Genomic DNA, 57,671 nt, shown 5'->3' with positions numbered 1-57,671 from the left:
GATAAAATAAAACAAAACCACTCATGAAACTCTAGAGTCTCCCTTAGCAATATGAGGAGGAGTTAACATGAAGAAATTATTAAAGGAATTACTTATAACCAAAAATAACTTGGATGCAGAGAAAGTTTTACGTCATCCATCGTATGATATTGCACAAGAAGTAAAACAGTTTTCAATTGAAGATCAAGTCATATTGCTAAATACAATACCTGTATTAAAAAGCTCTAAAATTCTTCAATATATGAGTGCAGAAGAAAAATATAATATCTTAATTCACTTATCTGAAAATAAAGCCAAAAAGTTGCTAAATTTACAACCGATTGATGAATTAGTAGATTTACTTCTAGCGGTTCATCCAGAAAAACAGGCTAAATTAATGGCGTATCTAGATAAAATTACAAAACATAACGTGAAAAAATTGATGACTTTCAAACCTGAAACGGCGGGAAGTCTTGTAACAAGTGATTTTGTTGCAGTTAGAGGAAATTGGTCAGTAAAAATGACATTGAAGTACATTAGGGAACATTCTAAAAATGTAGAATCAATATCTTATAGTTATGTTCTTGATAATCACGGTTATCTTAAGGGAATCGTTTCCATACATGAGTTATTACTAGCACCAGATGAAGAGATATTATCTACTATCATGATTCAAGAGGTAATTTCAGTACAAGCTGAAATTGATCAGCAAGAAGTTGTAAAAAAGCTACTGAATTATAATTTAGCAGCAATACCTGTCACAACAGCAAATAATAAAATGATTGGTATTATAACATTTGATGACGTAATGAATGTTATGGAAGCAGAAGCTACAGAAGATATTCAAAAGTTAGGCGGAAGTGAACCATTAAATCAATCTTACTTTGAAGCTAGCATTTGGAGCATTTTCTTAAAACGTCTACCATGGTTATTACTTCTTTTTGTTGCTGAGGCATATACAGGTACAGTATTAAAGTATTTTGAAAACGAAATTGAAACTGTAGTTGCCCTTGCTTTCTTTGTTCCATTATTAGTAGGTACTGGAGGGAATACAGGAACACAGGTTGTAGCAACAATTACTCGTGCAATTGGTATTGGAGAGGTGAAATTTAAAGACATTTTTCGTGTAATGAAAAAGGAATTTGCAATTGGTATGCTTCTTGGACTTGCACTTGCGGTAGCTGGACTCACTCGTGCTTATATGTTAGGTGTTGGAACAGAAGTTGCACAAGTTGTAGCAATCACTTTATTATTTATTGTTATTTGGGCCTCTCTTGTTGCAGCTGTTTTACCTTTAATTCTAAGAAAATTAAAACTGGATCCTGCAGTTGTTTCAGGTCCATTTATTACAACATTTGTTGACGGAACAGGATTAGTAATTTATTTCATGGTTGCAAAAGCGTTATTAAATTTGTAAATATACACTGAAAAAAACAAATGTGGAATAAGTATTTTGCCTTGATTACTAAAATATAGTGGGAAATTTAGTAATGAGAAAATCAAACACTTTTGTCTTTAGATAAATAATATTTTAATGGATTTATTGAAAGTAATGAATGCTGGAGGATAAAACTATGAAACATCTAAGAAAAATCTTCAAAAGAATCTTGCTTCTATTTTCTATTTTAATGATTATTGGCATAGGAATATTATTTGGTACTAGCTATGGCCGAGAGCTTCGTATAACAATCGCTGGGAGTATACTAACTTCTCAGCATCCACAATATGCGAAATATACACTCCTATCCCAAAAGGAACTAGATAAACTGCAAGATAGAATTAATCATCCGAAATGGTCAAACAGTGATGAGCATATTTATAAAAAAATAGTAGGAAAAAGATTAGAAGAATTAAAAAGTCAGCCATTAGAAATTGATGTAGAAACAATTAAAAGTAATAAAGATAGTCGCTTTCTATTCGAAGGAAAGTTAGTCACTATTAGTAATCCTTTCAATGTTAAACTTGTTAGCCACCAAGGAACACAGGGTGCTAACAGGGGAGAAAAAATTAGTGTAATGGCAAAACGTAATGATGCATTTGTTGCTGTGAATGCAAGTGGATTTGCTGATGAAACAGGAAGGGGTGGAGGAAATGTTGCTACTGGAATTGTAATAGAAAACGGGAAAGCTATTGATACAAATATGGATAGACATACCCCTACAATTATTACAGGTTTAACACAGTTTGGACAAATGATAACAGGAAATTATTCTACACAACAACTCCTGGATAAAAAAATCGTTTCCGCAGCTGGATTTATGCCACAGCTAATTGTGAATGGAGAAAAAATGATTACAGAAGGAGACGGTGGTTGGGGTTCTGCTCCACGAAGTATTATGGCTCAAAAAGAAGATGGCACAATAATGTTTCTGGTAATAGACGGTAGGCAAACACATAGCATAGGGGCCACGCTAAAAGAGTGTCAAGATATTCTATATGAAAAAGGAGCAGTAAATGCAATGGCTATGGATGGTGGTTCTTCTGCTACTCTATATTTAGGAGGAAAGGTTATAAATTCACCTTCTACATTATCACATGAAGATCGTTATTTACCGAATGCTTGGGTAGTAACAGCAAATCCAAAACAAAAAATAAAGATGACAATAGATGGGGAAAAAGTAAATCCTAAAACATTAGATAAATTTGATACGAATATTTCAAATGTATAATGACAAGGAACATCCATTAGTAATCCATTTTTTGTATGCTTAATTAGGGTATAAGCTAATTTTTATTAATTCCACAATTACATCGGGTTTAAGTCAAATACAAAAGCAAGGGAATAAAACTTTTCCCTTGCTTTTACGTTATTTGATTGGAATCACATTTAATTAGTCCCAAATTCTTTCTACATATTCTGGATGATCGATAAAAGGATTACGATTGTGTTGGAATTTTTCAAAAACCATATTATTTCTTTTTCTTTCCATATCATCAACTGGATCTTGTTGGTGCCATTGTAGTAGAGTTGATAGTTTTCCGTGATTTGGATTATCTGTGTCTACATCATTTACTAATTTTAAATCGGGTCCACCTTCCCCTTCATAACGAACATCCATATAAAACAGCGTTCTTGCAATATCTCCCTTAATCTCATCTCGTGGTTCCCACGAATCCCCGTCAACGCAAGTATCAGGTGCTTTTTGCGCTGTTCCTAAATCTGTCCCCTTACAAGATGCGTTTGGATTATTCACATGACCATCATCCCAATCAAAATCTAAATTACCTCTTCTAGCATTTACCCATTTATCTTCTGGTCTTATATTGTGTAAGTCTGTTCTAATTGTTCTATTATCGTCAAAATGGGATTGGGCCCAAACATGTTCGCGATTCCAGCAAGGTTCATTACCACAAAAACTATTTTTGTTCATGGAACCACCTTTATAAAATAGTAAAACATTATCTGGATTATTTGGGTCTTGATCGATTTCTTTTAAAGCGCTTCGAGTATCATCATATGTTAAAACATTCTGTTTTTTTATTATTTCATGTAAAGAAGCTTTTAGTTCTTTCCCTGATTGAGTCGTTATACTTTCATAGTAGTCATGTGCTGTTGCATTGAGACGTGAATTATTATTTGTGTTTCCCTCATTTTCATAAGATAATGGGACGTTTCTTACTTTATGATTATTGTTACTCATATTTTCTTTTTTTAGTTCAGATTGCTTTGTTTCATTCGCACCGCACCCGGATAGGGCTATAAGTAAAAGCATAAATATTAAATTGGACTTGCTTAATATTGTATTAAACTTTTGCATCTAACAATTCTCCTTTTTATTTTTTCTTAAAAACAAACTTATTATTTGTGTTTGTACAATTTCTTTATACATTATCTTTTTAAGAAAGAATTTAAAATATTGGGAGTATTACTTTGTTTGTTTAGCAAGTTATTTCTAGTGTATTTTAAATAGCAATGACTAATAATAGCGATTGAATAATTCTAAAAAAGACTTGCTAAATATATGCCATTAGAAAAGTATGGAGTTTAAAAGGGAAGCTGTATTTTTATTATTGCAATCTCGATTATGGTATACAGATATTGAAACAGGTCATTTTACTAAACATGTTAAAGGTTGTAATTATCTAACTGATTGTGAATAAATTTTTTATTTAATATCAGTTCTATTTAATTAATATATATAAATATTATGGATATTAATCACTCTAAGTTAAGCAGGCTTAAAAAAATAATTGTTAGAGTTTTTGTAGTAGGTTTTGGAACAAGGCTTTAATAATATTCACCTTTTGCTGAGTCTTGTATATCATCAATTCTTAATTTCATATCCAAAGCTCTTTCATACCTTGAAATTATAAGTATATGAAAGGGAAAGGTATAAAGTATGAATAAAAAGTTAAACAATGATTGATATTCAAATTAAAAAGGAGACTTAAAAATGCCCATAATTAAAGTTGTTAGTTTTAATATTGAATGGATGAATGATTGGTTCAAAAATGATGGAGATATTGTTGCCTTTAGAGAAAACTTTACTAGAGAAGGACATACAAGTAATACCAAAGAAACCGCTAGGCGTGCAGCAGATACTATAAAGGAAATTGATCCAGATATTCTAGCTATACAGGAAGGGCCTAGTCGTCCTGAAGAATTGGCCCTCTTTATACAAGAATACCTATCTGAGCATGGAATGCCAATTTACAAGTTTATCCTTAACGATTCAGGTCAGCAACAAAAAACGGCAGTACTCTATAAGCCAAATGCTGTTGATTCTTTAAAACTAACACCTAGTACTAATATTTCAAACTTAATTGAAGAGTGGATGGCAGATGTTGATGGTGATGAACATTTGGAACCATACCAGTTTACTCGGTTACCGCTCGTTATAGATGCTCAAATTGGAGAGGATTCTTTACAAATTATAGTACTTCACACAAAGTCCAATTTTGTAAATAAAGGAAAAGATTTGTGGAGTAATCTAGCAACTCGACAAGAATATGTTAAAGCAGCTCTTAAAAACCGGAGGCGAAATTCCGCAGAGTCAATGAGAGTTAGAGATTATATTGATAAAGTTTTGCTATCTAATTTAGCAGAAAAAATAATTATTCTTGGAGACCTAAATGATGGACCAGGTATGGATTATTTTGAAAAGAACTATTTATCACATAATACTGTTGATGTATTAGTAGGATCTGCATTTGAACCTGAGATGATGTTTCACCATGCTCAACACGATGTGAAAAATTCAAACCGCTATAGTGCTGTTTTTGATGATTTCGTTACAGGTGAAGATAATAAGCATATACTTCTAGATCATATCTTACTTTCCCCTGGTCTTTCAGTTACTAGTGGACTTAGAAGGGTGCCTAATTCTGGCGCTATTCACCATGTCGAGTATGATAATCATACCGTAAATCATGGTATTTTCCGAGAGAATCGACCAAGCGATCACAGGCCAGTAAGTGTAATCCTTGAATACTAACTCCAATCATAGAATTTTAACATATATTATAACTTGTATCTTTAAAATTTAAGTTAAAGGGAACCCTTATTTTATACAATAAATTTTAAGGGATTTGTATATGTTTAATTGATTCAACTAGATCTTTCTCGTATAAAATTTCTTGAAGTTAGGGAATCTATAAAAGAATGAAACCTGTTTGCTTATTATCTAATCATTGTTATATAAGGTCTTTTTATAATAAAATAGAAATTTTTTATGAGTTTTTCTAAATAGCGTAGAGGTTATTAATTTTAAAAGGAGGTTAATTATGAAGCAAATGAGCTTAATTCCATTTGAAGTTCAGTCAATGGTTAAAAATACTTACGAAATACCATTTGGTGTGAAGATGATAGGAGCACCAGAATTTTGGGAAGAGAGTGATAGGGGAAGAGGTATTGTTATAGCAGTTCTTGATAGTGGTTGTGATATAAACCATCCTGACTTAAAAGAAAGAATTATAGGAGGAGCAGATTTTACAAGTGATACTCACCAAGATTTAACAGATATAAAAAATTTGAAAAACGTAGCTGATATTTTAGGACATGGTACTCATGTAGCTGGGACAATTGCAGCTACTATTAACGGGAGTGGTGTGGTTGGAGTAGCACCAGAGGCAAAGCTATTAATATGTAAAGTATTGAAGCGTGTAGAAGAGGTGGGGCCAGGAGATTCAAAATTTAGAGCGGATTATCCAAATATTATTAAGGCGATTAATGAGTGTATTAAATGGAGAGGCCCAAATCAAGAGCGTGTCCGAATTATCTCGATGTCTTTAAGTGGTAAAGAAGAGGATTTAGAACTACACAAATGTATAAAAAAAGCCGTTCTAAATGATATTTTAGTTATATGTGCAGCCGGTAATAAAGGGGATGGTAATGAACATACAAAAGAAGTGGGGTATCCAGCTTATTATCCTGAGGTAGTATGCGTAGGGGCAGTGAATATGTACAAAAAACTATCTCAATTTACTAACACTAATGATGAAGTTGATTTAGTAGCACCAGGAGAAGAAATTTTATCTACTTATACAAATGATAAAGGATACGCTGTATTAAGAGGAACTTCTATGGCAACACCGCATGTTGCAGGAGCAGCAGCACTACTCTTAAAACATCATGAGAAGAAATTTAATAAAAAGCTTACTGAGCCTGAGTTATTTACGGAGTTAATAAAACACACTAAATCAATTGGTTATAGTAAATATGGGGAAGGTCATGGATTATTAGATTTAAAAGGTAATGTTTAATAGCATCTACTGTATTAGAATTCTTTAAAATGAAAATAATGCTATTTTATTATGATTAGATAAGGTGAATGATAATATGTTAAAGAAAAAAAAGTACGAAATCAAATTTTTTCTCGATATTCATCGAGTATTAAATGAAAAATATAAATTGAAACCGGAAATAATAGACGAGTTTAGTATAGACATAAAAGATATTGATGAAAAAACTATTCAATTTATTGATACAAACAAAAGAGAGCTGTATAAAAATGGATGGATATTACGAAATCGGATAAAAAGAGCAAATAGTACATATGAATTGACATATAAAAAGAGGTATAAAATTCTCAATAATAATATAGAAGCTGAAGTAGAAATTGCAAAAAAAGCTGGATTTGGTACAGATGAGCAAGAGTTTCAAGTTGAAATCGATTGGGGATACACTGAACAAGTATTAAATATTGTATATAAGCCAGAAGAATTTCAATTACCTAACTCAGAAGCTTCTTCTGTAGAAATATTACAAGAATTATTTTTAAAGAATGGTCCAGAAATATTTCTTAAATGGGGAAAGGAGTTAATTGAACAAACAATTAATTATGGTCCTGTTTATTCGCAAAAATATACTGGCAATTTTAAAGAAAGAGAAATATTTATAGAAATTTGGTCAATGCCTGAATGTAAGGAACCGATTTTAGAGATTTCTTTGGAGAAATTTAAAGATGAAGAAAAAGACAAAGCTGATCAATATCATGACGAGCTAAAAGAATTATTAAATAACAAAGGATGGATAATAACGAGAGATTTTTCAAAAACAGATTGGGTAATGAATAAATGTGAATGAACTGAAAATTAGATGTTGTAGTACAAAATCAAGTTTTCTCAGGAAGTAAATATGATGTGCCACTATAATGATAACATAGATTCTGAAACATACCTTAAGGCGGATTTACTTATAATACTGTACCTGTTAATTTAAAAAACATTATAATATTTTATTTCTACAAACAGAAAGAGGTAGTTTATTATGAAAATTAATGATAACTCAGATTTACCACCTATTTTGTATGCAGAAGCTTCTGTTCATTCCATTGGTGGTGAATCGATATTTACTACAACTACAAGTATTACAAGTAAAACAGTTGAGCAGTTTTACTCTAAAGACAATATGATTCATAAATCTGTAGAAAAATTAAAAGCGAATGGATTCCAAGTACTGCATGTGGGACAAACATCTATTTCAATCGCAGCTTCTCCTAAAATTTTTGAAAATGTTTTTCATACTAAAATTGTTATGAAGGAACTTGAAGTACAGGGTATACCAGGGAAAACATCAATAACAATTCTTGATTCAACAAACTCAAACATACAGGGGTTAATTGATACAAGTAATAGTGAATTCGCAGATGTTTTAGAAGGAATCGCAATTAGCGAAAAAGCTTTTTTACATTCTCCTGCTAGTGCACCCTTAGAAGATACTTCAGTAAATACACCGGGTGGATTAGCTCCTAATCCACCCCAAAAAGATTACTATCATTTAAAGCCACCTGAAGATTTAGCTAAGCTTCTTTTAGCAGAGCGAGCACACCAAAAAGGAATAACAGGAAAAGGCATAAAGATTGTAATGGTTGATACTGGTTTCTTTAGACATCCCTTTTTCACTAAAAGACAATATCATATAAATCCAGTTATTCTTGGACCTGAGACGACAGATCCAATTCATGATGAAAGAGGTCATGGAACGGGCGAAGCTGCTAATGTATTTTCATTAGCACCGGATATAGATTTTACGATGATAAAAATGAACAAATTTAATACAACAGGTGCTTTTAAATTAGCAGTAGCACAAAATCCTGATATTATTACCTGTAGCTGGGGGCTACCTACTCCACCAAATCAATTGACAGCTTCCCAATTAACATTAGCAGCAGCAATAGCCAATGCAGTCCATAAAGGTATTATTGTTGTATTTGCAAGCGGTAATGGAGGTGAACCTTTTCCTGGCATGCACCCAGATGTTATTTCTGTAGGAGGAGTTTTTGTTGATAGAAATGGATCTATGGAGGCAACTGAATTTGTGAGTGGTTATAAAAGTACATTTACACCATATAAGGACCGTCTAGTTCCTGATATATGTGGTCTGTCTGGCATTCCTCCTATGGCAGATTATATAATGCTTCCAGTAGAACCAGGAGATTGGTATGATAAATTCGCTTATGCCTCCGGACAAAAACATCCTAATGGTGATGAGACTTCACCAAATGATGGATGGGCAGCTTTTAGTGGTACATCAGCTGCTGCACCACAAATAGCTGGTGTATGTGCATTATTAAAACAGGCGAATAGCCGACTTAGTCATTTCCAAATACGGGATATATTAAAAAAGACTGCAAGAGATGTAACAAAAGGTCAGTCGCAACAAAAGAATCCTGCTCATCAAGGTCCCGATCTTGCAACAGGGTTTGGTCTAGTTGATGCTTCTAGAGCAGTTGATGAAGCTATTAAGATGTCATAAAGATGAAGAAACTCTTCTTAGATTGGAGGAGTTTCTTTATCTTTATAATCGCTTCACCATGGAACTACCATAGTCACTTATCAATAATCGGAATGTATCTCTAATGATTCCATTATCAACTTTAACTTTTTCAAATTATGTAGTCTTTTTCACAGTTGTCTATTTGACGCGGGAAGACAAACAAGTCTATCCAAAATCAAGTGGATTTCATTCATCAACCGTTCGGTCTAACAGCATAAATACAGTCCGATGGCGATAAGAATTAAATCAAAACCCCGATCCTCCGTTACCGGACTTGATCGGGGTTTTATTTTACATGGTCTTTTTTACGCAAGTAATCTGTTCGATAAGCAAACTCATTCAGAATCCCCTAAAACTTGGAAGAAGGGCGTAAAGCTGCTTTAATTTTTCCACATCATGCTCAAACCAATTGCGGATCCATTTGCAGTATCCAAGAATTATAGTGTCCTCTTTTTGCCCCGCATTCATGACTTGCGCAATTGAATGTGCCGCCATCATCCCTGACATGATTGCTTTGAGGACACCGTGGGAAGAAGCGGGGTCTAGTACAGCTGCAGCGTCTCCAACTAAAAAGTATCCAGCTCCTCCAGGGTGACTAATTGCTCGCCATGTAACATCAGCGCCATTCGGTTTACCCATAGGTTTCAGCCCTTGAAATTCTTCAGGAATCCAATCCCTTTTCAATGCTACATTGTCAAAAGATAATTCCGTCCATTGGTACACATTTGGACGCACTCTGGCAGTCCAAGACCATCCATTGTCGTGTGCTACAATAGCTGGCGATGCATCTCGCGCGGGACATGCCCCTGTAGCATAACCGAATCGGGCAATAAGGCGAGGAGAGTAGGTATTGATTTTCAAATTCAATTTCTGCGCTAGCCATTGTCGCCTACCTGTCGCATCTATTAGAAATGAAGATTGAAGCTCCCCATCAGAAGTTACTACTCCTGAAACACGGTTATGAGTTACAATCGGGCGTAAAGCACGACAAGGTTGACGTACGTCAACACCTAACGAGATAGCTTGATGCAGTAGAATTGCGTCAAAATCGGCGCCCCAAGCTTGAAAACCCAGCCATTTCCCAGACTCGTCCGAACCGAATGGGACAAAGTGGCGCTTTCCCTCCCATTGCACCCAATTTCCCTCATGTCGTAGGAATCCTGCTTTATCAAACTCTTCTGTGACACCCAATTGCTGTAAAAGGGGTCCAATTCCAGGGTGAAGTGTTTCCCCAGGGCGATTACGAGGAAATTGCTCCGCCTCAATAATGACTACTCGTAAACCATTAAGTGCGCACAAAATGGCGGCAGCGGCGCCCGCAGGCCCACTGCCAATAATGGTTACGTCCGGATTAGAAATTGACATCTTGTAATATCCAATCACTGTCTTCATGTTTAATTAAAATCTGTACACTGTTAACGAAGAGGATTACTTTTTCATTAATTTCAACATGAACTTTTTGAAAATCATTTTCAACAGGCAATGTTTGTCCTTTGAGATACATTTCAAATCGATACACAGTACCCCTAGATGTTGCAACTGCAAAATTCAATGAATGGGTTTTTTCCCGTGCCGTTTGCAATTCTTCATCAGATAGATCAACTTCTCGAAACGACAGGACGCCCCAATTTGATTTATCACGATGAGTGATCCCCAATGCTGCATAGACACGTGCCATCATTAAAAGCCTATCTTGATATTCTCTAATATCTATTTGACTAGTTAAGCTCAAACTAAATTTTTTATGTAATGAACTATTCACGTAATCTACATAATCAAACGAATTATATTCAATTACTTTTTGACCTTCTTTGTGTAGAGGTCCGGAAACTCCATCCCAGGGAAGATTTCCCGCTTGCCCAATTTCTTCATCAGTCAGAGGGCTCACTGTAGCAAAGCTAAAGCTCCCATCTACGTTCGGTCCAAAAGTTCTTGCTGCATCAGGAGCAACAGCTGGCCAAAAAGTACTTAGGGCTGCACACAGTTTACTATCTTCGGGAAAGGGACTACCAAGTCCGTAAGCAGCAAGGAATTCTGTACCTTCTTGGGTGCGATCAAAGCTTACATCCCAACCAGGCGCAAAGTATCCAGCCGCAGCATCTGGCAAATGGGAGTGCCGAGTGGTTTCTGCTACTTTACCATATTTTGTATTTCGTGGAGGGATCTTATAAGGTAAGGACACGATTGCTGTCATTGTATCATCTTGGCTATTAAAGATGGTTTTTTTGATTGTATTCCTTCCACTCACCATCTCTGTTTTCAATTCTAGGTTTGCAGCTCTGCGAGTATCGGATAATGCGTTAGGACCTCCTTGTTGCCAAATTTCTTTTCTTAATGCTTTTGGAACAAGCTGATTCCACCAATCCATCACTTCTCTTTGGTCACAGTGAGGGAAAAAGTCCGGTGCAGTTACCAGCGAGTAAGCCGGATGATTACCAAGAAATACAGAAGATAATTCCGGGCATATCGCCGCTATCCATCCATCTGCGGTGTAATCAATATAATGAACCGCATCATACCCTCCTTCTTTAATTTCTTTCATTAAAGAACTATTTTCATTGAGATCAACAATTTCCCCATTTTCCACTTTATGACGAATGTGAACATATTCAGGTGCCCGACGAGCATTATTAACAGCGCTTATTTCTAGGCTGGAAGAAAAAAGGTTAGGGTTTTTAGGGACCTTGAATGTGAGTCTTTTGTCTTTGTATTTTGCCTCCTCAATTAAGGGGTGCGGAACTGGTACAATTACATTTTTTCCAAATTCAGGACTATCGGACAACTGTGCAATTCCCTCTTTAAAAATGAAAGGATATTGACTGATATCTGACTCAGACCAACCTCCTTCTTTACCAAGTTCAAGGTGAATACGTCTCAACTTTTCATTAACATGTTGCGCTTCAAGACTTACATTTAAATTTAATTCACTGATACACTCTGTTCCGCTGAAAAGTTTATGGAGAGGAATCCAAAATAATCTTTCCATGTCGCTTTGCCTTTGTTCTTCACTTCTAGAGATTGGTCCAAATTCTTCTTCGTTTCCTTTGCGTTGAACTGCTATATACACCGAATAACGAGCTGGCAAGACTCGAAAGGCAAAATCATCACCCTTGACATTAGGAAGAAATCCTCGATTTTTAGGAGAATAGAGCGGTTCAGTTGTTCCGACCCGTGCGACTCCTGTACGTGAGAAACATAAATCCGCGTGTTTACGGTGAACCGTTTCTGGTGCAGGACGATATTCAGAAGCAAAGACGACAATTGCTAAGTCCTCATTTCTTCCTACACGGCTACGAATCTCAGATAAAGAAGAGGGAGTGATACCGTAAACATAGTTTTCTACTATTTCAAGTTCCCCTAATGTGGGAAAAGAAGTTAATTCTAAACCATCCACACCGGTAACAACGTTGGGGGAAGCTAAGGAGTGATAAAATAGGCTTCGAGCAGGATGCCCCGGTTCAATTCCTCTTGTTCCTTCAAGAGAAAAATCTTCGAAGCCCTTCAATTTTCGATTGATTTTTGCATGAATATCTTTAAGGAGTTCCTGTTTTAAGTCTGCGGCAGAAATATCTAAACCATGTTGAAGAAACAAATCTCTCCAGCCATGTTCTGCAAGTCGATTACATATTTGTCTCACTTGTTCAATCAAAGACATCATTTTCCACCCTTTCCGAGTTTTTATTTGTTTTTATAATATGGATTATACTGTCAATATATCCGTAAGGGCTTTGATGGATGGCTGAAAAAAGTACGCGCCTCCTGTCATCGTTACCCACTCCTGCATGAAGTTTATGCTCTTATCCTTTTCTGGTAATTTGAATGAATGTTTTTCACCATCATTGTCTTTTTGCCCCACAATGGGATCTTCGCCATCCCCTTTTGATGGAAAGTCGATATTATTAGCCCAAGCCTGCTGCATGAATTCAAACTGCTCTTTAATACTTGCTTGGTAGGTCATAAATAATAATCCTCTTTCCTCGTCTGGTGCCAGCTCAAAGGATTTCCCATAAGGAATGCCTCTACGAAGAAGCATCTTCGTTCGGTTAAACTCGGCAGACCTAACATCACGTGGATTAAGCTTACGAACATGCGCTGCAAATGGGCATGTTTTCCCTTCGGAATCTCCTTCTACACCCGGAATTTCTTGATTACCTACGGCCTGTTTCAATTTAATTGCAGGTTCGGGATTTACATAGGAAAAGTGGTTGTTTGTAAACTCATCATTGCCGATAGACGGATTATCTTCTTCCTTTGCTCTAATCAAAGGCGCACCGCTTTTCCAACGGCCAATCAGTTTAGCACCTAGCAGGTCAGAGTTCATTCCTACTTCTGCCGCCATATTCTCTACGAATTTATTAAAGGCTGCTACATCTTGCTGCAAACGTCGAAATACCAAAAAAGAGCCGTTGCGTGCCCAATCCGGTAAGCCGGCTAACGTATCCGAATCTGGATCTGGTTGAACAAGATTTTCTTTATTTTGTTTCTGATAGCCCAATACGAACTGGCCAGGCCATATAAGCGGTGCTCCCGGCTTGGAAAATTTCTGCGCACGCTCATCATTTGGATCAATCAAACGTGCAGTGAGGAAGTCCTCCTGTTTGTCCGATTTAAGCCCGCGTATCCCTGGTTGAGATATGCCGTCCTTATAGCCAAAGTGCTCATGACCTGGCTTGTTCGTGTCCATACGTGTTCTTCCATTCTCTTCGTGTATCAATTCCAGACCACCATTTACTTTCAAGCTCTCTTTTATACTACTTATACGTTGATTAAGGAGATCTTCTGTATCACTAGCCACGATTAACAAGAGATCTGGTAGATTTGTCGGACCACCAATCACCCAGTTTTGGTGATCTAATCGATCGCCCAACACTTTCGACCTTGCAGCCATACCTTGCGAGAATGCTTCATCTTTTTTAAAGTGCTCTGCTTCCTCTGGAATCAATTTTTTCAATCCTTCGAAGGTAAAGGCCACATTAACCCATGTTGCGGCTAGCCCAGGTGGATCCTCGCCATTCAATCGAACACGTAGTGACTTGAACAGATTGTTGAACCGTAACACTTCATTTAGAGAAGAGATTTGAGGTACCAGGTCCCTTATCCATTTTTTAGCAGTATCAGACTGGGTAATTTTTAAAAAAAGCAAGTCCTGAAAGTCTTTGTTAAAACCAGCCAAACTGTTACCTTGAATGTCGTTGATCTCAATAGTGGGTTCATTTAGAGCCATTTGATTTAACCTCCCTAATTAAATTACCGTCTATTGGAGACGGCTTTTACAGCAGTAATAATTCCCTTAATGTATTGACAAAAGAAATTGGTCAGACTAGGACCTATAGGGTCAATTCATTACAAATAGAAATTATTCCCAATGACAATCTATTTAATTCAGGTTTATATAATTTAAGAATGTAAGTCATAAATTCTTCGTCTAGTTTGTTGCTAAGAAACCGCGCAACAGAACCCTGGAGATTGTGCAGCTTGCATGGGAATTCAGGTAAAGTTTTGATTTTACTCCATTGGTTCTGTCTAAATTGAAACTTACCATTTTCTACAACTCAAAAATATTGATTTTCTTTCATGTTATTCTCCTTAAGATTTTATAAAATCCCACCTAGTGTTTTGTATTTATCAACAACGAATCAAACACGATATTTTCAAAGCTCTTAAAATGACTCAAATAAATCTATATGATTTGAAAATATTTACTTCAAAATAGAGTTATGTTGAATATGTAAGAAAAACTTACAGAGCTTTATTAATTACGTATCAAAAATAACAAGCAGTGATTTGAAGGATTGATACGGACAAGAATGGAGTCATTTATTGTTCATAGCATAAAAACTATAAAAAAAAGAAAACATAAATTTTAGTTATTCATAACAAATTTTTAAAGAATTAAAAAGGAGACTTTGGTTATGAAAGAGGAAAATATTGAAAAATTAGGACTTGCACTTTCTGGTGGGGGGTTTAGGGCATCTTTCTATCATATTGGTGTACTTGCAAGGTTGGCTGATTTGGGTTTGCTTCGTTCTGTTGAATTCATTTCTACGGTTTCAGGTGGCTCTATTATTGGCTCGCTTTATTATCTTCATTTAAAAAAACTACTGGAAGAAAAAAGAGATGTTGAAATTAAAGATGAAGACTATCAGGAAATTATTGCAAAAATTGAAGTGGATTTTCTAAAAGTAGTCCAAAAAAATTTACGTTTAAGAACCTTTCTTAATCCAGTAAAAAATATAAAAATGATTCTTCCTAATTACTCAAGAAGTGATCATATTGGAGAGCTTTATGATAAATTTTTATACAGAAAAGTTCTTGATACAAATAACACACATCCTATAAAAATGAAGGATCTAATTATCAAACCCTGCTGCGAGAGTAATTCTTTTCACCCACTTAAGGATAATGAAAAGAGAAGTGCAAAAGTACCAATACTTCTTATTAATGCAACAATCTTAAATAATGGCCATAACTGGTGTTTTAGTGCTTCAGATATGGGTGAAACAAAGATTGACCAATTTAGAAAAAAATTTGATAAAAATTTCCGATTAAAAAAAATAACATCATATGAAGACATATACAAACACGAAGATTTCGAGCTTGGTTTAGCCGTTGCCGCTTCGGCCTGTGTGCCTGGAATTTTTGCCCCTCTTGCTATTAGTAATCTTTATGATGAGGGGGTACGATTACAATTAGTTGATGGTGGTGTCCATGATAATCAAGGGATTAGAGGATTATTAGATAAACGATTAAATTGCACACATTTTGTAATAAGTGATGCATCAGGACAATTAAAAGATGAAAGGGAGCCTAGTGTACAGATATCAAATGTAATCAAACGTTCAAATAGTATACTATCGGATAACCTACGAGAGCAACAGTTGTCCAATATAATTAAAGAACATACAGATAATGTTGCCCTATTACATTTAAAGAAAGGATTGCCTGTAAAGGAGGTTTCCTACTTTGATAAAAGACATAATCTTAAAGAAGAATCTAAACTTTGTAATCCGGAACAGCCTTGCGAGATTTTCGGGGTCAATACAGATGTTCAAAACCTCCTATCTGGTATCAGAACAGATTTGGACTCTTTTTCAGAAGTAGAAGCTTTTTCTCTTATGCTTAACGGCTATAAAATAAGTCAATATGAATTGGATAAAGTAAATATAAAAAGTTTTGTTACAAATACCGAATTAAAAGAGGAAAGATATCAATTCTTTAAGATTGATTCATGGATTTCATCACCTGTTATTAATTCTTATTATAAAAGTCTCCTTGAAACTGCAAGCAAACGATCTTTTAAGGCTATTAGAATGAATTTTCTGGTAAAATTTATAACTATTTTATTGGTTGTACTTATATGTGGAACTATTATAAGTACTTTCAGCTCAAGGTTTATTTACTGGGCAAATGAAACAATATCAAAAGGTCAAATATTATTAATAATTCTCCTTTTAATAATCTTGTTTATTATATACAAAGGATTAAATTTTTTTTCGCACAGAATTCTTTCTGTATGGTTCTTAATAAATCTGTTACCATTTCTTCTTATATCTTTAACAGGGTTTGTATTTATTGGACTTTATCTAATCACTTTTGATCGACTATTTCTATACTTAGGTAGTTTTAAAGTGTTAGAAAAAGAACGAATAAAATGAAAAATAAAAATGTAGAATAGGGGGCGTAGAAAAAACGGCTTTAATAATTGATACCGTTTTTTCTATATCTATTTGAGTTTTTTGCATGCTTTCCACTCCAAAAGCGATTAGAACTCTAAAGGCATAAAAAATTCACCCCTAAATATAGATTTTTTTAAAGTGACTAAACAACGAAAAACTCTGAAGGAGAAATTCATCTTGTATATTCTACAAGAAAGTCTATGTTTTTTTAAGAACTACAACAATTAGAACCTAAAGAGAAAATTAATTGGTATGAATATAAGATGTATCTTTTAATTGATTCATTTTACGTTATTCCTTTGAATAAGTTTAAGAACATCTATATTATAAGTAATCGGTAATATATTTCATGTATGAAAAAAGAATTAATAACCTTATATATAAGGTTATTAATAATTACATCTAGTTTCTTTAACTCGTTATGATTTTAATTAAGATGAGAGTTTTTTTAGGGTTTAGAAATTTGCTTTACCTTTTAGTTGTTAATTATTTTTTAAAAGGGAAGTTATAGTATGGATTGAAGAGAATCTTGTGAAAAAGAAACTTACATCCTATATTGTATGATTTTACCAAGTGTTAAATTTAGCACTTTGTTAAAACTAATATTTGATTAAATAAAATTTGGAGAGATAAAAAATGTAGCCAATAAATTATAGTGTCCTAAAAGGACACGTGACAGGCTATAGTCCTGACCATAATGATTCAACATCGTACCTTCATGTTAGAATTAAAGATAATCGAAAAACACGTCAGGTTATTATTAATACTTTATCGCGTATTAGCCCATCAGAGTTATTATAATACGCAGGACAAGATTTCCATTCAGATCAACTAACTCATCTTCCTGATTTAGAATATGGATTTACATTAATTGGAGATGCGAATTCTAATATAGCACTGGATTATATTAGAGGGCATTTACTTGATCCTTGTAATATGATTTCACTCCCTGTGACGGCTTTAGGAGAAGATAATGATTTATTAGACAAGTTATTATACTATATGTCACAAGCTAAGAATAATCCGGAAGTAGATATTTATACTTATGGAGAAAAAATCCCTCCTGGAATCCATAATGTGCATATGAATCAAAGGAATGTTGAGGATTATAGAGGTGGTGATGGCATATGGCAAGATGGTGGGATGTTTCTACATTGTAAAAATACAAACGAATGGGTTGCAGTTTTCTTAGCATTTCAATCACAATCTTGGTGTACAGACGATGAAGGACATGCTACTAATCCAGTTGAAGAATGCAATCACAAAAGTGGTTGCTAATTTAAAATCTGCTTTAATATCTAGATTATGTTTGATTGTTGGACTATCGTATCTTGAATACTATACAGAATAAATTAATATGAAATGATGTATAGTATATATTTTCTGTGTTCTTCTAGAGTTGAACAAACTATAAGTTATTTACTTGTAGTACACGTATGAATAAAATCATTTGGAATAATAGATTTGTTTAGGTTATTAAAAAGTAAATGAGAGAGAAGGTTCAAGAAAATGTCCGATACAAATTTTGGAAATCGTGAAGTGTTGGATTTATCATTATTCAAAGCAATTCAAAATGGTGGATATAATCTATATTTAAGACATGGAGAAAGGGACAATAAATCAGAAGGACGAGTAGATTTTAAAGATTGCACAACACAGAGCAATCTAACTAAAAAGGGAAAAGAACAAGCAATACAAATAGGGGAGATTTTTAAGAAGAAAAACTTACCCATTCAATATCCTGTATATACAAGTCCTTTTTGTCGAACAAAAGATACTGGGAAACTTGCTTTTGAAGAAAGAAATATAGAAGTAATTACTGAGTTAGCTGACATTAATTATTTAAATATAGATAATCCAAATGAAGAACAGAAAATAGTAAAAGAAAAATTAATTAGATTGTTTGAAACAATCCCTAATAAGGCTTTAAATAGAATTTTTATTGCTCATAATCACACTTTTAATAAACATATACAATGCCCTGATAATAACAGTTCTGGTCTCTGTTTTTTAGATACAATCATCTTGCAACCAAAAGGTGAGGGGAAGGAATATGAATTTATTGGTTTAATAAGCTTAGATCAATTTATAAAATGGTCAGATGACAAGAATCATGAATAAAGGTGGTTACATTTTATTCAAAGAAAAATATGTTTTTAAAAAACGTAATGTAACAAATTTAAAAGAAAGTTTCTTTCTCGTTAATCAAGGCTATTTTGTTAAATTTGAAACATGATTGTTATGCGGACTATAAATCCTTGCTATTTCATTATTATTAAAATATCGTAAACACTAAAGTGATACCTCTAAGGTATCACTTTAGTGTTAATAAACTACTTTTTCATAGCCAAGAATTTATAAATATTAGTATTTTCAACATTTTAATATTAAATTCTCTACTTGTTTATTCAGAATCAAATTTATCCACTATACCAATTTTAAGTAGTCTGGGATTAACAGATGAAATTTCACGCCACTTAAAACAATTAACAATAGTTTGTTTGTATTTACTGTTATTTAGTTCAGCATCAGCATTAATTATATTCTTTACAACCTTCCAATAGTATAAATAATCTGGTGAAGTATTGCTCCAAGCTTTAGCTATTAACTTCCCAAAGGAATCACGAGCATCAAGTAATGCTTCTTTAAAAGCAGCTTCATTTCCTTGATAAAGATGTTTAAATTCATTTTGTATGTTTTCTCTTTCATCAATTGATGTATGTTTATCGTGAGTTTTAAAAGCTCTTTCGCCTAGTTCTTTGGTAATAAGTCCTTTTTCAATCAAATTATTTTGGAAAAACTCTACCAATATATCAAAGGCTCCGCCAGTAAAAGGTTCAGACAAACCATGTTCCTCAGAATCATGAATATCCGACATTTTTATATCATTAAATGCTTTACGAAATTCATGTGATTGACTTAATTCCCCCATACGTGATAGTTCATTTACCGAAAACAAATTTCCTTTTGTTTCATTCAATAAATGATCTATTACTGAATTAAAGTGCATTGAAGATATAATTGCTACTATATCGCCAAATGCTTCATGATGTCCTCCATACTCTTTTGTTTCTCTGTTCTCCTCAGATGGAAATCCAATTACAGAAAACTTAATAATATGCCCAGTTTCATGAGCAACAACATCAAAGTTTTCACAAAGTGGATTACTATAATCTATTCTATTTGTAGTACTTCCATATCCAAATTCTATAAAACCATATCCAGCTTGAGCATTATTTTTCCATTCAACACGTGGAATTATTTCTAGCTTAGAAAAATCTTCTTTGAAAAACCAATTTATTTTTTCACCAAAATAATCTTCCCAAATATCTAAGACCCTTCTAACTGTAGCGAAAACACTCATTGACGAAAATTCACGACTCTCAGGATTAATGTAATCAAAATGTCCTTGTGCATCGGGTTTTGCAGGTGGAAAGTGTGCGGCTGTATATGGAGGTCCTTCACCTTCTAAATAATGTTTCTTATTTTGGGCATCGATTACATACATTCTTTCGTCCTTTGGACCTTCTTCAATCGAACCTGGTAATGCATTAAGATATACTATCTCAGGATTTCGAAATGCTTCTAATTTTTTACTTTGTGGATAGATTAAAAATCTGATGCCATTTTCTCTTGCTTCAGCATCTAACCTTTGAGACATATATAATTCCCTCCTTCGATAATTATTAAGTTTCTTTTCTTGATTCTTAAATACAAAAATAATTTTCTCTATTAGTAAATAATTTATTCATAAAATTGAATTTAAAAAATATGGAAAGGAAGGGATTCTATAACATGTTTCATGGGGAAAAGAGGCATGTGGCAACTAATTAATATAGAAGCCATTTTAATACAATTATAAAGGGAGCAAAGATGTCGAGTTCCCTTTCGAATATATTGGATTCCATAAAAATGAGTTTACATTCCATATATTAATTTATTTGGAACAGACTTGGCGATGGAAAAAGTATAAAAAAAGATTTTATTTTCATGACATGATATTTAAAAAGGGATGACAAGTAACAAATGAATACTACCTGTATATTACTATTATTATAAATATACTAAAAATTATAATCTATAAGAGAAGTATGGAAACGAATCTTGCAACATTCAAAAAAGAATATATGATAAATTATTATTTTGAGGCTATACCAATGTTTATCTTTATGAATTTAATATTTAATAAAGATATTATTGAGTATTTTCAACATAAAGATTGGATTCATATTATTTCATACATATATATGTATTTAGTTCTCAGCAAAATCTAATTAAGTTTGAAGTTAAGATAACATTCGAATTATATCTAAATCAGTAAAAAAATATTCATGAAAATCTAAAATTTTTAAACATAGAACAATAAACACTAAATCACTTGGCTAAAAATAATAAAATATTCACATGAATGAGCTAATATTCAATCTAAAAGTATATAAGCTGTCAATTGTTTTTAGTTCTTATCAAAATATTTATAGTTTTTGCATCGTCGTCCATGGATTCCTGTTAGCTTGATAAGATATGAGGAGTACCTACAAATCTAACAAGAATCAAGTATATTATTATAAAAAAGCGAAACAATAAAATGAAAATAACAATTTATAACTACACATGGAGGTTATTAAATGGGTGAAGTAAATAAAGATAAAAACTATTGTGCACTGCCGATAGTTCCTGAAAGAGAATTTAAAGCAGATGTAAATAACGATCGAAGAGAACTTTTAATAACAAATGAAAAAAAATGGGTAAATGGTACTGTGTTACATTATTATTTCTTTGACAAAGAAACAGATGGTAAATATGTAATCCTAAACAATGGACAAAGAGAATGGAAAACATGGACTACAAATGAAGAGGAAAGGAACGTTGTCAGAAATGCTTTTAAGCAATGGATATCTTTGGGGATAGGTATGAAATTTAAAGAAGTAGCAACAAGAGAGGAGGCCGAAATAAGAATAGGTTTTATGAGAGGTGATGGTGCTTGGTCGTACATTGGAAGAGATATTATTGATCTGGAATTAAGCAAAGATGAAAGAACAATGAATTTTGGATGGGATTTAACTCGCAATCCTTCGGAAATAGATACAGCCATTCATGAAATTGGACATACTCTAGGGTTTCCTCATGAACATCAGAACCCAAAAGCGGGTATTGAATGGGATGAAGAAGCTGTATATGCTGCCTTAGCTAAACCTCCTAATAAGTGGAATAGAGAAAAAACTTATCATAATATAATCAGAAAAATAGACCCAGATACCGTACAAGGCTCTAATTGGGATCCCAATTCTATTATGCACTATCCGTTTAAGGCTGGATTAATTAAAAAACCAGTGCAATATCAAAATGGGATAACACCAGCGGGTGGTTTTTCAGAGAGAGATAAGTTGTGGGTCAGAACGTTTTATCCACCAATGGATAATGCTGACTTAGAAGAACTCCCACTATTAGTAAGTAATAAACTTTCATTAAATCATGGAGAACAGAAGGATTTCATTATTAAGCCAAACGAAACAAGAAAATATAATATAGCTACTTTTGGTGCATCCGATTCTGTCATCGTTTTATTTGAAGAAGGTGTTGATGAAGTATTTTATGTTGCAGGTGATGATGATAGTGGTGAAGATCATAATGCAAATATAAATGTCGAATTAAATAGGGGAAAATCTTATATATTACGTGTTCGTGTTTATTATAGTGAAAGGCAAGGTGAAATATCGGTTATGTACTGGTAGGTGGAAGTACTTAGGATTTAGCGGCTTCGAAATAAGGTTTGATTAAAGATGTTTTGTAAATCCACAAGATATGACTAATAACTAGAAAACATTTTGAACAAAGATTAATTAAAATAGTTTCTTTTAGCTCTAATTTGATTTCTGTCAGCAAACGGAGTAGTGAATCTCCTTTTGTCATTTTCAAAAGCCATCGCTTTTTTATTAATCAAAAAGTAAGCTGCAATTAAAAAACTTTGCAGCAGAATCTTGTCTACTTGTTTTCTAGATAATATTTTTAAAGTTATATTTTTATAAACAGTAAAAATCCTCATAACTAGCACAGTATTTGGAACAGACCGTGTGATTAACTTTAGGATTTACATTTTCGGAATTTGTATTACATAAGTCGATTTATGGTCGGTAAAAATCCTATTGGAGGAAGAAACTTTCATTTCCATCTCAAACGAAAGTGTTAGGGTAGTATTGCTTGACCACGACCCGACGTCGGAGCCTGATGGAGGGAATGGAACAGGTGATTATGCTGATTCACATAATATCAACAGGGAATGCTGGGAAATACCTGTTCCAGGCGACTTTCTTAGTATGGTCGTATATAGGAGTCGAAGAGTTCCCGTAAGAACGTAATTTCTCAGCTTGCTCTAGCATAAACCTACGCCAATTCTCAACACCGGGGGATTCGGGTTCAAAAATCGAAAATATTGGAATGGAGAAATCTATTATGTTCATCTACATCTGGGCATTTTTCAAAAAGGCCAGCCTGGAATGGATTCTTGATGTTTCAGAGGTAGTATTGAGTCAAAACGGCTCCAAGATTCTAGATTTGGAAAGTAATGAAAACTCTGATTTAATAGGGTGAAGCAGAAAACCTGAAGTAAACTTCACCGTTGTTTGCACACGATTAGGTAATAACTAACCTTACTTCGGTGGTGGTTATACATGCTATCCCTCTGACAACAAAGCAGCACGAAGTGCAGCTGAACAAATTCGTGACGGCATTAAGCGTGCAGTTTCTCTCTATAATGACGTGGTGCATAATCCGGTAGACGAGTGAATTTCAATTTATCGGGAAAAATGAAATGGAATTCAAAAATTCGTTAGATAGGGACATGCATAACTCATTCGGTCAGTTCTTGTTGCTTTCGCACGTTATTAACCATCTTAGCTGTTGGAATGGTTACAACCTTGAGTTTGCCCGCTCTCTTAATAGCACGATGTCAGTGGAGTCTTTTCTCATTTTATAGTAGGATTCAAATTATATAATTTTTACATAATAAAATAAAATTTAAAGCGAATAATAAACGTCGTTTAAGTAAAGTGTGTCTGGAAAATAATAAAAGTTCAGCAATGCAATATTGCTGAACTTTTATTATTTATTCTTTCCTATTCTGCCTAAACTATCTTTAATAGTTGTTTCCCCAAGTTGTGTATATAGCAAAGCTGTATCTTGACTTGTATGCCCAAGTTGCTGCATCACTTGTAATGAGTCTTTTTCTTCCATATATAATTTATTTGCTAATGTATGTCTTAATTTATGAGGAGACATTCTTTTTCCGTATGCTTTAGTATATTTTTCTACAATATCTTGGATAGCCCTAACCGAAAGAGGCTGTGCAGTATGTTTATACTTTGATAAAAACACACTTTTTAATTCTTTTCCTGGAGCGTATTTGTTATCTCTAATTTCCATATACTTTTCTAAATCATTCAGTGCTATTGGTGTAATCCATACAGAATCTTCTTTGTTTCCTTTTCGAATTACATCAATTAATCTTTCTTTTAAGTTTATATCTTCCATACGAAGATCGGCCAATTCACTTACACGAATACCGCTACCAAGAAAAAGGGAAAGGATAGCTACATCACGATCCTTATCCCTTAGGAAATAGAATAATTGATGTTTTGTTAAAGATTTTTCATGTTCATACTTAACGTAATTTAAAAACTCTTGATCATCATCATTATGAAATATTTTAGATCTCATACGCTTTGCACGGGCATTTAATGTTTCTTTATCTTTATGTATTTCAATTTTAGCCATTACGTTTCTATAAAAATAACATTCTCCATCTTCATTCTCTGATAGGGAGGTAAGGTACTTAAATAAAGATTTTAAGGCCGAAATTTTTCTGTTAACAGAGGAATTTTGCATGTTTTGTTGTAGTTTTAGAAACCTCATGAAGTTCTCAACATCTTTTTTCTTTAAATTCTCCAAATCAGAGAAGGATATGTCTTTAATAGGTTTTAATTCAATAATTTGTTCAGATAATAACCAATTAAAGAAGACTCTAAAATCATATACATAATTCAGTAGGGTAGAGGGAGAGGCATCATGCAATTCTTTGTACTCCACAAATTCTTCTATGTAAAAGGGCATTTCATTTAGATTCTCGTATAATTTTTTACGATGTACGGATTTTTGACGTTGCTTGCTGTAATCCATAAAAATCACCTCATATATACTATAACAGAAAAGTTATACGAACACAAGTTCGCGTTAAATTCAATTTTTACACAGACTTATTTACATAATTAAATTATGTAACGATAAGATTTATTTCAAATTAAATAAGGATAGTGTAGTTATTCTAATGAAATTTATAGATAAGCAAGTGATAAATCTGTATTAGGCTATAAAAATTAGTAAAAAAATCACAATTAAATGTGTGTAAAATAAAACAATTTTCATATATAACGTCATACAAAATGAATACATGAAAACAGATTAAAAGTTGTTATGAAATACAAATTGGTTAATTTAATAATGATTATGAGGCGTTAAATAGATGAACATAAAAAAATTTTATAAATTAAAATATAATTTACTATAAAAATCTTCAATGAGTAATTCAGTATGTGATAATTTCTATATAAAATATGAACTATATGGACACATACAAATAGAATAAGATTCATGAAACCAAGCTCGAAATCCCTAAATATTGTATTGGATTTTTATATAACTATTTTATTGTTCGTAAAATTGGTATTTCGTGCGAAGTTACAAGTATTTATTTTCCCACCCTTTTATAAAGGTATCATATCCCTTACCTTTCATCAGTATTAATATCTTTTAGTTTCGGGTAGATTCAGCTATACATATTAATATTTATTAAATGGTTGCTTATAGAACTTATCCTATATATAACATTTTAATGTGAAACAAATTCAACCAATGCAAAAAATCGACTTCTCGGGACCTTACTTGCATCTTGAAGAACTTGGTTTACAAATTCTTCCCGTTTCCGAATTAGGGCCTCATACTTTGTATCGGCACACAATGGACTGTGATGTGTATATATATCCTTCTAATCATTTTCTTCGATTTCTCGTAGTTTGAATCTAGTATGTATTATATTATGAACCATCCAATTCCCTCCGCTCACTTAATCCCTTTATCACACTAAATTTCATCATAATATTTCATTAACTTATCTTAATTACAACATGAAAAAAATCGTATATCTACTGATACTATTTATCTAGTAAAAGAGAATCGGTAGATATAACCTTTGTACGTTTCTTCAAACATCTTACTCGAAATTGATCTTACATATTCGAATGTTCCATACCAGAAAATAAGTTCTTGTAGAGATTTGTCAAACACTGTACACTAAATACGTGCCGTCTTTGCCCTTCTCTTTTTAAGAGGAGGTGACAATAGAACGTGGAGAATACTAGAACCGCCCGAAAACGTTCAGAGAGAGAGAAGAAACGTAAACGTCTTTTTTCTTTTGGTACAATCGTTACAGCATTCAGTTTCCTTCGAAATGTGCATTACTTTTTCATAAAAAGTGAAGTAGGTAAGGGTATAACTGAATATGTAAGACATCTTCTTAAATAAAAAAGTGCCGCTATAAATAGCGACACAAAGCCCATTTGTAGTTATGATTGGGTTTCAAGGTGAAGTACTGACCATACTTTTATTGCACACGACCAATGCAACATCAATTTGAAGTACAAAGACGTTGAAACCCAGCTTACTACTCTATATAGTATTGCGACATGCAGTGCTTTTATTCCTGTCTGCGTACGAAAAAAAGCCTTGGTGACCAAACCAAGACTTTTCAAAAAGCTTACGACCTATCAATAGAACGAGAATCAGAACCACCCGACTTCTTGTTCGTTATAATCTGGCTTACACCCTTATTGTACTATACGTTTTTTATATTTTCAACAGTCTGCATTCCTTTCACCCAATATTAATACTTCTAATACTGAAAGTTACCTTACACGACCTCTATCCATTGAAGATTCACGTCACACTTTACATACTTCATAGAAAAGAGACGATAACATTACTATTTTTACCGTCTCTAGCTTCGTATACAATAAGAATTTCCAAATACTAGGAGTGATTAGGGTGACAAGTACTTTACTACTATTAGCTCTTACTTTGTGCGGAATAAGTGGGCTATTCTCCCTAATTAGGAAGCTAACTACGCCAAAACAAGATGAGGCTAAACGTTTAATTATTATCGGATCATTGTCTATATTAGGAGTTACATGGATAGGTATTGGACTATTCTTGTAACATACTTACACATTCCTTTCGTTATAATTGAATAAAACTTATTATTCCATCAATAATAGGGATAGGCATTAGCCAAAACTCATTTAAAGTCCTTAGTCTTTCCCCTTGGAGATTCCTTGATCTGGAGCTGTTAGCCTTACTAACAGCTCCTTTATTTGCATCTGTAAAAGCATGATTTAATTTGCATACAGAATACTTTCCTATAGTAATCAGTACATGAAATTCCATGCTATATGAAGACTACCGGCGTAATGTACCAGCAACTCCTACTCGTGCATTTACTCTATTAAACTAGTTCCTATTTTCGCTTCACCTTCTCTACGAAACTCATCCCAATTCTCTATAATTCAGTTTCCAGTCATACGGATATTCATCATTATGTAGTTTTTGTAGTATGTTTTTATTTCCTTTTTACCTTTAATTCTAAGTACATATAGTATGTTTCTATTATTAAAATCTTATTAGCAAGCAGCTCTAAAGCGTGTTCCATTATACGCCACGTTGTTTAGCAAGATCTATCCCTTCTCGTTAGCGCATCTTAATTTTGTGTTCGTTTGTTTTGTAATATTAACAACAAACAGGACGCCTCCCAGATCAAGGAAGCGCCCTCGATAATTGCTATAAACTTAATCAAACTTATTTATCTGCACATTATTTATTTCTTTGCTTCCATACTCCATTATCTTTACGATAAGTATTCTTACGATCCATGAAGTCAGCCGTATTACCTGGAATGCTATATTTCTTATTCTTATTCTTTTTCTTTGCCTTCTTCTTCAGCCTTTTCTCTTCTTGAATAGCTTGCAAATCCGCCTTCCATTGTTTCAACAAATCCTTCTCACGCCGCATCGAATTTGTACCCCTTGAATTAAAATGTGAACCAAATAATTAGATTCTACCTATTATATAGATATCCTTTAATCCAATGTACCAAGTTATGTTTTTCTTTTTAAATAGACCAACAATATATTAAAATATCCTATATATCCAAGGAGCTTTGTCATGCTCAACTTTCATAAAGAATTCCCCCTATTAGGATTCTTTTTATTTTTATACAGTTTCATCAGTACTGTCTTTTTATTACTATTTCTTAGCGTGTAGTAACAATGCAATGCGTATAAATATATGTTTAATATGTAAATTCTATAAAAGAAGTAAAAAAGCACTTCTGTTGGGTGATTAATATATACTATATATTAATATTGAATAGTCTTATTGATAGACTTTTTAAATCAGTTACTGATATGTGTATCAACCGGCCTGTGCTTCTGTACGGGATTTTTTGATGCTTTCACGCCTCGTAATACCCAGGAACCTGTCTATTAGGCAGTGCATTCTACTGGATTCCCGGATCTTAAAACAAACAAAATCCGGTCCTATTAACTATATAAAGACACCTTTACAAACATAATCGCTTATAGCTTCTATGGATTATCAACTTTTTCATGATTTTCATATTCACATTTATGTAACATCTTTATATATCGTTTTAATATATCGCGTGTTAAACTTATAACATTCCAAGAAGTCCTTTACTTTTAGAATCGACAATTCTTCAATACCCTTAGTCTTGCCCTGCATCCCCTGCAGGGCTTTTATCATTTAGTTAGAGTTGATATAACCTTTTGTACGTTTCTTCAACCTTATCTGTGATGTTATCTATACCTCTAGCTCTTAAATTCTTTATGATTCACAAGATTTTCTTTCGTTCGTATTCATCTCTCTACTATTCATCCGTTATTTTCCATCCTTAATAATCTGTTTATTGATCCGTTCCATAACTTTATCCTTAGTTTGATTTTCAATAAAAACCTCTATTTTCCTAAAATTCAATCAAATATTTATAAATTTCTAACGAGTATTAATTGAAAGGAATCCCACAGCATAAAATGGAATTTATTCTCAAAAGTTATTAATTATTCTATCTGTCAAACTATTAGTTTACCTCTTCTTCATATTTTAATTGTCTTTTAACCACGATCAAACAAATAAAATACACAAATAGGTAAGGAGCATTAGTATGATTATACAAGAAAAATTATCTTTTTCAGATCTAGAATCATTAGATTCAACTACAGATTCCATAATGGATGCGTTTAAAGATCTTTATGGAATACTTCCTGATGAAATTGCAGTAAATAATGAGACGTTTCCAATTCATAATAAGCCAGCTATTACTGAACGTTATAATCACGCTTGTTATAAAATGCTGGGCCCCTTTATATTTCGAGATCTTGAAAAACCTTCAATAGATGAAATAACCCTAAAGGAACAATTTGTATGTAATCCTAATAATGAAGAAAAAGAGATTGTAGTGACAATAAAAGAACAATGGGCCAATATACAATCTTGGACTTCGAAATCTATTACAGGTTTAACTTTAAAATCAGATCTTATTATCGCAGGTAAATTTCAATCGGGTAATGAATTTAATATTTCAACTTTTGTAGGCGAAAGCAATTCAAAATCAATTCATACCTCTCCTTCAATTGAACATTCTATTAAAGTACCTCCAAATACTAAAATGAAAATAGCGATGATAGGAACATTAATTACTGAGGTTCTCCATTTCCAATCAATTATAACAGTACAAGGTATGTTTGGTGCATGTTTTCCACGTATGGTTCGTGGACATTATGTTGGGTTTAAAAGTGCCGGTCACATCCTAAATAAAACATTTGGAATGATTGAAGGATCCATTAACAATACTGTACTTCAGGATATTGAAATACATATTAAAGGGATAGAACCTTATTCCTATAAACAAAAAGTGATCAAGTAGTAAAGTTATAAAACAAAAAAATATACTGTTTTTTGATTCTGTATCATATATAGATCATTAGAATAAAGAAAGGAAAAAATCTATGGCTAATAGTACTTCAAAATCATTGAATGGAGGAAAATCAATTGTCAAACAAAAATGAGTTAAGTTTTTTCATTATTAGATTAGTATTAGGGTTTACTTTTTTTGCTCATGGACTCATAAAATTTCAAGATGGCATCTATAATACAGAAAATTTCTTCAACAGCCTAGGAATATTTGATTGGCTTGCATATCCAGTAGCAATTCTTGAACTAGTGGGTGGAATTTTAGTTATTCTGGGGCTTGGTACACGAATTATTTCAACCTTATTTTCTTTACTTATGGCCGGAGCCATTATTACTGTAAAATTTGATCAAGGATTTATAGGAGGGTATGAATTTGATTTATTATTATTGGCTGTTTCTTTATTTTTTGTAGTAAATAACAGCCAATCTATTTCATTAGATAAATTCCTATCGAATCGTAATAATAAACAACAACAAACTCTATAAACATAAAGTTTCTCCTCAACACGTAAATTCTTATTTTGCGAAGAAGCTTATTTAAATGAATTCCTCAATTTAGATCCGAAAAAAATAAAAAGAATCCCTTATATTTTGAAAAAGTTTTTTCAAAATATAAGGGATTTATAATTTACTTTTAAATTATTGTATAAAAAGGACTTCAACTTTTAGTTACATAAATACCTTCTTGTCTTTTTTAAAACGCTCTGTATGCATTTTCTCAGTTGTTAATACCACTTTCTGTGGAATCTTATATAATGGTAGTTTATCTTTACAGAACTCTCTTAATCGCTTTCTAAATTCACTTACACTTTCATTTGTATTTAATTTAACCACAGCCTTAACCATTTGTCCTGTGATTGCATTTTTTTCACCAACAACAGCAACCTCTTCTACTCCATCCATTAGCTGTATTACGTTTTCAACTTCAGCTGGAAATACTTTTTCTCCGCCAATATTTATAATCTCTGATTTTCTTCCTAAAATTTTAATATAATCTCCATCTACTTCCACCATATCTCCTGTCATAAGCCAGCCATCCTTGGTAAATGGACTTGGAGCATTAATATAACCAATCATTGTAGACATTGATTTGATCTGTAACATTCCATCCACAATTCTTGACTCAATATTCTCATCACTTAGTTTGATCCACAAAGAGTCATTCGATTTAGATTTCGAATATAAAACCCCATATTCTGATAACCCATACATTTGTGTAATTTTAACATGAGGGAATATTTCGTTTATTTTACTTAGTGTAGCCTCAGGCATAACTTCTGATCCATAAGAAATAGTCTGCAAACTATTTAAATTATACTTTTTATAAACCTCGCTCAGTATAAGTAAATTTATAAAAGTTGGTGATGCAGGTAAAGCTTGTACCTGATGTTTCTCAATCATGTTACATACTCGATTAGGGGTACGATCATCAATAATTACCAAACATCCTAAGCTAGAAATAATTTGGAAGAGAGTATTAACCCCTCCAATATGATCAAATAACATAAATGGTATAACACGTTTTGCACTCCTTGCGACACTGTACTTCTTTTGAAGTAATGTAAAATCATGTACAATTGCTTTACTACGTCCGGTTGTACCAGATGAAAACAATACTAATCCTGGATGTTTTAACTTTTTCAGTTGTAATAATAATTCATTTTGAATGTAATCTCTTTGTATATTGATTATTTCAAAGCTTGCGCTTTCAACTTTAATCACCTTTTCTAATTCAACTATTTCATAGTATTCTTTCTTCTTACTGTCAACCAATGAATTTAGGATCGGTACTACAGTACACCCTAATTCAATAAGCGCTAAAAACATTGCTATAGAGTACGGAGAATAATCCGCTTCCAAAGAGACTATTGTATAATCCATCTTTCTATGTTCATTTAACTCCCTTGTATAAATCTTTATTTGATTTAGAAACCACTCATATGTGTAAGTTTTATCCTCCCAAACAATAGCTTCGCATTCTTTATTCATTTCAAATCTTTCAAATAAAAAATCAATATGCATACCTAACCTCCTTTAAAATTTTCTCCTTTGATATTTTGTTATGTTAGTGATTTTAATTGTTCCTGGCATTCTAAAATATACGCAACTAATGTTTCTATTGTTTTAAATGGGCTATTATGTTGTGACATTGTATCTAAATTCACCAAATCAACTGATAAACTCAATTCATCTTCTAAGCCTTGTTCAATACTTACCAATAAAGATACCAGCCCTAACGAATCTAAATACCCCTCCCAATCATAAAGATGTGCTTTCAAGCCTTTTTCAAGATCAATTTTATTTTCAAGATTTTCATTCACTTCTTCAACACAGCACAATACGATTTGAATAATCTTTTCTTTATTTGTATCTTCCAAGTAAATACACTCCTTTTTATAAATCATCTTTTTACTATGAAGATTTCCTTCCGGCAATTGTAGTAGTATATAACATGAACACTAAATACACTTATTCTTCTACTGATAAAGTTTGTAAGTATACGTTGTAGCCTTACTCTACTTCTCTCAATTATCTTTTCCCTATTAAGACTGAAGACTATAATTATGTTGCAGAAGAAATAAAATATTCTCATGTAAGACACACTCTCTATTAATAATATTCATCATTATCAAATTAAAAGATTCGAGATCACTTAAGTTACTATCTTTTTTTAATAATTTAATATGTGCAATCTTATATAGTCTTTCCCATGATTGTTTTATATCCATTAACTCACTAGTAATATGAATAAATTTATCTTTAAATAACTCGTTCATGTCTATAAGTAAGTCATATAAAAAATATCTACTCCATCTCATATCAAATAAACATTTCAAATACAAAGGAAACATATTTCTTTGTTTATGAAAATCTTCATTTATGTTTTCTTTAAGTTCAAGGGCTGCAATCTTACCAAAATAATATATCTTATTGTTTTTTTGCATAATTAAACCTCGAACATACTCACTGGATATTTTTTTTAGTGTTCTCAAAAAAATATCTTTAAGATTTTCCATGCTTATTTTTTCCTGTATAATCACATCAATTGATGAGTAAGATGAAATTCTTTCTATACCTTTTGCTTGAGCCAATTCAGGTATAGCTTTTCCTCCTTTCCAAAAAGAATGAAACTCCTCCATTGATATCTCACCCATAAATTTATTAGGAACTGGATCTTGAACAAATACTCTATCTTCTGTAAGTTTGTTAATTGCGAGGTAATGGTCTGTAACATATTTATCCGTATGGACATCTATATGACTTTTTATAAATTTTGGGTTCAAATAATCATTACTATATGGTAGAAAAAAGGTGCTTCCTAAGGCAATAAATACTTCTTGACGATTCAAACATTCTTTTATATATTGAAGCCCCTTTTCGAAATTAGAATATACATGTTTCTCCATACGAAATGTTTGATTATATTCTAACAACTGTGTATATCTTGCTACAGAAGGTACCGATGTGATAGTATCCATACGATATGCTGGTATACTATATAACTCTTCATTCGCTATTAAACTCATGTAACTAATGCTACCCATACTTTTTAATTTATCGTGAAGAATTGGTATATAGCATGAATAATAATAAGGGACATCAAAAGTTGGAATTAATTCTTTCATTTTCACTACAGCACTCACCCCGTATTTATTTTTTTACAGCCCTATCCAGTTCTCAACAGTATAATTCAACTGTAAGTCCTTAGTAGCTTTAAATTTTCTATTTGGAATAGGTTGTCCTAATTTATCCACTTCAAAGAGCCTAAAGCCTCTTGAAAACTTAAACCTGCATGCAAGGTCCCTTGGCACTTTAAAATTCCCTGCAAAACGATTTTTTTCTATTCTATCTAGTATCATGCCTACACTCATATAAATTCGTTCACCAACTGGTGTATTTTCAGGTACTTCGACTGTTACAGAAACATCTACAAATTCTGATAATGTTTCTATTACCTTATATTTTTTAGGTATTCCTTTTACACCTTGTGTCACAAAGGTAACTTCGGCTTCTCCTATTTTCTTAGGTATAATTGTTCCATCCCCCATAACCTCTAGCACATCTGGGTTATCAACTAAAAATACACCATCTAAAACACTCATTTCAAAACCACTATCGTACGTAACAATTGGATTAATTTTCACTTTCATTCCAGTTAATCCAACTACATCTCGACCATCTAATGTAACATTAACTATGTTACCAACATCTCCAAAGAAATATATTAATGGTAGATGCATACGTTCTCCCCAGTCTTTCTCAAAATGTGCACCATTTGGATCCTGATAAAAAATTAAATCATCTCTATATTTGTAACCATTCTTCAATAAAGTTTCTGCAATATCTCTCACATGTTTTACCAAGAAAAAACCTTCCGCACTACCTATATCCATCCATATTTTCAAGTCTTTTTTTCCTTCATACATTTCATATAATTTTAATTCCGAATGATCATCTTCAACTTTCACAAAAAATGGAGATAACATCCCAATTTTCCCAAATACTTCAGGATTGCGGAAACCAATATTATAAGTTGATAAGCCACCTGCTGATGACCCTATTAGAGCTGTATTTTCAGCATTAGTCAATGTTCTAAAATTTTCATCAATGTAAGGTTTCACCTCATTGATTATAAATTTTTCATATAATAAACCTGAGCATTCTATATGTTTATCTGGTGAAATGAAATGACAAAACTCATTATTTTCTATGATTCTTTTATGTGCTATACCTACTATGATTATTTCCTGAATTTTACCTTCATAAATTAACATATCAGTCGTTTTATGAACATTCCATGATTCATCATTTTTTACTACTGGTTCAAACAATCGTTGCCCAGCATGCATATATAATACAGGATACTTTTGGTCCGAATTGCTTTCATAACCAGGTGGTAAATATATAAATAATTTTCTACTATTCTCAAGTATTTCAGAATGAAAATTTTCAATCGTAATCACTTTAGAAGCTCGTTCCATAGTAACCTCCAACTTTCTATTTTTCACTTGCATTAATACAGTTCTCTTCAAATTTCTTAGCTTAAAAACGTACCCTTTATTAACTTTTAAGAGAATTTTTCAGTAAAAGCTTTTGTTTTAGCTACCAGAATGAAATTCCCCCGATTTTAATTACAATTGTAATAAAAAGTAGACCTAAATAGTTAAGACTCCACCAAGATAGTTTTTTCTGCAGTTTGCCACTTTACAACCACTTCTCCAGTTCCAAAACTCGGGGTCAGATACTTATGATTCTCTCCGCCTTCAATCAATAGTGTGTTATTGATCTTTCTAATAAATTTAAATTCTAGCAAGGTATCAGCCGGAACACTTATATCAAAATAACCCGTAGGAAATTGAAACATTATTTGATTGAAAAATGGCCCTACCGCTTTGCAAGGATTCATATTTCCTAATGAATATGTGTTACCCATTATAAAAACATCACAATCTGGTATTTCGTATCCATTTTCAATAACAAATCGAATACAAACTTGCTTTGTATTTAAGACCTCTACATGTTTATAGATATTACTCCTAGTTCCCGTATCTGTTACAACAGTAATTTCATATTTACCATCGTTCACTGCTGGAACTTTTACTTTTATACTAGTATGTGACCATGAAACAACTTCCGCCTCTTTTTCCTCAAATAATACTGATCCTTTTTTAGAAGTAAAACCACATCCTTCAATACAAATTATTTGACCAACTGTTGTCATTTTATGTCCCACAGTCCCTATTAAAGGTATACTATTTACTCCTTTATGGTGCCAAACATGTACTGACCCAGGTCCAAGCCATAATGAATCTATATTATTATTTTCAACTCTAATTGCTTCACCATCTAAAAGGCCATCTAGTATGTCCTTATACTTTCTAGAAGGAAGAATTGTTTTAACATCTTTTATTTCATATCCTTCTGTTAAATTTCGATTCAACGCTATTAATACCACATCACTTCCAAAGTACCTTTCATATACATAAATATCATCCGTTATATATCTTTCTTTGGTATTTCCATATGGAAGTGCATAATTTAAACTACGAAGCGAAGATAAAGATTGTATTATCTTAAAGTTATCTGTATTCACATCAAAAGATTCCATTTGACCACGATTGTTCGGATCTCCGTTTCCAACCATATACTGCTCTGTCCCATAGTATACAGAAGGTATTCCCCTTGAAGTTAACAAGAATGCTAATGATTGTTCTATTCTACGTTTACTTTGTCCATTAATGTGAAAACGGTCCATATCATGATTATCAATAAAAGTAACAAGATTATTTACATCATTATAAATTTGATATGTTTCTTCAATCATTTTGTGTAACCCACGCATGGTATCCATTCCATCTCGAAAAACTTCACGTACTTTATGAGCAAAACTAAAATCTAATAAACTCATACCACTATTATTTGCAAAATGAATATTTCTATGGTCATACTCATTCGGATTAATATACCATTCACCAAAAATAAATACTGGTCTATAATTATAGATTGAATTTAGCCAACTTTTTTGCCAGCCATATGACATGTGTTTTACTGCGTCAACTCGTATACCATCTATCCCTTGGTCTAGCCATAATTTAATAGCTTCTTTAAAATACAAATCAATAGCTATATTTTGGTGATTTAGATCTGCAAGATTAAATAAATTACGATAAACTCCGTCTTCATATTCTTCAAAATCCGTCCCACCATTATGATGAAAATAATGATTGTAATCATTATCATATCCACCAAGTAACAATCCATTATCATATAATCTACCATTTTCAGCATAGGTCGCATCATCATGTAATGCAGGCGAAGTGTGATTAGGTGCAAAATCCATAATAATTTTTATATCTTTTGCATGAGCGGTTGTTATTAAGGTTTGAAAGTCTTCAAATGTCCCAAAAAAAGGATTTGTTCTTTTAAAATCACGAGCCCAATAGCCATGATATGAAGTACTTCCTACCAAATCATTTATTGGAGTAAAGATATTTTCTACCGGTTGAGATATCCATAATGACGTCACACCTAGTTTAGTAAAATAATTTGTATTTAATTTTTCAATAATCCCTATCCAATCTCCACCAAAGTATTTCTTTTTATTTTTCCTAGATTCATCGTATAATTCCCCTTTGGGATTATATGATGGGCATCCGTTATGGAATCTGTCCGTTACAATTTGATATATTATATCTTTAGAAAAATTAACGTTGTTCCTATTCACCTGAAGCTTATCTTTTTCTTTCAAATGACAACCTCCATTCCATAGAAGCATTTACAAGCTATTTTCAAACGTTTAGCACTCTACCCTTAAGTACTATTTGAAAAATAGTTAAAATATATTTCGCCTCCTAACTAGTAACTCATGTTTCGATTCAATTTTTCATACAAAATAATGTCTACAAGTGGGTTCTATATTTGTCCTATAAACTGTACCATTTGATTTATGTCGAAGTAAGGGAAAAAATGTCATTATATAGGGAGGATAAATATAGAAAATTCTTACATAGAATTATGCTTGCAAAATATAGCCCCAATAAAATACATAGACAAAACATTTTTTATTTGGTAATATTCACCTGAAAATATTTGGTAAAACTTTATGCAGAGAGGAGTATTAAAAGTAAATACTAGATTATTAATAAAAATACTATTTATACTACTAATACCAATCTTATATTCCAAAATAAACTATAAAATATAAATATAGCTTCCAATCTTACAAATATTAAAAACCTAGGGGAAAGCTGTAAAGAAATTTCAAAATAATCTGGAGAAATATTTTATTTTTAAAAATCTTATATAAAAATTAAAACAATATTGTACAGTTAAAATGTTCCTCTCTAAATGCTAATTAAAATTTTCTCTATAAATTAAAGATTTACTTCTACAAATTTGATAATGCCATTAGTAGATATTTTCTAGTAATTTAATTTCATAAAAATTTAAATCGACTTACATTCTAAGATTTCTATGTTTAATTTATATTACGTTTTATTTTTCAAATATGTATGTACTTAAATCCATTTCATATCTATCGTTTTTACCTCAAAATAACAATTTTTTATATTAATATAACTTTTTTACAATTAGATTCCATTCCATTTCATTAATCATCTAATTAACTTGATTACTAAAGTTCACCACTATTAGTTTGCAAACAAATTTTTATAAATGAGATACTTAAATTTGTGAGGTGACAATACTATGCAACAACAGGTCGAATTAGATTCCGCTCTTGCTGTTTCTTCAAAAAAGACATTATGGAAAAATCGTACATTTACTTTTGTATTTACAGGTTATACCTTATCAATGTTTGGAAATTCATTTCACAGTATTGCTTTAAACCTTTGGGTACTGCAAGCAACAGGAAGTGCCAAATTAATGTCTACAATTGCCATAACTCATATGGTCATGAGCATGTTGTTTTCTTCCATTGCAGGTACTGTTGCAGATAGGGTAGATCGTAGAAAACTAATGTGGATAACAGATATAATAAGAAGTCTTTTAATACTAAGTATCGCATTTTGTATTGCAATACCCGGTACCCCCTTTATTCTTATTATTATCTTAACCGCTCTTACTTCTTGTGCAGGATTATTTCAGTCTCCTGCCTTCCATGCTTCCTTAGTTGATATTGTAGGAAAAGACAAAGTTCAACAAGCTACTGGAGTATTAAATGTAGCAGATAACGTATCTCGTATTTCGGGGCTAGCAATAGGAGGAGTTGTAGTTGCAGCATTTGGTGGTAGCATTGCTATCTCAGTTGACGCAGTTACTTTTATGTTATCCGCTATTTTAGTGTTATTAAGTGGAAAGTTTCCTAATTCTACAAAAAAAACAGGAATCAAAAATTCATTTCAGGAGGACCTTGTTGCAGGCTTCAAGTATATATGGCAGAACCCTTTTGCTAAATCTGTTATTATACTCTCGCCTACTTTAATCACATTTTTCACTGCTTCATTAATGCTTATTCAAGTAATGTCTGTAAAAGTGTGGAAGGCAAATCCGATTGAATTTGGGATAATTGAATCTAGCATTCCAATAGGTTATATGATAGGCGCAGGCATTATTATCTTTTTTGATAATAAGTTACATCGACGGGGTTGGTGGATAATTCTTAGTATGGTTTTACTAGCTCCAATCTTTGTAGGGCTATCTTTTGCTCCATCTGTTCTTTATGCAGTACCATTAATTCTCCTCTTAGGAATACTTTTTTCATTTTGTACATTGCTTGTCAATGTGATTATTAAAGTTGAGGTAGATCCTGAGTTACAGGGAAGGACTTTTGGAACACTCGGTTCTCTTACGAGTATTGCATCACCAGTCGCTTTAGCAATTTCCTCATTTTTCGCTGACATTTATGGTTCACCATTAATCTTATTAATAAATGGGGTCTTATTATTTATTTCAGGACTAATTGTAATGTTCTTTCTTAAATCAATTAGATCATATAAATGATTCTATTTCGTTATAAAAAAATTTAAGTATCCAAACTTGAAAAATGCCGAAATTGTTAAGGATATCAACTCTTTCGGCATTTTTCCTATATCACTTAAGGAGAGATTTTTATGCCAAAGAAAATACTTATACTCGGAACCTTCCTGATAGCGGCTAGCCTTTTAGGTTGCACAGATATAGAACACAAAGATACTCTCAACAAAATAGAAGCACCCGAAAAAGAACCAGTGGATGTAAAAGAAAAAGTTGCACTTAAACATATGACAGCAGAAGAATATTTAAAAAACTATAATAAAATTAAGAGTACTGTATCTACACAAGGTATTGAAATTCTTCCATTTAATCTTGAACTAGAAAAGAAATCCAATACATATAGATTTTATTATCCTAAAAAAGTAGATAAATCAGATCAAGATATGAAATGGGTAAGTGTCATGTTAGGAGAAAACGGAAAAGTAATTGATGGAATTCTGTATACTGGCTACGCAGATATACCTACGATTAAAGCAATGATTCAAGCTACTAACATTACATGGACTAATGAATTAGATCAGTTAATTGGTTCAATAGGAAATGAAGATTTTTCAAAAACATTGGAAATTGAAAAAGTAAAACTATCTGTTAAAGGTAATTCGAAAAATATTAAAGTTATGATAGATTCAATGAAATTAGATCCACCTCAATCCCTTTAAAACAACTATAATCCCAAATTCCTATTTAATTTCTTTAATTTTACACTATATAGAAATTTATTTAGCTTTTAATAATTAAGTCTAGCTATGGGACTATACAAAAAATCGTCAGCGCTTTTAAAAAGTAACTGACGATTTTTTTATTCTCTTACATTTTTATTTAAATTGGCATCAACAATATGACTCTGTCTATTTATTTAATTCTAACTTCCAAAACATTATTCCATAATTTCAAAAAGGTTATTGCCATTATTACCACCTGGTAATATAAATTTCACATGTTGATCTGCTGGAATAGTTATATAATGATATTGATCAGGTTTAGTTAATTTGGTTGTGCTTTTCCAAGTTCCTGAAGTCCAGTACGTTACTTGTGAAAAAAATGCTAGTGGCGGGAATTTCTCTGGATCGGTTGACTTATCATTATCTGATATAATTTCAGGCTTAATTCTAATTTTCTTTCCTGCCGCATTTTTAAATTGAAAATCATAAACAATTCCATAGTTTCCTTCAAGCGTTGGGTTAGAATTTTCTAGATACCATATAGGTGCTTCGTATTCATTAATACCAACACGAGGTTGAGGATAGGCTTTACTTGTCTTTGAACCTACATAAAAGGTACTTGTTGTTACATTATCAATAACAGCATACCTTTCATCGTAATTATAATTAGCAGTTGAAGTAGTTTTATTATAATTTTTAACCTGTGTTGTTTTTATAAGATCAAAAATTTCTGATGGGCTAGAGAACTGTCCATCTGGTTTTTTCTTTGAAACAAATTGACGTAGGGTTAATTTTGCGTTCGGAATAAACTTAATTTTTCCATTAACTGCAAAAGTATCTTCTACATCTTTTTCTAATATAAATACATGCCCATCTGCTGGAATAGTAATAACTTGATCATTGTTACTATTTCCATATTGAACTATAGTACTAGATGTAATGCCCATTATATCCCATGAACCATCTGAACTAACCGGATATGCTGCATTTACAGCACTATTTTTAATTCTTATAGTTTGCGGTTGACGATCTTCATTGTGTATAGCATATCCAAATTTCAATTGACCTCCAGTATAATTTCGATTAAAAAATTCAGCACTATACTCTTGATTTGCTTCTAATATTCTTTCATTTGTGTAGTAAGCATACTTACCAGCTTCAAAGTTTGATCCCATATTTGGATTATCGTATACACTTTCTGGTGCATTTGTATATATGTACTTTGCTCCACCTTGTTTATACTTTATTTGTGTAATCATAGAAGCCTCTACTCCTCCTGAACCAGTTACTCCTAAAAACAAAAGTGACGATAGTAAAACTGAAGAAAAAACTTTTCTGTTCAAAAATACAGCTCCCTTCCATTTATTACAACTAAATCTAGCATACGCCTTACATACAATAAATGTAAATGGAGTGTATAGCTGTTGTTATTGAGAAATACTGATCTAATAAAACATACTCTTAATGGTTATATATGTATTAGATGCAAAATTGCATATTTAATTCAGATATATTGATGTACAATAAAAATGAACTACTCAACATTTTTATTTTAAGTTAGTATAACAAGCCCTAACTACCTAAAGAACTCAAGTAAACGTATCTTATGTCATTTTAAAAAATACAAAAAGCGCCCTTAGGAAGGGGCGCTTTTTGTATTTTTTGTTTTAGAATTTCTCGATTTGAACCGTAAAGTGTGGTTTGAATTTTACTTTAATTGTTTTCCCCCCTTCTTGGACTTACAATGAGTCATTGCGGGGATAGATTCATTTCACCAAATTCATCTTGTTTTCAAAGATATATTTATTTTCTTGACCTCCCCCTTTTTCTATACGATGTGAAAGTGGGGGTAGGTCAAATGATATAATGCATCCATTCTTTTTAGAATAGATAGTCGTTACAGAAGAGCACTTTCCGAAATGCTTTTACAACTACATTAAAAATAACGTTTTTGCTAAAATAATAACTCTAGAGAACTTGGACACATTTATCAATTTATTCATCTTTAGATTCATGTTAAAATCCTTTTTGAGTACGACATAACTCAATCTTATCCAGCCCTGTAACATTTTCTGTAGGGCTTTTTTTAACAAGCTGTTAGTTAATTGTGCTGACTACCTCGATTTACAAAACAAAGATTTTGTTCACTTTTTGATACATTTATGAAACATTCATGTGTTATCTTGAATACGTTCTTTTATATTTATAAAACCGTGTGAGATTTACCATCACGAGAAGCCCTAGAGCCCTAACTCTAGGGCTTCTTCATTAATAATAAAGATTTTCTATTCATTACCTTTGCGAAAAATTTCTAGCTACTCCTATTACGAACCGTTTTACACATATCTCGGATGAACTTCAGAATCACATATTATTTTAACTACTGCTATTCTTCTCTAATTACATCTATAACGTTATCCTTTTTAATTTTCCAAAGTGGAATTAGTACCGATACATAACTAATCAACAGTGCAGTTATAAATGTGATAAAGCTAGATTGATAAGGAATAATCCATTCAAACGACACCGTATTTGACAGTGCTACATAAAGAATATATGACAGCATACAGCCGAAAAAGATCCCTTGTATGCTTCCAAAGAAACCGTACAGAAGTCCTTCATATATAACCATCTTTTTCAAATCCTTCTGTGACATACCAATCGATTTTAAAGCAGCCAATTCTTTTCTTCTCATAATGATGCTGACTGTAATGGTATTTAAAATATTTACACATCCAATTAGTGTAATAACAGCTATAAATCCGTACCCTAATATTTTTATATAAAGTATATTGTCTGTATGGAAATTACTTTGAACAATATTATTTTGTACATCTATAGATGCATCTTCACCCAGTTTCTTTTGTATATCTAAAATTGTAGCATCAGCCCGAGATTGATTCTCTAAATCAATTTCAAAACCTGTTAATTTTTGTGGAGATGGTGTAATATATTCGGCTATTTGTTCACTAGTAATAAAAGTTATGGTATCCATCACTCTGCTCATATTAAAAATGTCCAATTCTACAATTGCAGCTATTTTTAAAGTTTCTAGTTTTTCTTCATTGTAGGAGATTTCCTCTGTAGATTTTCTTTCTTGCTGACTTGTTATTTGGATTTCATCCCCTACCTGAAAAGTACTTAGAGAACCTATATATTTTTTACTTGTATTCATATCATTTGATGCAGCTTGTTTTACTAAAATAACCTCTTTTTCACGATTTAATTTTGAAATATCAATTCTTCCACTAGTTACATTTTCAGCTAGTTTCTTTAAACTATTCTCATCGTATGCTTTTATTTGTGTTTTCATAATTTCTACAGTTTGATTATTATATTTTACTTTTTGATACAGCGATTCATTTCCTTGTAATTCTTTAATTTGTTTAATTTTTGGTACTTTCGTATAAAAATTATTTGCCTGATATTGCTTGTACAGCTTCTCTACGTTATTAACTTTATAAATATTTTGACTCATACGATCTATGCTAGGCTTGTCTAAATTTGAATTAACCGTAACTGATATATCCGATTTTAGAGCTTGAATTTCCGGTTGTTTACGCTGAATGGCAGTATCTATCAGAAACGTAAACGTGATATACAGTACACTACTTATAATAATAGACAAAATTGTAACTGTATATCTATTGGGATTCCTTTGGATATTTTTTAATGCCATACTTAACGGAAAAGATAGTGGTTTCTTTAATTTTGTTCTCTTTTTTTTCTTTATCTTTTCTTTTTTTATAGCTAATCGGCTACTTACGGCTAATAACGGTGAAATTCTACCTGCAAAAAAAGCAGGAAAATAGCTTGAAATATAAACAGTTATCAATGTAATTAAAGAACATACACATATAATTAACCAATCTAATTTAATTGTATATCCTATAGAGTTTTTAAGTACGTTTATCAATACTTGATTAAGTAAAAAGACTACTAATATACTGCACAAAATCCCAAAAAAGATAGCAATAATAGAAAGAAATGTTGCTTCCCTTATCACAATTTTTCTGATTTGTTTTTTTGTAGCTCCTATACTCCTCAATAACCCAAACTGTTTCATTCGCTCTACTATACTAATTTGAAATGCATTGTAAATAATAACAATTGTAGAAATCACAACAATCCCAATACTAATAGCGGCTGCCGCCATTATCTCCACACTAGGCTTTAAGGCTCTCTTTAATTGGTCATTCACTCTTATATTTTCTTTATTCGTCAATATTTTAAATTGATTTTCAACTTCATCAAAGTTTGCGTACTTATGCAATTCAATCAATACGCTACCTTCACCAACTTTGAACTTATTTTTATATGTCAATAATTGACCAGTTTTATTTTCCTGAGTACTACTAGACTTATTTAGCAAACCAACAAGTTTATATTTTTTTTCATGAATAGTAAACATACCGCCTAATTTAAGATTGGGACCGAAGTAAGGCAGCATCCATTCTTCCAAAACAGCCTCGTTTTCATTTGAAGGCAGCTTACCTTCTACAGGAATACTAGACTTTAATAGCTTGAATGCTTGATGATCTGCATACATATAAGAAACAGCTATATCATCAACATGGAGCACCTCTCCTGGAGTTATGATGCCATAAGAAGATATATTCGGATTACTTTTTATCATATTGAAAAGCTTTTGATTATAATTTTCAACTGAAATATTTGCAGAACCCATAGAACCTTTTTTAGCATTTTCAATTCCCGAAGTGTATCCACTATTAAAAAAAAGTCCAATCGTTGTTATTAGCCCCAATGCTAAAATAATACCTGTTAATGTTAGCAGAGTACGTTTTATATTACTTCTGAGATATTTTTGACTTAACTGTTTGTAACTATGAATCAATACTCCTCCCCTCCACATTTTTCTTGATTTTGCACTAATTGTTTATCTGAAATAATTATGCCATCTGTAATGGTTATAATTCGATCAGAGTTTGATGCGATAGCAGGATCATGAGTAATTAAAATCACCGTCTGATTATATTTTTTAGCCGTTACTTTTAATAAATTCAGAACTTCTTTTGTATTTTTTGTATCTAGATTTCCGGTTGGTTCATCCGCTAAGATAATATCGGGTTTATTTATAAGAGATCTACCAATAGATACCCTTTGTTGTTGACCACCCGATAATTCAGAAGGCAAATGATCTCGTCTTTCATTTAACCCTAGAGTTCTTATAATTTCATCCAGGTAATGATCATCTACCTGTTCTTCGTCCAATAGAGCTGGCAAAGCAATATTTTCTTGTACATTCAAGACAGGAATTAAATTAAAAAACTGAAATATAAAGCCAACTTTTCTTCGGCGAAAAATAGAGAGTTCATTATCTTTATAATTGTAGATATTTTCATCACCTATAAACACATTTCCCGAACTCGGACGATCCAGCCCTCCTAAAATATGCAATAAGGTACTTTTACCAGAACCTGATGCACCAACTATGGTTACGAATTCTCCCCTACGAATGGAAAGATTAATTCCTTTTAACGCCTGTACTTGCGTTTCTCCTTCTCCATATGTTTTTACTACATTTTCTAATCTAACAACCTCCATACAACTCATCCTTTTCACAGATTAATTTTGAATCTCTACAAAATAAATTTTATCCTTATCGTACTCACCATTCTCGTCTTTCACTGCATACACTTTTGAAACGTATTCGACCACCTTTTTTACTTTGTTTTTATTTTTATAATCAAAATTTTCTTTTGCAAACTGAATTAACGAAAGGCTTACTTCTTTTTCTTTTAATTGTTTATACGTTTCCTCATTAACAATTACTATCGGTGATGAAAAATAGCCAATCCAATTATTTTGTTCAATATGTTGAACAGGTATCATTTGTCCATTTAAATTTAAATTCCCATCCTTAACTTCCTCATTTTCCGCTTCTTTTCTATAAAATAAATTTTTTTCACTCGCTAATTCTTTTATTTCTTTTACCGGGGTTGAAGTTATTGAACTATCTTCTTTAGATAAGGGTGTTCTTACAATTCCTTTTTTTAAGAATTTTTCTGCTGTAGATTTTGTAATAACCGCGTATTGTTTCTTTCTAACAGATGACTTATCAAGTTCTTTGTCCATCTCTTCTTCAGTCATATTTTCTCTTTTTTCTTTCCATTCTTTCTTAATATCTTCTTTCTGTTCGGTAGTGAGTTCTTGTTTTATTAATTCTGTGACCAATTTATAACTATAATCTGTTGTTTGTACATTTTGATCTTTATACAAATCTTTAACATCTGATATATTTTCTTTTGTTCCAGATACCATGATACCGTTTACTGGTTGTGAGGGACCATTTATATACCGATTTACAGCAAACCCTATACCTATAAAAATTGCTGTTACTGCTAGAAATCCTATTATCTTTTTCATTTTCTTCCTCCTCATATACTATGTTTAATCTGGGATTAGAACAGTAGGTTTTTTCTTTATATAAACAGTGGCTAAAATGCTACAAATCTTAATAAAGAATGATTACCTTCAGTATAGACGTCTTTAATTGTTAATTGAATAACTCTTGTCTTACTATGTATACTTTAATCTTACAATTTAGTAAGATTACTAAATCTAACTTTTTATATACTCGTAACTCTTATCAAGATATTTTTTAAAATTGTACACTTAGATGGCTTTTATACACTTATTTTAGTACACACATACTTTTCAAATTCTCGAAAATCCTCTCCCATTCGGCTCTTCTTCTCAATGATCTGTTTTTTAAAATTCATTTACATAATTAATGCGAATCCAATTTTCATTTAACATTTTTGTATAAGTTAACTTAACTTAAATAAAATATTAATGATTTTATAAAAACGTACATATTCAACAAGACTCTATTACAAGTTTTTTTTTAATATAAGCAAGAACATGTATGAATTACGTAAATATTCTGCTTTAAATAAATGTTGTATCTCATTATGTACTGAAAAGCTTCAAGCCGATTTGGGTATTATGCTTATACTCAGAAAGGCCTCTAAAAGTCCATTTCCATACTAAACTATTTTAAATTAGCCAATCAACGTGTAAAATAACTTTCATAATCTAAAATACTGCCATAATCAAAGACAAATGAGGAGAGATACTGTGGATAAAGTATTATTCGTTGAAGACGATAACGATCTAGGAATGGCTATTGAGTTTACTCTAAAAGGAGAAGGACTTGAAGTTATAAGAGTTTCTACTGTACAAGATGCAAAAGACCAATACGAAAATAATAAATTTGACTTAGCTATATTGGATGTTGGACTCCCAGATGGAAATGGGTATGATTTATGTACCTATCTTAAAAGAAAAGGTGATATACCTATTATTTTTCTCACAGCGCTAGATGAGGAGGCAAATGTAGTAATGGGCCTTGAAATTGGTGGTGATGATTATATTACCAAACCCTTTAGGGTAAAAGAGCTATTATCTAGAGTAAAGGTACAATTAAGAAAAAAAATTAAAACAGCTTCTAATACTATATTGAGGTCTGGAAATATACAGCTTGAAGTTGAAGCGACCAGAGCTTTTAAGCATGAAAAAAGTATAAATTTAACACATTTAGAATACAAACTCTTATTAACGTTAATGCTAAATCCTCATAAAGTGTTACAAAGAAATGAGCTATTGAAAAAAATAGTAGATGAAAGTGAAGTGTTTTTCGATGAAAATACTCTTTCCGTTTATATAAAAAGATTAAGAAGTAAAATTGAGGATATTCCACAAAATCCTAACTATATAATCACACAAAGAGGTGTTGGATATTTCTGGAACAAAGACGTCTGTAAGGAGTAATTTAATGATAAATAGAGAAATAAAAATTAATATACTTACATTAGCATTAATCTCTTTTTTATTTATTATATATCAAGGTATCACAGTTCATATTCTATACGACCATTTAAAGAATGATTATATTACTATTTGGAGTGAAATTACCGGGAAACTAATTGCACAAAACCCAGAAAATGAATACGAAATAATACAAGCACTTACAAATGATACAGCGAATAAAAAAGAGTATTCCAGTCATGGAGAAATGCTATTAAATCAATATGGTCTATCTGCTGAATTGGACTCAAGACTTTTTCCTTATTTAAATAAACAAATATCCCAAAACAATATATACATGTTCCTTGGAGTAATAGGGTTCAGCTTAATCCTAATTTTTCTAAATTACTTACAATATAAATCTTTTTTCTTAAAAATTAGAAATGTAACAGCTGCAGCGAATAAAATTATTGAAGGTGATTACACCATTGATATCAAGGAAAATAGAGAAGGAGATCTAGCTAAACTTGCTAATTCTTTTCATAAACTGAAAAATGTTATTAGAAAAAGTATGCATAATTTAACGGAAGAGAAACAATTTTTAATTCAAACTTTACAAGATATTTCTCATCAACTAAAAACACCACTCTCAACACTAACAGTGAACAATGATATCTTATTACAAGGTAAATTAAATGAACAGCAATATCATTTTTTACACAATAATGATGTTCAAATTTCAAGAATCAGCTTTTTAATACATAATTTATTAAAAGTTTCAAAAATAGATGCTAGGGCAATACTATTTGAAAAAGAAAACTCTGATATTATTGATACAATTTATGAGGTCATTGCTAGTTTGAACAGTAAATTAAATAAAAAAAATATGAACATACATTTAAAAGCCAATGAAAAAACATCACTTTTCCATGACAGTATTTGGATGCAAGAAGCTTTACTAAATATTTTAAAGAATTCCATTGAACATTCAAATGATAATAGTTCTATTTATATTGAAGTCACAAACTCTCCTATTCATACTGAAATTGTAATTCAAGATTTTGGTGAAGGTATTGCGTCAGAAGATTTGCCATATATATTCGATAGATTTTACAAAACTAAAAATTCTAATAAAGAAGGGTCCATTGGAATTGGCTTAGCACTAGCAAAATCAATTATCGAAGCTCATCATGGATTTATTAAAGTAGAAAGCCAAAAACATTCATTCACAAAATTTACAATAACTTTTATGAAGTATTAATAGTTCATAAAAGTTATTGTAAAACCCTAACCTTTGAGTATATTTAAAAATTAATCATCTGTTAAAAAAAGAAATTCGATTAATTTTTCATAAATGACTGTAGAGAGAGGATTTTTTCGCTTTAATGGTAATTAAAAATCTTAGCTTGATGGGCATAGAGTCACCATATCAAAAAAGAAAATTTTAATTTAGAATACAATTTAGACACAAAATATCCGATTCCTTGTATGCTAAGGGATCGGATATCTATTTTACTGTTTTATATAGTGTACAATTTCTCGCCTACGAGGTCTGTGTAGCATCAGATTCACAATTAAATATACCAATATATTAAATGACTAAATAATACAAACAGTATGAAGAGAAGTTCTACTCTTTGCATACTGTTTTACATTTGTTTATAAGTTTCATACGAAATTCGTGGAAAGATGACAGCATCTCTTTTATAAACAAGGCTAAAAAGTTACCATACCTGACAACGGAAATATTAATGTAACTCTAGTTCCTTTATTCACTTTAGATTCAATGCCAATTTTCATTCCTAATTTTGAGCATAGTTTTTCGCATAGATACAAACCCATTCCTGTACTTTTGCTAAATCTCCTTCCATTCTCTCCAGTAAATCCTTTTTCAAAAACTCTATTTATATCTTTAGTTATTATCCCTACTCCATTATCCTCTATAGTTAGTATTACTGAGTTAGCTTTCTTAATTGAGTATATACGTATCATTTGTTCTTTGTTATTTGAGTACTTTATGGAATTTCCTAATATTTGATTAATAATAAATTCAACCCATTTTCTATCACTATATACGATGTTATTAATATCTTTTATATCTAATTTTATTCTCTTATGAATAAAATCTCTATAATTTCTTTTAATTACAGTTCTTATTACATCATCAAGGTTGATTGGTTTTATAATATAGTCTTTATTAACGTTATTGCTTCGAGAATAATACAGAACCTGTTCTACAAATCCCTCGATTCGATCCATTTGAGAGTCAATTTTATTAGTTACTTCATTTTGATTATTTTCAATTATTAACTTTGTAGAAGCTATTGGTGTCTTAATTTCATGCACCCATGTCTCTATATATTCTCTGTAATCTATTTGCATATCTCTATAATATTTTACATTTTCATGCATATCCCTACTTACTTCTTTCAGTATAGCGTTAAGCTTTTCCCCATGTATAAAGTTTGCTTCCTTTACTACCTCTGGAAGTAGGTATTTTTTCTCCAAGTTTTCTAATATGCCGTTAATCTCATTATAATAATTTTTACATTTTATAAATTCTATAGCCATATATGAAATCAATGGAAAAAACCAAATACAAAAGGCAAAGAATATTATAATGAACTGAACATTCGCAGTCAGCAATATACCTGCTAGTATAATAAATACCAGTACATTAGATAGTATTACTACCATTTTATCTTTAATAAATTCACCTATATTCATGGCATTATATACCCTAACCTTCTTCTTGTTGCAATTGGATTTTCTATCCCTATCTCTTCAAGCTTTTTTCTTAATCTATTTATATTAACAGTTAAGGTGCTATCATCCACAAAATAATCAGATTTCCATAAGGTTTCCATGAGTGAATCTCTTTTTACAATATTACCGCGATTATTTATTAAGCATGAGAGTATCTTAACTTCATTTTTAGTTAACTCTACAGACTTGTCTTGATAAGTAACTGTTGCATTTGAAAGATTTAAATTAAAATCTCTATAAATTAAGATATTATTCGTCTTTAAATCTCCAGATGTTCTTCTTAAAATGTTTGTTACTCTTGCTAATAGTATTTCTGTATTATAAGGCTTTGTTATAAAATCATCTGCTCCTAAATTCATACTTATTAGTTCATCTACATCACTATCTCTGCTTGTAACCATGATGATTGGAACATCTGAAGTTTTACGTATTTCTCTGCATATATAATAGCCATCGAACACAGGAAGATTTATGTCTAGTAATATAAGGTCTGCATTCTCACTTTCTATATATTCGATAATATGATTAAAATCTGTGGGAGCCTTTACTTCATATCCATACTTTATAAAAAAATTTTGTAATTCTTCTCTGATGATTTCATCATCTTCAATAAGAATGATTTTTTTCATGACTTTTCCCTCCCTATACAGAATATAAGGCTATTACATCATGAGAAACAAGGTGTAATAGCCTTAATGAGCATTATAAAATCAAGTATTACTTTTTACAATATTTTTATACCCGACATATGTCGTGTAGAAATATCCTACATAAACAACAAGAAATACTAAGCCAGTCATCAATGCTGGTAAAATAATGTCTGTTTGTTGAAATGCGTTAATATAATTATTGACTACATAAATTCCAACTATAGAATGAATTATGGCAAGAATAACTGGAAGACTAAAGTATACGAAAGTTTGAATAAAAATCGTTTTGTCGATCATTGTTCCGTTTGAACCAATTCTCTTCAAAGATTTATATCGATCTATGCTATCACTGGCTTCTGATAATTGTTGAAGAGCTAATACAGCCATACTCGTTATTAAAAATACAATACCTATATATATCCCAATAAACAGTATGATAGTTTTCAATCCCTTACTTTCTGCACAAACTTCATCCTTTGATTTGCCTGATATACGATTAATATTTAATTTCGGGCCATTTTCGTCATAAAAGCCCCGTGCAACGTTATCATATTTTTTATTATGTTCTTCTCTATTTCCATCTAAATAATTTACATTAAGTACGGATGCAATAATTTTGTAGCCTGATAAAAACTCATCATTTATAACGATTGTGAAGTAATTAGTTCGCACATCAGAAGTGTAAAGATTCTCTTGTATAACTTTAGCGTTTTTTACCAGATATTCTTTTTCTTTAATATTCACCTTATTGCTATTTTTTAATCTTTCATTTATCGAATTAACCAACCGGCTTTCATTTGATAAAAGTAAAACTTCATTGTTATTTAAAGTGATTTCCTTTTCACCTTTAAGATTTAAAATTTTATTATAATCAGATACTTTAATGAAATCCAGACCGCTATCCTTATAATCTTTACGTTCTGGTACAAAGTCCACCACTTTCATCCCTGTTCGATATACATTATAAGATACATATTTTTCTTTATTACTTATTTTAAAATTAACTTTATTTAATACGTCTTCTATAGTGTAACTTTCATCCTTATTCTCCAACGTAATACTAGCATCAAATGGTGTTACTTCTTTCATTGTTGCGTCCATCATTCTGTTAAAGCTGATTCCTGTAGATAACGCCACCATTGTAAGGAATAACATTAAACAGATTAAAGACATGGATATAAAATTTGTATTAACCTTACTATTTATTTGTTTGATGATAAATATATTTAACCCTTTAAAATAGACTTTTTTATTCTTCTTTACAACATATAATATAAATCCAGATAAACTAAAGAAAAACAGCAATGTACCTAATATGCCAAGAATGATTGATACCATGAGCATAGGATTTTTAAAATTCAATCCGATTTTTAGTACAGTCACATATGCATATCCAAGTGATGCTACACACATAATAAATGTGATTACATAGATAAAAGGATTTCTAAATTTTACATCTTCGTTTTTTCTACCTGCTGTTAACAAATCAATTATTTTGTATTTAGAAACAACATATACATTAAATAACATAACAAGTAAAAACATAATTCCAAAGTATAATACGCTTTTACCTATAGCACCTGTTGAAATTGCAAATTTATATTTATTGATGGGCAAGTCAAATAGCTTTAATGCAAATGTAGATAACCCCTGCGATACTCCAATACCTATTATAAGTCCACTCACTAAAGATATAACGCCAACTAGAAATGTTTCTGTTACTAATATTCTGGATATGTTTCTTCTTCCCATACCTAAAGTCATGTATATTCCTAATTCTTTTTTACGTTTTTTAATTAAGAAATTATTTGCATACAATATTAAACCACCTAATATTACGGATACAAATACTGACACATTTGAGATAGCGTTCATTACTGTAGGCACATACTTTCTATCTGAAGCGCTAATTTCCATAAGTGCCTTTTGTGATTCTATTGAGTTAAAGCTATAAAATATACAAACAGCCAGTGTTAGTGTTAAGAAATATATTGCATAATCTTTAAAACTTTTCTTTACCTTCCCCATAGCAATCTTAGAGTACATTATTATCGTCACCTCCAAGAAGGGTTATAACTTCGATAATTTTAGTAAAGAATTCTTTTCTGGAATCATTTCCTCTTACCAACTCGATAAATATTTTGCCATCATTAATAAAAAGAATTCTATGAGCATAGCTTGCTGTAAATGCATCATGAGTAACCATAAGTATTGTAGCTTTTAAATCCTTATTAAGACTTTCAAATCTTTCGAGTAATAATCTAGCTGATTTAGAATCTAACGATCCTGTTGGTTCATCTGCAAGCACTAAAGATGGATCTGTTACGATGGCTCTTGCCGAAGCAACCCTTTGTTTTTGTCCGCCTGATATTTGATAAGGGTATTTGCTTAATACTTGTTTAATGTCTAAATATTTTGCAACCGCTTGTATTTTTCCATCAATTTTTGAACTTGCCTCACCTTTTATAGTTAACGCTAGAGCAATATTTTCATAAGCAGTAAGGGTATCTAATAAATTAAAGTCCTGAAATACAAATCCTAATTCATTTTGTCTAAACTTATCTAGCGACTTTGATTTTAACCGAGTAATGTCACTATTATTTATCATTATTTTTCCCGTAGTAACATGATCAATCGTTGATATACAGTTAAGCAATGTAGTTTTGCCACTTCCTGAAGGCCCCATTATCCCAACAAATTCTCCCTCATCTATCTTAAAACTAATATTATCTATAGCCTTTGTTACATTATCTTTATTACCATAATATTTTTCGATTTTTTCTACACTTAATATATTTCGCATTAATACTTCTCCTTTTTCATTATAAAAATTCTTTAACTCCCCTTCATTTTATATAATTTCATTAATAGTATCGTTGGAATTACATTTCATTAACATTACATTTTTGTTATATTGAGTGATACCTCTACATGTAAGTTATCAGAAATCACAGTGGTATACGTAAGATTTATTCGATGCCTTACCAAATGGACAGATAAGTTTTGGTGCAAAAATGATAAGCATTAAGTAATTAGTAGAAATAAACAAACTAGTTACGGCGTAACAACAGCTCAATTTAAAAGATATGGATTTATATTCATTTCACAAAAAGATTTTGAAAACAGAAAAGGATTTGACCTTTAAGGCCAAATCCTTTTTATTATTTCGCAGCAAGTTTTTCTTTCACTTTTGTAGGAAGCTCATCCTAGTTCACTTCTTTTTAATTGGATTTATTATTAATTACGGTACATGAAATTATTAATAATAAAATAATTTTAGTTAAAACCTTTGAATTTTCCCGCATTATTTCTGATGTAAATTCCCATATTATATTTATATATACTGCTATACAATTAAAGCGCACTGCTCAACACTTTTCGTTTAAGTTAGTCTATCAATTTCTAACTACCTAATTAACTTAAGTAAAAGTTAATTTAAATTATTTTGGAGGTACAATATACACCTATTTAGTCGTCTTTTGTATACAATTATATCATCAATTAGTTTTTTTCCTTCTTCAAATGTTAGCTCAAGAGGATGACGATGATACTGTGCTTCTGCACGACAATGCAGACACTTTAATCGACACGTTCTTGTTAACTCCCATATTACAATAAGAGGATTTTTATGAAAATCACGATTAACCCTCCCAACAATTGATATTCTACTTGTAAATTTATTAATGAATTGATGGTGTGAGGTACATCACAATTGAACTACATCGATTAGAAGTGAAGAATTCCTAAGTTAAGGAATTTGGGCTTTTTAAGTTGATAAGAATATCTTAGTTTTAGTTCTATGTACCTAGCTACAATAAATACATATCAACATTTTTGTGTATTATTTCACATTGGATTGATGACTTATACCGAGCAGATAATTTAAATTATAAGTATATTCGACAATAATTGATTATTTTCTGAATTTTCTTGAAAAAGTTGTAAAATCATACCATTTTTTCTTCTATTTTGCTATGATAGTTACAATTTAATTGGATTAGGATATTTCTATAAGATGGGGGCGTATATTATGAGTGTCTCAGTAAAAGGAAATGAGCAGTTAACCTCTCTATTGAACGACTGGTATCGAGCTATGCTATCTCAACAAGTTATAAAAGCTACTAATCTAAAAAAGAAAATTGATGAAAAAATTAATCAGTTAAGCATTGAACCGAATCAAGAGCATCAAAATCAAAATTTATTACTATATTACTCACTACTTGAATTTCGTTACACTGTCTTAACAGATAGCCTTGGTATTCAACAAAATAGCTTTGATGCCATCAGCGATTATGATATGCCTACAGACCATTTCCTACGCTTCTATTATCATTTTTTTAAATCCATTCACTCCACTTTTATATCAAATTATACTGAGGCAGAGGAACATTATAAACTGGCAGAAAAGATATTAGTAGACATACCAGATGAAATTGAACACGCTGAATTCTACTATAGAATTTCTACTTTTTATCACCATACCTATAACATGCTCGCTTCTATCGAATACGCAATTAAATCGAGAGCAATATTTTCAAAGTATGATGGTTATGAAGTAAAATCAGCCTTTTGTAATAGTTTGTTAGGTGGTTGCTGTATCTATTTAAAACAGTACGAACAAGCTGAAGAATATCTACAATGTGCAATTGATTTACTACAAAAAAATAAGGAAGAAGATTCCTTGTTATACGTAAAAAGTACTATGGGGTGGCTGTATTCTGATCAAAGTATGTCTACTTTAGCCATTCGTCACCTTTCAGAAGTAACAGAGAAAATCCCTACACACTTCAAGGCTATCTTCCTACAAGCTAAAGAACATTATAAATTAGGAGAACAATCGACGGCTAGCAAACTCATTGTTAAGGGATTAAAAATCTGCAGAGAAATCCATAACAAAGAGTATATATATCACTTCTTTATTTTAAAAAGATTAAATGAAAACATTCCATTGGAAGAATTAGAAAAAATCATACAAGAAGGAATCTTATACTTTGAGAAAGAAGAGTTATGGGAATATGTTGTCGAATACGCTGAATTATTTGCCACAAAATGTAGACAATTAGAGAACCACACAAAGGTAAGTGACTATTTCCATATTTGTTATCAAGCAAGACGAAAATTAATTGAAAAAGGAGTGTTAAAATAATGAAAAAAATTAGCTTATTATTATCTGGCATTGCTTTCATTGGGGTGTTAACGTTGGGTATTTCTCAGTTTTCTAATACAGATCAGCTTGCTACTCATGGACATTATCCTGCTCCTTCATATAATGTTAACGATTTTGATGGTGCACCACAACAAATTTAATGTAAATATATTTAAAAACCCTCCAAATGGAGGGTTTTTAAAATGGCTTATCTGCCTGTTCAATACATATAGAGAGTACATATTATACTTATTTACTTATGTTATAAGATTTTTCATTTCCACTCTGTAACAAAGTTCTAGCATCCTCTTCTAGAATCTCAACTTAAATCTTAAATCCACCAATTCACTCTTGAAGTTCTTCCGCCATCTGTGCTAATTGTATTGCTGAAGAATTTATCTCTTCCATAGAAGCATGTTGTTCCTCAGATGAACCAGCTATCGTTTGCATACTTGAAGAATTCTCTTTTACAGCCATTGCTATTTAATCAATCGATGTATCGACTTTCATTGCATCAGTTGTCATTTTATTTGATAGTTCTACCATACCATGTACTTTTGATACAATATCATTTGCAGATTTTGAAATCTCATAAAAACATTGTTTAATATCATTCGCAACCTTACTTCCCGACTGTACTTCTACGCCTACTTCATTCATAGCTTTTACAGTCTCATGTACTTCTGCTTGTATTTCCTTAATTAAACTTCCAAATTTTAAATTTGGAATCATTTATTTTCTAAAAAACAATTCCACATCTTTATCAACTCATTTTAGAATATTTAAACAATAATTTCATATACATTCCCTGTATAAACTATTCATTCTCTTTTATATAAGACCTAATTTTTTACTTCTGATAAATTCTTAAACATTGGATTATTATACACAACCCCAAAAACATGACGTATTTTGTAGAATTTTGTCTATCAATATGTATGTACACCCTTTTGTAGTGGATATAGACTGTGAGGTGTAAGGAGATACCTTACAAAATAATAAAAAGGAGAATATAGAATGAGTAGATTAACAAAATTCTCAAAGTTAGCATTTACAACTTTAATCGCGGTAAGTAGTTTAAGTACCTTTGTTTCGTCGCACAGTGTACAAGCTGACACCTTAAATTCTAATTACCAAGACACTGTAAAATTCATACCACCTTCTAGTGCTAGGCCAACATTGGAACAAAAAACACTATTGTTCTCGAATCAAAAGTTA

Annotated in this window: 39 protein-coding genes and 4 pseudogenes; 21 read left to right on the top strand and 22 right to left on the bottom strand. The window is 31.6% G+C overall.

Annotated features, from left to right (window positions below; all coding sequences use genetic code 11):
* Window positions 1–67: 67 nt before the first annotated feature.
* Entirely contained in the window at window positions 68–1,396 is a 1,329-nt protein-coding gene (gene mgtE / locus AC0ONG_RS27325; RefSeq protein ID WP_098834027.1) for a magnesium transporter, read from the top strand.
* A 157-nt stretch (window positions 1,397–1,553) separates the two neighbouring features.
* Window positions 1,554–2,648 (top strand): phosphodiester glycosidase family protein, encoded by a 1,095-nt coding sequence (locus AC0ONG_RS27320; protein ID WP_098834028.1) that lies wholly within the window; start codon window positions 1,554–1,556, stop codon window positions 2,646–2,648.
* Window positions 2,649–2,810: 162 nt separating this feature from the next.
* Here the strand turns inward: AC0ONG_RS27320 and AC0ONG_RS27315 are convergent, their stop codons facing one another.
* Window positions 2,811–3,737, bottom strand: a complete 927-nt coding sequence (locus tag AC0ONG_RS27315) for an endonuclease (RefSeq protein ID WP_474204860.1) — start codon at window positions 3,735–3,737, stop codon at window positions 2,811–2,813.
* 636 nt (window positions 3,738–4,373) lie between these two features.
* Between AC0ONG_RS27315 and AC0ONG_RS27310 the strand changes: the two genes are divergently transcribed.
* The 4 genes from AC0ONG_RS27310 (at window position 4,374) to AC0ONG_RS27295 (ending at window position 9,175) form a co-directional block, all read left to right on the top strand.
* Window positions 4,374–5,414, top strand: coding sequence for an endonuclease/exonuclease/phosphatase family protein (locus AC0ONG_RS27310; protein WP_474204858.1), 1,041 nt, complete (start codon window positions 4,374–4,376; stop codon window positions 5,412–5,414).
* A 289-nt stretch (window positions 5,415–5,703) separates the two neighbouring features.
* Window positions 5,704–6,681 (top strand): S8 family peptidase, encoded by a 978-nt coding sequence (locus AC0ONG_RS27305; protein WP_063538632.1) that lies wholly within the window; start codon window positions 5,704–5,706, stop codon window positions 6,679–6,681.
* Between the two features lie 76 nt (window positions 6,682–6,757).
* Entirely contained in the window at window positions 6,758–7,504 is a 747-nt protein-coding gene (locus AC0ONG_RS27300) for a hypothetical protein (protein WP_474204856.1), read from the top strand.
* 183 nt (window positions 7,505–7,687) lie between these two features.
* The gene (locus AC0ONG_RS27295) at window positions 7,688–9,175 is read left to right on the top strand and encodes a S8 family serine peptidase (RefSeq protein ID WP_098472281.1); all 1,488 of its coding nucleotides are present in this window, start codon (window positions 7,688–7,690) and stop codon (window positions 9,173–9,175) included.
* Window positions 9,176–9,535: 360 nt separating this feature from the next.
* Here the strand turns inward: AC0ONG_RS27295 and AC0ONG_RS27290 are convergent, their stop codons facing one another.
* From AC0ONG_RS27290 to AC0ONG_RS27280, 3 genes are read right to left on the bottom strand one after another with little or no spacing between them, the layout of a single operon-like run.
* Complete coding sequence (locus tag AC0ONG_RS27290) at window positions 9,536–10,588, bottom strand: NAD(P)/FAD-dependent oxidoreductase (protein WP_474204853.1); 1,053 nt, start codon at window positions 10,586–10,588, stop codon at window positions 9,536–9,538.
* A complete protein-coding gene (locus tag AC0ONG_RS27285; protein WP_474204851.1) occupies window positions 10,548–12,851 on the bottom strand; it encodes a hypothetical protein in 2,304 nt (767 codons plus the stop codon). The genes AC0ONG_RS27290 and AC0ONG_RS27285 overlap by 41 nt, the downstream gene beginning before the upstream one ends.
* 45 nt (window positions 12,852–12,896) lie before the next feature.
* On the bottom strand, window positions 12,897–14,420 hold the full coding sequence (locus tag AC0ONG_RS27280) for a Dyp-type peroxidase (RefSeq protein WP_474204849.1): 1,524 nt from the start codon (window positions 14,418–14,420) through the stop codon (window positions 12,897–12,899).
* A 688-nt stretch (window positions 14,421–15,108) separates the two neighbouring features.
* On the opposite strand from AC0ONG_RS27280, the gene AC0ONG_RS27275 reads away from it, so the two are divergent.
* The 3 genes and pseudogenes from AC0ONG_RS27275 to AC0ONG_RS27265 all read left to right on the top strand — a co-directional run bounded on the left by AC0ONG_RS27275 (window position 15,109) and on the right by AC0ONG_RS27265 (window position 18,993).
* Window positions 15,109–16,851, top strand: coding sequence for a patatin-like phospholipase family protein (locus tag AC0ONG_RS27275; protein ID WP_474204847.1), 1,743 nt, complete (start codon window positions 15,109–15,111; stop codon window positions 16,849–16,851).
* 888 nt (window positions 16,852–17,739) lie between these two features.
* Window positions 17,740–18,150: pseudogene (locus tag AC0ONG_RS27270) on the top strand (DUF2278 family protein); the annotation flags it as partial.
* A 231-nt stretch (window positions 18,151–18,381) separates the two neighbouring features.
* On the top strand, window positions 18,382–18,993 hold the full coding sequence (locus AC0ONG_RS27265) for a histidine phosphatase family protein (RefSeq protein WP_149185510.1): 612 nt from the start codon (window positions 18,382–18,384) through the stop codon (window positions 18,991–18,993).
* A gap of 283 nt (window positions 18,994–19,276) precedes the next feature.
* On the opposite strand, the gene AC0ONG_RS27260 is transcribed toward AC0ONG_RS27265, so the two are convergent.
* Window positions 19,277–20,533 (bottom strand): gluzincin family metallopeptidase, encoded by a 1,257-nt coding sequence (locus AC0ONG_RS27260; protein WP_098472275.1) that lies wholly within the window; start codon window positions 20,531–20,533, stop codon window positions 19,277–19,279.
* 964 nt (window positions 20,534–21,497) lie between these two features.
* Between AC0ONG_RS27260 and AC0ONG_RS27255 the strand changes: the two genes are divergently transcribed.
* On the top strand, window positions 21,498–22,604 hold the full coding sequence (locus tag AC0ONG_RS27255) for a M12 family metallopeptidase (protein ID WP_098472273.1): 1,107 nt from the start codon (window positions 21,498–21,500) through the stop codon (window positions 22,602–22,604).
* A gap of 1,366 nt (window positions 22,605–23,970) precedes the next feature.
* On the opposite strand, the gene xerS is transcribed toward AC0ONG_RS27255, so the two are convergent.
* The gene (xerS, locus tag AC0ONG_RS27250; protein WP_097962092.1) at window positions 23,971–25,044 is read right to left on the bottom strand and encodes a tyrosine recombinase XerS; all 1,074 of its coding nucleotides are present in this window, start codon (window positions 25,042–25,044) and stop codon (window positions 23,971–23,973) included.
* A 1,224-nt stretch (window positions 25,045–26,268) separates the two neighbouring features.
* Here xerS and AC0ONG_RS27245 point away from each other — a divergent pair.
* Complete coding sequence (locus tag AC0ONG_RS27245) at window positions 26,269–26,445, top strand: hypothetical protein (protein WP_176520913.1); 177 nt, start codon at window positions 26,269–26,271, stop codon at window positions 26,443–26,445.
* 519 nt (window positions 26,446–26,964) lie between these two features.
* Complete coding sequence (locus AC0ONG_RS27240) at window positions 26,965–27,135, top strand: hypothetical protein (protein WP_176546548.1); 171 nt, start codon at window positions 26,965–26,967, stop codon at window positions 27,133–27,135.
* A gap of 651 nt (window positions 27,136–27,786) precedes the next feature.
* Here the strand turns inward: AC0ONG_RS27240 and AC0ONG_RS27235 are convergent.
* Window positions 27,787–27,984, bottom strand: coding sequence for a hypothetical protein (locus AC0ONG_RS27235; protein ID WP_098437643.1), 198 nt, complete (start codon window positions 27,982–27,984; stop codon window positions 27,787–27,789).
* A gap of 1,171 nt (window positions 27,985–29,155) precedes the next feature.
* On the opposite strand from AC0ONG_RS27235, the gene AC0ONG_RS27230 reads away from it, so the two are divergent.
* A complete protein-coding gene (locus AC0ONG_RS27230) occupies window positions 29,156–29,917 on the top strand; it encodes a hydralysin-2 (RefSeq protein ID WP_098437640.1) in 762 nt (253 codons plus the stop codon).
* A 125-nt stretch (window positions 29,918–30,042) separates the two neighbouring features.
* Entirely contained in the window at window positions 30,043–30,450 is a 408-nt protein-coding gene (locus AC0ONG_RS27225) for a DoxX family protein (protein WP_176520917.1), read from the top strand.
* 183 nt (window positions 30,451–30,633) lie between these two features.
* On the opposite strand, the gene AC0ONG_RS27220 is transcribed toward AC0ONG_RS27225, so the two are convergent.
* The 5 genes from AC0ONG_RS27220 to AC0ONG_RS27200 form a co-directional block, all read right to left on the bottom strand.
* A complete protein-coding gene (locus AC0ONG_RS27220) occupies window positions 30,634–31,986 on the bottom strand; it encodes an ANL family adenylate-forming protein (protein WP_061667038.1) in 1,353 nt (450 codons plus the stop codon).
* 38 nt (window positions 31,987–32,024) lie between these two features.
* The gene (locus AC0ONG_RS27215) at window positions 32,025–32,342 is read right to left on the bottom strand and encodes an acyl carrier protein (protein WP_097890693.1); all 318 of its coding nucleotides are present in this window, start codon (window positions 32,340–32,342) and stop codon (window positions 32,025–32,027) included.
* 165 nt (window positions 32,343–32,507) lie between these two features.
* On the bottom strand, window positions 32,508–33,596 hold the full coding sequence (locus AC0ONG_RS27210; protein WP_427339868.1) for a cysteine peptidase family C39 domain-containing protein: 1,089 nt from the start codon (window positions 33,594–33,596) through the stop codon (window positions 32,508–32,510).
* 27 nt (window positions 33,597–33,623) lie between these two features.
* Window positions 33,624–34,946 carry an alpha/beta hydrolase gene (locus AC0ONG_RS27205; protein WP_098436960.1) on the bottom strand — a complete coding sequence of 441 codons (1,323 nt, stop codon included), beginning with the start codon at window positions 34,944–34,946 and terminating at the stop codon, window positions 33,624–33,626.
* Between the two features lie 182 nt (window positions 34,947–35,128).
* Window positions 35,129–37,213, bottom strand: a complete 2,085-nt coding sequence (locus tag AC0ONG_RS27200; protein WP_474204839.1) for an alpha-amylase family glycosyl hydrolase — start codon at window positions 37,211–37,213, stop codon at window positions 35,129–35,131.
* 959 nt (window positions 37,214–38,172) lie between these two features.
* Here AC0ONG_RS27200 and AC0ONG_RS27195 point away from each other — a divergent pair.
* Together AC0ONG_RS27195 and AC0ONG_RS27190 are read left to right on the top strand one after the other, a co-directional pair.
* Complete coding sequence (locus AC0ONG_RS27195) at window positions 38,173–39,426, top strand: MFS transporter (protein ID WP_061668082.1); 1,254 nt, start codon at window positions 38,173–38,175, stop codon at window positions 39,424–39,426.
* A 110-nt stretch (window positions 39,427–39,536) separates the two neighbouring features.
* Window positions 39,537–40,118: a hypothetical protein gene (locus AC0ONG_RS27190; RefSeq protein ID WP_474204837.1), complete on the top strand. Its 582-nt coding sequence runs from the start codon at window positions 39,537–39,539 to the stop codon at window positions 40,116–40,118.
* A 218-nt stretch (window positions 40,119–40,336) separates the two neighbouring features.
* Here the strand turns inward: AC0ONG_RS27190 and AC0ONG_RS27185 are convergent, their stop codons facing one another.
* The 4 genes from AC0ONG_RS27185 to AC0ONG_RS27170 form a co-directional block, all read right to left on the bottom strand.
* The gene (locus AC0ONG_RS27185; protein WP_474204835.1) at window positions 40,337–41,464 is read right to left on the bottom strand and encodes a copper amine oxidase; all 1,128 of its coding nucleotides are present in this window, start codon (window positions 41,462–41,464) and stop codon (window positions 40,337–40,339) included.
* A gap of 1,043 nt (window positions 41,465–42,507) precedes the next feature.
* Window positions 42,508–44,976 carry an ABC transporter permease gene (locus AC0ONG_RS27180; RefSeq protein ID WP_474204833.1) on the bottom strand — a complete coding sequence of 823 codons (2,469 nt, stop codon included), beginning with the start codon at window positions 44,974–44,976 and terminating at the stop codon, window positions 42,508–42,510.
* Window positions 44,973–45,686, bottom strand: coding sequence for an ABC transporter ATP-binding protein (locus tag AC0ONG_RS27175; RefSeq protein ID WP_474204831.1), 714 nt, complete (start codon window positions 45,684–45,686; stop codon window positions 44,973–44,975). Before AC0ONG_RS27175 ends, AC0ONG_RS27180 begins: the two co-directional genes overlap by 4 nt.
* Window positions 45,687–45,707: 21 nt before the next feature.
* Window positions 45,708–46,508: a lipoprotein BA_5634 family protein gene (locus tag AC0ONG_RS27170; protein WP_474204829.1), complete on the bottom strand. Its 801-nt coding sequence runs from the start codon at window positions 46,506–46,508 to the stop codon at window positions 45,708–45,710.
* 714 nt (window positions 46,509–47,222) lie between these two features.
* Here AC0ONG_RS27170 and AC0ONG_RS27165 point away from each other — a divergent pair.
* Together AC0ONG_RS27165 and AC0ONG_RS27160 are read left to right on the top strand one after the other, a co-directional pair.
* Window positions 47,223–47,915, top strand: coding sequence for a response regulator transcription factor (locus AC0ONG_RS27165; RefSeq protein ID WP_474204827.1), 693 nt, complete (start codon window positions 47,223–47,225; stop codon window positions 47,913–47,915).
* Between the two features lie 4 nt (window positions 47,916–47,919).
* Complete coding sequence (locus tag AC0ONG_RS27160) at window positions 47,920–49,152, top strand: sensor histidine kinase (RefSeq protein ID WP_474204825.1); 1,233 nt, start codon at window positions 47,920–47,922, stop codon at window positions 49,150–49,152.
* A 455-nt stretch (window positions 49,153–49,607) separates the two neighbouring features.
* On the opposite strand, the gene AC0ONG_RS27155 is transcribed toward AC0ONG_RS27160, so the two are convergent.
* The 5 genes and pseudogenes from AC0ONG_RS27155 to AC0ONG_RS27135 form a co-directional block, all read right to left on the bottom strand.
* Complete coding sequence (locus AC0ONG_RS27155) at window positions 49,608–50,618, bottom strand: sensor histidine kinase (RefSeq protein WP_474204823.1); 1,011 nt, start codon at window positions 50,616–50,618, stop codon at window positions 49,608–49,610.
* Complete coding sequence (locus AC0ONG_RS27150) at window positions 50,615–51,286, bottom strand: response regulator transcription factor (protein WP_097810615.1); 672 nt, start codon at window positions 51,284–51,286, stop codon at window positions 50,615–50,617. Before AC0ONG_RS27150 ends, AC0ONG_RS27155 begins: the two co-directional genes overlap by 4 nt.
* An 81-nt stretch (window positions 51,287–51,367) precedes the next feature.
* The gene (locus AC0ONG_RS27145; RefSeq protein ID WP_474204820.1) at window positions 51,368–53,353 is read right to left on the bottom strand and encodes an FtsX-like permease family protein; all 1,986 of its coding nucleotides are present in this window, start codon (window positions 53,351–53,353) and stop codon (window positions 51,368–51,370) included.
* Window positions 53,343–54,110 carry an ABC transporter ATP-binding protein gene (locus tag AC0ONG_RS27140; RefSeq protein ID WP_474204818.1) on the bottom strand — a complete coding sequence of 256 codons (768 nt, stop codon included), beginning with the start codon at window positions 54,108–54,110 and terminating at the stop codon, window positions 53,343–53,345. Before AC0ONG_RS27140 ends, AC0ONG_RS27145 begins: the two co-directional genes overlap by 11 nt.
* Window positions 54,111–54,797: 687 nt before the next feature.
* Window positions 54,798–54,965 (bottom strand): annotated as a pseudogene (locus AC0ONG_RS27135) (radical SAM/SPASM domain-containing protein); the annotation flags it as partial.
* A 372-nt stretch (window positions 54,966–55,337) separates the two neighbouring features.
* Here AC0ONG_RS27135 and AC0ONG_RS27130 point away from each other — a divergent pair.
* Window positions 55,338–56,453: a response regulator aspartate phosphatase gene (locus AC0ONG_RS27130; protein WP_474204816.1), complete on the top strand. Its 1,116-nt coding sequence runs from the start codon at window positions 55,338–55,340 to the stop codon at window positions 56,451–56,453.
* Window positions 56,453–56,614 (top strand): hypothetical protein, encoded by a 162-nt coding sequence (locus tag AC0ONG_RS27125; protein ID WP_474204814.1) that lies wholly within the window; start codon window positions 56,453–56,455, stop codon window positions 56,612–56,614. The genes AC0ONG_RS27130 and AC0ONG_RS27125 overlap by 1 nt, the downstream gene beginning before the upstream one ends.
* Window positions 56,615–56,798: 184 nt before the next feature.
* On the opposite strand, the pseudogene AC0ONG_RS27120 reads toward AC0ONG_RS27125, so the two are convergent.
* Window positions 56,799–57,176: pseudogene (locus AC0ONG_RS27120) on the bottom strand (hypothetical protein); the annotation flags it as partial.
* A gap of 294 nt (window positions 57,177–57,470) precedes the next feature.
* Here AC0ONG_RS27120 and AC0ONG_RS27115 point away from each other — a divergent pair.
* Window positions 57,471–57,671 (top strand): annotated as a pseudogene (locus tag AC0ONG_RS27115) (hypothetical protein); the annotation flags it as partial.

It is taken from the genome of Bacillus sp. TCT6 (assembly GCF_056033845.1).
This window is presented reverse-complemented; position numbering and strand designations above follow the sequence as displayed.

Bases quoted from the DNA above. Each gene is read 5' to 3' on its own strand.
- mgtE (WP_098834027.1), top strand. From the start codon at position 68: ATGAAGAAATTATTAAAGGAATTACTTATAACCAAAAATAACTTGGAT.
- AC0ONG_RS27320 (WP_098834028.1), top strand. From the start codon at position 1,554: ATGAAACATCTAAGAAAAATCTTCAAAAGAATCTTGCTTCTATTTTCT.
- AC0ONG_RS27315 (WP_474204860.1), bottom strand. From the start codon at position 3,737: ATGCAAAAGTTTAATACAATATTAAGCAAGTCCAATTTAATATTTATG.
- AC0ONG_RS27310 (WP_474204858.1), top strand. From the start codon at position 4,374: ATGCCCATAATTAAAGTTGTTAGTTTTAATATTGAATGGATGAATGAT.
- AC0ONG_RS27305 (WP_063538632.1), top strand. From the start codon at position 5,704: ATGAAGCAAATGAGCTTAATTCCATTTGAAGTTCAGTCAATGGTTAAA.
- AC0ONG_RS27300 (WP_474204856.1), top strand. From the start codon at position 6,758: ATGTTAAAGAAAAAAAAGTACGAAATCAAATTTTTTCTCGATATTCAT.
- AC0ONG_RS27295 (WP_098472281.1), top strand. From the start codon at position 7,688: ATGAAAATTAATGATAACTCAGATTTACCACCTATTTTGTATGCAGAA.
- AC0ONG_RS27290 (WP_474204853.1), bottom strand. From the start codon at position 10,588: ATGAAGACAGTGATTGGATATTACAAGATGTCAATTTCTAATCCGGAC.
- AC0ONG_RS27285 (WP_474204851.1), bottom strand. From the start codon at position 12,851: ATGTCTTTGATTGAACAAGTGAGACAAATATGTAATCGACTTGCAGAA.
- AC0ONG_RS27280 (WP_474204849.1), bottom strand. From the start codon at position 14,420: ATGGCTCTAAATGAACCCACTATTGAGATCAACGACATTCAAGGTAAC.
- AC0ONG_RS27275 (WP_474204847.1), top strand. From the start codon at position 15,109: ATGAAAGAGGAAAATATTGAAAAATTAGGACTTGCACTTTCTGGTGGG.
- AC0ONG_RS27265 (WP_149185510.1), top strand. From the start codon at position 18,382: ATGTCCGATACAAATTTTGGAAATCGTGAAGTGTTGGATTTATCATTA.
- AC0ONG_RS27260 (WP_098472275.1), bottom strand. From the start codon at position 20,533: ATGTCTCAAAGGTTAGATGCTGAAGCAAGAGAAAATGGCATCAGATTT.
- AC0ONG_RS27255 (WP_098472273.1), top strand. From the start codon at position 21,498: ATGGGTGAAGTAAATAAAGATAAAAACTATTGTGCACTGCCGATAGTT.
- xerS (WP_097962092.1), bottom strand. From the start codon at position 25,044: ATGGATTACAGCAAGCAACGTCAAAAATCCGTACATCGTAAAAAATTA.
- AC0ONG_RS27235 (WP_098437643.1), bottom strand. From the start codon at position 27,984: ATGCGGCGTGAGAAGGATTTGTTGAAACAATGGAAGGCGGATTTGCAA.
- AC0ONG_RS27230 (WP_098437640.1), top strand. From the start codon at position 29,156: ATGATTATACAAGAAAAATTATCTTTTTCAGATCTAGAATCATTAGAT.
- AC0ONG_RS27220 (WP_061667038.1), bottom strand. From the start codon at position 31,986: ATGCATATTGATTTTTTATTTGAAAGATTTGAAATGAATAAAGAATGC.
- AC0ONG_RS27205 (WP_098436960.1), bottom strand. From the start codon at position 34,946: ATGGAACGAGCTTCTAAAGTGATTACGATTGAAAATTTTCATTCTGAA.
- AC0ONG_RS27195 (WP_061668082.1), top strand. From the start codon at position 38,173: ATGCAACAACAGGTCGAATTAGATTCCGCTCTTGCTGTTTCTTCAAAA.
- AC0ONG_RS27190 (WP_474204837.1), top strand. From the start codon at position 39,537: ATGCCAAAGAAAATACTTATACTCGGAACCTTCCTGATAGCGGCTAGC.
- AC0ONG_RS27175 (WP_474204831.1), bottom strand. From the start codon at position 45,686: ATGGAGGTTGTTAGATTAGAAAATGTAGTAAAAACATATGGAGAAGGA.
- AC0ONG_RS27170 (WP_474204829.1), bottom strand. From the start codon at position 46,508: ATGAAAAAGATAATAGGATTTCTAGCAGTAACAGCAATTTTTATAGGT.
- AC0ONG_RS27160 (WP_474204825.1), top strand. From the start codon at position 47,920: ATGATAAATAGAGAAATAAAAATTAATATACTTACATTAGCATTAATC.
- AC0ONG_RS27155 (WP_474204823.1), bottom strand. From the start codon at position 50,618: ATGAATATAGGTGAATTTATTAAAGATAAAATGGTAGTAATACTATCT.
- AC0ONG_RS27150 (WP_097810615.1), bottom strand. From the start codon at position 51,286: ATGAAAAAAATCATTCTTATTGAAGATGATGAAATCATCAGAGAAGAA.
- AC0ONG_RS27145 (WP_474204820.1), bottom strand. From the start codon at position 53,353: ATGTACTCTAAGATTGCTATGGGGAAGGTAAAGAAAAGTTTTAAAGAT.
- AC0ONG_RS27140 (WP_474204818.1), bottom strand. From the start codon at position 54,110: ATGCGAAATATATTAAGTGTAGAAAAAATCGAAAAATATTATGGTAAT.
- AC0ONG_RS27130 (WP_474204816.1), top strand. From the start codon at position 55,338: ATGAGTGTCTCAGTAAAAGGAAATGAGCAGTTAACCTCTCTATTGAAC.
- AC0ONG_RS27125 (WP_474204814.1), top strand. From the start codon at position 56,453: ATGAAAAAAATTAGCTTATTATTATCTGGCATTGCTTTCATTGGGGTG.